The following is a 57,671-nucleotide window of genomic DNA, read 5'->3' as shown; positions in this document are numbered from 1 at the left end:
TGAGATTGCTTTCATTAGATGAATGGAGTCATTTGTTGGAAAGATTTGATAAACTGAATCTTTGGCTATCAAATGGAAGTTTCCTATTGCATCTAAGAAGATTTCCTCTGGTTTGAAATTTAATTTTGATGTTATTAATTCTTCTCCAATTCCATCAATAATTTTGACATAATATTCTCTTTTAATTCTTGTTATTACATAAAAATGATTGAGAGGAAAAGGGTAATAATCTATAATAAATTCATCTTTATTTTTGAATGCATTTTGATATTTGGAGCTGGAGAATGTGAATTCATCAAATACTTGAATGTTAAGCGTGTCATACAGTGGAGTTAGCCTTATGATCTTATTTATGGTGTCATTACTATTTAATCCATCAGAAACTTGAAAAGAATAGTCTTCATAATTTTCATGTCTAACCATTATCTCATCCAAACTTTTTACTGGAATGCTAATCGTATTTTTGGAATTTGTAGAATGGAAGATTCCGTTCTTTAGAATTGTGGTGTAATATATCAGTTTGCCTTCGTCTTGGATAGCTAAACGAAGTGTTTGAGCAACTATAAACAAAGGTGATAAAAGAATGAAAAGTAATGCTTGTTTAAGTTTCATGATAGTAAAGTGTTAGTTACTAATTGAAAAGTAAAGATTATTTAGCAGTTAAGCAAAAATAAATTTTAAAGGATGAAAGTTAAAGAGTGATTGGTGATTTTGGGTTTTAAATATTTGATTTGGGATTGAAGTGTAGTTTTTCGAAATAATTAGGTGGTATTCAGGTTTTTATTAATTCAATCACATTACTGTTTCAAGTGACTAATTGTGAGCGCAGTGCATTTCGTAAGAAAGTAAGGGGGAGGATTTCGAAGAGAGAAACTTTTCATTATTGTATAAATCAAAAAAATCCCAAAAGCCAAAACTCTCAGGATTCTAATTTCTATAACATAATACGAATTGATCTCGCCTCTCTACTCAAAACTCACACTGGCTACTGTAATTTTTTTCCAAAAAAAAATTACATCCCCGGCATTCCACCTTTCATTTGTTTCATCATGCTGGCCATATTTTTCTTATTGCTCATCATCTTCATCATTTTCTTAGTGTCACCAAATTGCTTTAAAAGTTTATTTACTTCCGTTAAATCTTGTCCACTTCCTTTAGCTATTCTTTTCTTACGGTTTGTATCAATGATTTCTGGGCGTTCACGTTCAATTGGACTCATTGAGTAAATAATCGCTTCAATATGTTTAAAGGCATCGTCTTCGATTTCAACTCCTTTCATGGCTTTCCCCATTCCTGGAATCATTCCCATTAAGTCTTTAACGTTACCCATCTTTTTAACTTGTTGTAACTGACTTAAGAAATCATTGAAATCAAATTGATTCTTTTTAATCTTTTTCTGTAATCTTTGTGCTTCTTTTTCGTCGTATTGCTCTTGCGCTCTTTCAACCAAAGAAACAACGTCTCCCATTCCTAGGATACGGTCAGCCATACGTTTCGGATAGAAAATATCTATCGCGTCCATTTTTTCACCTGTACCAACAAACTTAATTGGTTTGTTTACTACAGCTTTAATTGAAATGGCAGCACCACCTCTTGTATCACCATCTAATTTGGTAAGTATAACACCGTCAAAGTTGATTTTCTCATTAAAGGCTTTTGCCGTATTTACAGCATCTTGACCAGTCATGGCATCCACAACGAATAATGTTTCAGTTGGATTTACAGCGTTTTTCACGTCTGCGATTTCCGACATCATTTTCTCATCAATCGCTAAACGACCCGCGGTATCAATAATAACAACATTGAAACCTTTGCTTTTTGCATGTATAATTGCAGCTTGAGCAATTTTAACTGGATTCTTTTCTTCTCTATTAGAGTAGACTTCAACTCCAATTTGTTCACCCAATACGTGCAATTGGTCAATTGCAGCTGGACGGTAAACATCACAGGCAACCAATAATGGATTCTTTCCTTTCTTTGTTTTTAAGAAATTGGCAAGTTTCCCTGAGAATGTTGTTTTACCAGAACCTTGAAGTCCTGACATTAATATAACACCTGGATTTCCTTGGTAATTAATTTCTGTTTCATCGCCACCCATCAATTCGATAAGTTCTTCATGACAGATTTTAATCATTAATTGACCCGGAGAAACAGCGTTTAATACGTCTCTACCCAGTGCTTTTTCTTTTACAATATTTGTAAATTCTTTTGCAGTGTTGAAGTTAACATCGGCATCAAGTAAAGCACGACGCACCTCTTTGAGTGTTTCGGCAATATTGATTTCAGAGATCTGCCCTTGTCCCTTAAGGACCTTAAATGCTTTTTCAAATTTGTCTGTTAAATTCTCGAACATGCTTACAAAATATTGGTTTAAGCCGCAAATTTAATAAAATCGCTCGTATTAATCAATAGATAATTACGAATTACGAATTTTCAATAATTACGAATTGGGAATTATGAATTAATGGGTTACTAATTTTGATTGAGAATCCTTAAAGAGTAAAAAAAACTCTCAGTCTCTATTTGGTTTTCGAAATCAATAAGAGAGTTTATTCATTGTGCGAAGCATTTGAGTTTAGTTCTGTTTAGACGTAACTTACTTCTAATTCTCTTCGTTATTTAGGGAAGTACACAATTATCAATTATTAATTACCTGAACAAACCCCTGTTTCACAACTTCACACTCCGTTATTTCACAATCTATAGATTCTCGAACCAGCCCAAAAACCATCTTATAGAAATAAGTTCCATCAATAACTATTTCACCACTTTTGGTTTCACCATTCCACAGTTTATGTTCTCCTTTTGTCAAATCTCCCTCGTTTTCAAAAACAACATTTCCCCAACGGTTTAGAATAACCAAGTCATAAGCAACAGCAAGATTTACCTTGACATTAAAAAAGTCATTTACTCCATCATTGTTGGGCGTAAAAACATTAGGAAGAGAAGCAACCAAACTATCAAAGATGAAAACTGTAAACGAAACAGTGTCTGCACAAATGCTATCTGTTTTCCATGCAATAAGTTCTATTTCAAAAGTTCCTGAAGTGTCAGTAAAAAAACCAGAAAATTGGTTTCCTTGGTAAACGTCATTAATCCACCAACTGTAATCTGTTGCGTTTTGAGATTGATTGGTAAGATTGATTTGTATTGGAGCTGTTCCTGATTTAGGATAAGTGTTAAACTGGGCAACTGTACTGATCACAGGTTCTACTGTGACTAAAGTATCTGAACTACACCCAAATTTGTCAATATAAAAAAGCGTATAATCTCCAGCAGAAAGCCCAGAAAATGTATTTGTTGAGTTAGGACTTAAAGTATCTCCATTTTTATTTACCGCTCCCAATTGAACTACATTATCTGGTGAGTCTTGAATGATAATTTTTCCTGTTGAGTAGCTGCATGTAGATCTGAGCGTTGAAAAATCGATTTCTTGAGGATGCGAAATACCAATACTTATAGGTTTTACCACCGAGCAACTGTCCGTATTCCAAATTCTCACGGTATAAGTTGTTGAACTATCTCCTGAAAATATTGGGTTGGGACAATCTGTGCAACTTAAATCGTTGATTGCAGAAGGATTGGTTAGCGATGTCCATTCGTAGCTAGTTGAGGTGCCGGTTGGAACGCCTCCTGTGGCTTGGAGTTGAAGGGTTTCACCGAAGCAGATGGTGGTGTCTGGGGTGATTGACCCTGAAAATATAGCGCAAGGTGTGCTGTAAGTTAAAAACAATTGAAGAACTGAATTGGAATAAGGACCATTTGTTGGGTCTTGATATTCAAATGTAATATCAAGTTGGTTAGGATTAGTTATATAGGATTGAATATTAGCTAACGCATCAGCTCCTACCATTGTGTTATTTGAAATGTCATTCGATAAGCCAAACAATGTTCCGTTATTATAATTGAATGAACCCCAAACACCAGTGCAAGGTTTGTTTGGTGGTAACTCATCTCCGCCTATAAGACCTAATAGATTTCCATTGATACTTACATAGCTGCCGTCTCTAATTGTGTCACAGAATTCTGTACCATGTATAGAGAAACCTACTTCACTTAGTAAATCGATTGAGTTTAAGTTATTGATGTTGTAGTTAATATTCTGATCATTGTCTTGATTGTTTAAAACTATTAATGAATTTAATTTTTGTAAGGTTGGGTTTTCGTAAGTTATATAAAGATAGAATTCTGCATATACACCAGTTGCTGCTGAAATAAGCTGATTGGGAGGCGGTAGTAAATTATAACTCGTTTGAGTCGAAGAAACCATTTCTTTAACATCTACAACGATTATTCCCTTTTTACTGAACGCTCCATTACCTACTGCATCAAAACTACTTATTATATCAGATTCGCTTAAATCTATTTCAATATTATTAAATGTAATTTTTCTATCATAAAATATGCTATCCAAACTCGGGAACTTGCTTTTATGAGTAGTGACAAAGAGAAATGCTTCACGAATTGTACTGTTTGTTGGAATAGCAACATTGAAAGTCATTTGTGATTCAGAGTTATAAGTGCCAATCCCATCCCCTGTTACACCGCCATGATATATGTCTTGATAAAAAATTGTTTGGGAGAAACTCAAGTTTGAGCTTATGCAAAGAGCAAGCAAGAACTGAAGTAAGTAGATTCTTTTCATAATTTCAAATATAAACTCTTCAACATTTTATTTTAAAACATTAACGATGAAAACGAACAATTGGTTGGTTTCACTAAAAAATACAGATTTAAATTCACAAAATTCCATCTCCATCGGGAAATGAATTTACTTTGGAAGAGACGACATCATAATTTATCCAAACCCAGCAAGTGATTTCACAAGCATAAAATGGGAGATTTACGATGAACTGAAAAATTCTCACTACAGAATCTTTGATTTGAATGGTCGCGAAATGGGATCAGGAGCAATTGAGGAAAATGAAGGTGAACAAGTAATTGACACAAGAAGTCTTACCAACAGAGTTTACATCATCAATATTTACAACGGCGGAATTATGAAAATGAATTCTAAGCTAATTGTGGATAAAGAGAAGTAATCAATAATTTTTAGTTTTAAGAGAAATGCACATTCCTTACTTGGGGTGTGCATTTTTATCTTTAAATGAATGGTCTCCAGTTATATGATTCTGAATTATAAATCAATTGCATCCTTTTTTTTGCATTAGGGATAGCAGCGGCATCCTCTGACTTTTTTGTCAGAGATATAGCGGATAGCCCGACCCTGATATTCTTTGTAGTTTACGGAGATGAATATAAGGGAAATGCCCAAAATACTAAGGTCAATTACGAACGACAAAGCCCTCAACGAAGTGAATTATCAATTATCAATTATCAATTTTCAATTGTGAATTATCAATTATCAATTATGATTTGTTATTTTTGCCTTACTTATAACAAAGAGTAAAACCGTCTTTATGAAAAAAATACAAATGGTTGATTTGATTAGCCAGTATGAGAAAATCAAACCACAAGTTCAGTCTTCGATCAATAATATACTAGATAACGCTCAATTTATTAATGGGCCAGATGTTCATAGTTTTAAAGAAGAATTGGGTGAATATCTTGGAGCAAAACACGTTATTCCATGTGCAAATGGAACAGACGCTTTGCAAATTGCAATGATGGCGCTTGGTTTAAAGCCAGGTGATGAGGTAATCACACCTTCTTATACTTACATTGCTACAACAGAAGTGATGGGTTTATTAAGATTAAAGCCTGTTTTTGTAGATTGCGAAAAAGATACATTTAATATTTCTCCAAAAGCAATTGAGGCGGCTATTACAGCAAGAACTAAAGCTATTGTTCCAGTTCATTTATATGGACAGTCATGCGATATGGAGGCGATTATGAAAATTGCAAAGAAGTATGATTTAAAAGTAATTGAAGACAATGCACAAGCAATAGGTTCTGATTACACTTTCTCTGATGGAACTGTTAAAAAGACGGGGACAATTGGAGATGTTGGATGTACAAGTTTCTTTCCATCTAAAAACTTAGGTTGTTTTGGAGATGGAGGAGCGATGTGTACAGATGATGATGAAATTGCAGAAAAATTGACAATGGTTGCAAATCATGGTCAAAGCAAAAGATATTATCACGATGTAGTTGGATGTAATTCACGTTTAGACACTATCCAAGCAGCGGTTTTACGCATAAAATTAAAAGAACTCGATAATTATATTGATGCCAGAAGAAAAGCTGCGGATTATTATGATGCACAATTTTCTAACATAAAAGGATTAACAATTCCAAAAAGAGTGAAGAACTCTAAGCATGTTTTTCATCAATATACTTTGCAATTGGATGACGGAATTGACCGTGATGCTTTGGTTGCATTTTTAGGCGAAAAAGATATTCCAGCAATGATTTATTATCCTGTTCCGGCACACAAGCAAAAAATGTTTGCTTCATTGGAAACTTCTAGTGGGAGTTTGGTAAATACCGATTGGTTAACAACAAGAGTTTTCTCGTTGCCAATGCACACGGAATTAGAACTAGAGCAGTTAGAATATATTTGTTCAGCAGTTAAAGAGTTTTTAGAAGGATGAAGAATATAGCAGTTATTGGAACAGGATACGTTGGTTTAGTTACAGGAACTTGTTTCGCTGAAACCGGAAACAACGTTATATGTGTAGACATAGATAAAGAAAAAGTTGAACGTTTAAAAAATGGTGAGGTTCCGATTTATGAACCACATTTAGACGTTTTATTTGAAAGAAATATTAAACAAAAAAGACTTCAGTTTACAACAGATTTAGCTTCAGCAATTAAAGATGCAGAAATAATTTTTCTTGCATTGCCAACTCCTCCGGGAGAAGATGGTTCAGCTGATTTATCTTATGTACTTGGAGTAGCGAAAGATTTAGGGAAATTAATTACAGAATATAAAGTCATTATTGATAAATCTACCGTTCCTGTTGGGACAGCCGACAAAGTGACTGCTGCAATTAAAGCGGAAACAGATGTGCCTTTCGCGGTTGTTTCTAATCCAGAATTTTTAAGAGAAGGTTATGCAGTTGACGATTTCATGAATCCTGACCGAGTTATTATTGGTACGGAAGATGAAAAAGCGAAAATTGTAATGAAAGAATTGTATCAGCCTTTTATTCGTGATGGACATCCATTGATTTTTATGGATGAGAAATCAGCCGAATTGACAAAATATGCAGCAAATGCTTTCTTGGCAACAAAAATCACTTTTATGAATGAAGTGGCAAATTTTTGTGAGATTGTAGGAGCTGATGTTGATAAAGTCCGTGAAGGAATGGGTTCTGATACACGAATTGGACATCGCTTTCTATATCCAGGAATTGGATTTGGTGGAAGTTGTTTCCCGAAAGATGTGAGCGCATTAATGAAAAGTGGATTAGATAATAATTTTGACTTTTCTATTATTGATGCAGTTTTAAATGTAAATAAAAAACAACGCATTAAGTTGTTAGATAAGATTCTTGATTACTTCGGTGATATTAAAGGAAAGAAATTCGCACTTTGGGGGTTGTCTTTTAAACCTGACACAGATGATATCCGTGAAGCTCCAGCACTTTATTTAATTGATGAATTAATCAATAGAGGAGCTGAAGTGGTTGCTTTTGATCCTGAAGGAATGGACAATGTTAAAAAGTTATTAGGCGATAAAATTTCTTATGTTGAAAATCAATACGACGCCTTAGATGGAGCAGATGCTTTATTAATAGCTACGGAATGGTCGGTATTTAAAAATCCAGATTTCAATTTGATTAAATCTAAATTGAACAGTCCAGTAATTTTTGATGGTAGGAATATTTTCAATCTTTCTGATATTCAAGAAAAAGGAGTTTATTACAGTTCAATAGGACGTCAAACAATTTTACCTAAAGTATAAAATAGAATGAGAAAAAGAGTTTTAATAACTGGAGCAGCAGGATTTTTAGGTTCTCATTTATGTGAGCGTTTTGTGAAAGACGATTATCATGTAATTGCAATGGATAATTTAATTACTGGAAGATTATCAAATTTGGAACACCTAATGCCAAAGGAGAATTTTGAATTTTATCACCAAGATGTTTCTAATTTTATTCATGTTCCAGGAAAACTCGATTATATATTACACTTCGCTTCACCTGCTAGTCCAATAGATTATTTAAAAATTCCTATTCAAACTTTAAAAGTTGGGTCTTTAGGAATTCATAATTGTTTAGGGTTAGCGAGAGTTAAAAATGCACGTGTTTTAATCGCTTCTACTTCTGAAGTTTATGGAGACCCAGAAGTTCATCCACAAACGGAAGAATATTGGGGAAATGTAAATCCAATTGGACCTCGTGGAGTTTATGACGAAGCAAAACGTTTCCAAGAAGCTATCACAATGGCTTATCATACTTATCACGGAGTAGAAACGCGAATTGCTAGGATTTTTAATACTTACGGACCAAGAATGCGTTTGAATGACGGACGTGTTTTACCAGCATTTATAGGTCAAGCATTAAGAGGTGAAGATTTAACTGTTTTTGGAGATGGAAGTCAAACACGGTCTTTCTGTTATGTTGATGATTTAGTGGAAGGATTGGTAAGATTATTACATTCTGACTATACATTACCTGTTAATTTAGGTAATCCAGATGAAATTACGATCAGTGATTTTGCTGAAGAAATTATCAAATTAACAGGAACTACACAAAAAGTGATATATCAAGATTTACCTGTGAATGATCCAAAGCAAAGACAACCAGATATTACAAAAGCAAAAGAAATTTTAGACTGGATACCGAAAGTTAGTCGAGGAGAAGGTCTGAAAATCACTTATGCTTATTTTAAAGGACTTTCTAAAGATGAGCTTTTCAAAAAAGAACACAATAATTTTGAAGAATACATAAAATAAGATGAACTACTTTTCACATTCCACCGCGATAATCGATGAAGGTTGCTCAATAGGAGAGGGAACCAAAGTTTGGCACTTTTCTCATATTATGCCGAATTGTACAATTGGAAATAATTGTAACATTGGTCAAAATGTTGTGGTTTCTCCAGAGGTTGTTTTAGGTAACAATGTCAAAGTACAAAACAACGTTTCTATTTATACAGGAGTAGAATGTGAAGATGATGTTTTCTTAGGTCCTTCAATGGTGTTTACGAATGTGATCAATCCACGAAGTGCGGTTAATCGAAGAGGACAATACAGCAAAACTTTAGTGAAAAAAGGAGCTTCAATTGGAGCAAATGCAACTATTGTTTGTGGACATGATATTGGAGAATATGCATTTATTGGCGCTGGAACTGTGGTTACCAAAGAGGTTTTGCCTTATGCTTTAGTTGTGGGGAATCCTGGGAAACAAATTGGTTGGATGAGTGAATTTGGTCACCGTTTAGAATTTGACCAAAACAGTGAAGCAATTTGTGAAGAAAGCAAGGAGAAATATCAACTTTCAGACGGAAGAGTAAATAAAATTTAGGGCCTAATTATGGATGGAAAAATAAAATTTGTAATTATTGGTGCTGGACACATCGGGAAGCGTCATGCTACGATGGTGAATGAAAATAAAGAAGCCGAACTTGTTGCTTTAATTGATATTCAACCAAAAGAAAATTTGGCACTTGAAAATTTTGATGTTCCATTCTTCAATACAATTGATGACTTTTTAGCATCAAATATAGAATATGATATTGCCAGTGTTTGTACGCCAAACGGATTACATGCAGAACAAAGTATTAAAATTCTCGAACAGAATAAGCATGTTGTTTGTGAAAAACCAATGGGTTTAACAAAAGACAATTGCGAACGAATTATTTTCAAGTCTTTGCAAATGTCAAAGCATGTGTTTTGTGTAATGCAGAACAGATATTCTCCGCCATCCGAGTGGATAAAGTCAATTGTAGATGAAGGGATTTTAGGAAAGACGTTTATGGTGCAATTGAATTGTTATTGGAACCGAGACGATAGATACTATAAAAAAGGAGGTTGGAAAGGAACTCAAGAACTTGATGGAGGAACTTTATTTACACAGTTCTCTCATTTTGTAGATATTATGTATTGGCTATTTGGCGATATTAAAAATATTCAAGGTAAATTTGCAGACTTTACGCACAAAGATTCAACAGATTTTGAAGATTCAGGTTTTGTGAGTTTTGATTTCATCCAAGGTGGAATGGGATCATTAAATTACTCAACTGCAGTTGCAGGACAAAATTTAGAATCATCAATCACTATAATAGGTGAGAAAGGATCTGTGAAAATTGGAGGTCAATACATGAATGAAGTTGAGGTTTGTAATATTGAAGGATATGAAATGCCAGAATTAGCACCGACTAATCCAGGGAATGATTATGGTTCATACAAAGGTTCAGCAGCAAACCACCATTACGTTATTAATAATGTGGTGGACACATTGAAAGGAAGAAATACAGCAACTACAAATGCGTTAGAAGGATTAAAAGTTGTTGAAATTATAGAACGAATTTATAAAGTAAGAGATGAACAAATCAATGCACACTAAATTAATTGAAAAACAAGAGAAATTAGCCGTTATCGGTTTGGGTTATGTAGGTTTACCTATTGCCCTTGAATTTGCTCGTAAAATGGATGTCATCGGGTTTGACATTAACGCAGATAGAGTTGAGTTAATGAAAAATAACATTGACCCAAGTAAAGAATTAGAAGCTTCAGATTTCGAAGGTTGTAGTATTGAATTTACTGCAACACTTGAGGATTTGAAAGCAGCTACGTTTTATGTAGTTGCAGTTCCTACTCCAATTGATGATTCTAATAGACCTAATTTAGGACCACTTTTAGGAGCTTCTTCAACTGTTGGAAAAGTATTGAAGAAAGGTGATTATGTTGTTTTCGAATCAACAGTTTACCCTGGATGTACTGAAGAAGATTGTATTCCTGTTTTAGAAAAAGAATCAGGTTTGAAGTTCGGAATTGACTTTAAAGTAGGATATTCTCCTGAACGTATTAATCCAGGAGATAAAGTTCATACACTTCAAAATGTAGTGAAAGTTGTTTCTGGAAGTGATGCTGAGTCATTAGAAGAAATCGCTAAAGTTTACGAAGAAGTTGTTGGAGCAGGAGTGCACCGTGCAACATCGATTAAAGTAGCTGAAGCAGCTAAAATTATTGAAAACACACAACGTGACGTAAATATTTCATTGATTAATGAATTATCTATCATATTTAATAAGTTAGGAATTAATACCTACGAAGTATTAGAAGCAGCTGGAACAAAATGGAACTTTTTACCATTTCAACCAGGACTTGTTGGTGGACATTGTATCGGAGTAGATCCTTACTATTTGACTTATAAAGCGAAACAAGTAGGTTACCACGCTGAGATTATCAACAGTGGTCGTTCGGTGAATGATTCAATGGGTTTCTATATTGGAAAGCAAACGGTGAAAATGATGATTGCTCAAGGAAAAAACATGAATGATGCGAAAGTATTAATCATGGGAGCAACTTTTAAAGAAAACGTAAGTGACATTAGAAATTCTAAAGTTATTGATGTTGTAAATGAGTTGAAATCCTTCTCTGTAAAAGTTGATTTAATTGACCCACATGCATCTTCAGATCAAATGGAGCATGAATATGGTGTTGGACTTGCGGAGATGGATAATCTTCGTGATGACTATGATGCTGTAATTGTAGCAGTTAATCACAGAGAATATGCTAACCTAAAAGAAAGTGACTTCAAAAAATACTTAAAGGGTGGTAAAGGCGTTTTCGTTGATATCAAAGGCGTATTTAAAAAAGAAATTAAAGAATTAGAATACTGGAGTTTATAATCATTTTAAGCGCTGTATTTTCGTTTGATGATTGTAATAAAATTTCTACTGAAGCCTCACATTGTTGAGGTTTCAGTATTTAAAATCAGGTCTATTTTTGTCTATACATTTGATTCATTTGCGCTGTGATGCAACGCGGGTAACTTCGACGCCTTCGACAAGCTCAGTCACCGAAGTCACCGAGAAAGTGTAGTCACAATAGCTGGAGAGAACCGTTGACTGAGCCTGTCGAAGGCAACTGATTTAGAAGAGTGATCCGTTGACATGGTGAAGGGATTGAAGAAAAGTGGAAAGCGAATTTTAAAACAATTAAAGAGTAGATTAAAATGAAAACTATTTTAATAACAGGAGGTGCTGGATTTATTGGATCACATGTGGTCCGCCGAATGGTAAATCGTTATCCAGGTACTCATTTTGTGAATTTTGACAAATTGACTTACGCAGGGAATTTAGAAACCTTGTCTGATGTTGAGGAGAAGTCAAATTACTCATTTTTTAAAGGAGATATTTGCAGTGAAGCCGATTTGAAAGAAGTCTTTTCAAAGTTTGATATCTCTGATGTTATTCATCTAGCAGCTGAATCACACGTTGACCGTTCTATTTCAGGACCAATGGATTTCGTTTTGGCGAATGTTGTTGGAACAGTTAATCTAATGAACGCTTGCAGAGCAAATTGGTCTGATTTATCAAAGCATATTTTTTACCACATCTCCACAGATGAGGTTTATGGAAGCTTAGGAAGTGAAGGATTATTTGAAGAAACCACTTCTTACGATCCAAGAAGTCCTTATTCTGCGTCTAAAGCAAGTTCAGATCATTTTGTACGTGCTTATCACCACACTTATGGTTTGAATATTCGTATTTCCAACTGTTCAAATAATTATGGAAGTCACCAATTTCCAGAAAAACTCATTCCATTAATGATTCACAATGCTGTTGAAGGTAAAGATTTACCAATCTACGGTGATGGATTAAACATTAGAGATTGGCTTTGGGTGGAAGATCATGCAAGTGCAATTGACTTAATTTTCCATGAAGGAAGAAATGGTGAAACTTACAATATTGGAGGTTTAAATGAATGGACCAATATTGATCTTGTGAAGCGTTTGGCAACAATTGTTGATCAGCGTTTAGGAAGAGAAGAAGGGGAGACGATCAAGCAAATGAAATTCATCAAAGACAGAGCAGGGCACGATAGAAGATATGCTATTGATGCTTCTAAATTGGAAAGCGAGTTAAATTGGAAGCCTTCTATTACTTTTGAAGAAGGATTAGATAAAACGGTAGATTGGTATTTGGAAAATCAAGGTTGGGTTAAAAACGTTATTTCTGGAGAGTATCAAGCTTATTACGAAAAACAATATAATTCATAGATTATGGGTTTAATTAAAACAGTATTCGGAGGGAAAACTAAAAAGCCTCTAGATTTGAGCGCTCTCAAAGTGGACATGCATAGTCATTTAATTCCTGGAATTGACGACGGTTCACAATCAATGGATAATACCATTGGTATGTTGCTCCGATTTGTTGATTTAGGTTACAAAAAAGTAATCACGACACCGCATATCATGTCTGATTATTATAAGAATACTCCTGAAATTATTCTTGGAGGATTAGAAGACGTTCGTGCTGAAGTGAAAAGATTGAATATTCCAATTGAAATTGATGCTGCTGCAGAATACTTTTATGATGAAGAGTTTTTGAATTTAATAGATAATGAAAAATTACTCACTTTTGGAGATAACGAGCTGCTTTTTGAATTTTCTTTTGGTGCCAAACCAAACAATATAGATGAAATGATCTTTAAGCTAAAAACAAAAGGTTATAAACCAGTTTTGGCTCATTATGAAAGGTATTTATTCTTTTTAAAGGAAGGAATAGAACCAGCAAGGAGATTGAGGAATAATGGTGTTCGTATTCAAATGAATATGAATTCACTTACAGGTCATTACGGAGCTGCTATTAAAAGACAAGCAGAATTATTGGTTGATAGCGGGTTGATTGATTATTTGGGGACAGATTGTCACCGCATAGAACATTTAGATATTCTAGAAAGTAACCTCACAAGAAAGCATTTCCGAAAACTGGGGGAAATGGAATTTTTGAATGGGGGGTTAATTTAGGGGCGATTTTTTTTGATGTAGGGGCGATTTGCAAATCGCCCCTACATCAAAAAAAATCGCCCTACTGCAAAAAAAATAATCTATTCCCCAATCTCCGCACTCGAAGTCGGGAACTTTCTATCTACTTTCTTAAACAATCCTTGTAATACTTTACCAGGACCAACCTCAATTACTTCTTCACATCCATCAGCAATCATTTGTTGCATAGTTTGTGTCCAACGAACTGGAGCCGTTAATTGTGCAATTAAATTCTGTTTGATCTCATCAATATCACTCACCGCGCTTGCAGTTACGTTTTGATAAATCGGACAAACACCTTTTGAGAAAGGCGTATCTTTAATTGCTTTTTCTAATTTTTCTCTTGCTGGCTCCATCAATGGTGAGTGAAATGCTCCACCAACTGGCAAAGGGATAGCTCTTTTTGCTCCAGCTTCTGTTGCTTTTTCACAAGCGATTTCGATTCCTTTATTAGATCCTGAAATTACCAATTGACCTGGACAGTTATAGTTTGCTGCGACAACAACTTCGTCGATGCTAGCGCAAATTTCTTCTACTTTTTCATCTTCAAGACCTAAAATAGCAGCCATTGTAGAAGGTTCAGCTTCACAAGCAGCCTGCATTGCTAAAGCACGCTGATAAACCAATTTTAGTCCATCTTCAAAAGACAAGACTCCACTTGCAACAAGTGCAGAAAACTCACCTAATGAGTGTCCAGCAACCATGTTTGGTTTAAAGTCATCACCCAAAACCTTTGCTAAAATTACAGAGTGTAAAAATATCGCTGGTTGCGTTACTTTGGTTTCTTTCAACTGCTCATCTGTTCCATTAAACATGATTTCAGTAATGTCAAAACCTAAAATTTCATTGGCTTTTTTGAAAAGTTCTTGAGCAACAGGAGACGCTTCGTAAAGGTCTTTACCCATTCCTATAAATTGGGCTCCTTGGCCTGGAAATACGTATGCTTTCATATTTTATCAATTTTGTAAGGCTAAATTAAAATTATTTGAGTGATAATGGTGGTTTTGGTGTGGAGAATTGAATATTTGAGTTAGATTTTTATAGTGAATAACTTTGTAAATAGTCAAAAACTAAAGTATAATATGTAAATTCGTTCTAATTAATAATAATCGTGCAACATCAATAAATAATAATCGCGCAGCACCAATTAATAAGAATCGTGCAGCGCTAATTAATAATAATCGTACAATTAGATTGTATTTCAGGTTGAATTTAAAATAGATATTTATAGAAAGTATGGCAACACCAAGTGAGAAATTAGCGGAATCGTTGGAAAAGTTGAAAGAACTTCAAGATGGTGAAATAGTGGCTATTAAAACTGATGATTTATCAAGAGTTCATAGAGAACGATTGGTGGGGAATGGATTTATTAAAGAGGTGATAAAAGGCTGGTACATATCTACACCGCCAAACGAAAACCAAGGAGATAGCACTTCTTGGTTCACTTCTTTTTGGGAATTTTGCTCACGCTATTTAGATGACAGATACAAAGACGATTATTGTATCTCTGCTGAACAATCTTTGATGGTGCATGCAGGAAATACTTCCGTACCGACACAATTAATAATTAGATCTACCAAAGGCAATAATTCCATTACACCGCTATTGTATGGAACTTCGCTATTTGTAATGAAATCTCCTTTAACTAATTCAGCAGAAATAGAAACGATTAATGGAATCAGAGGGGTTAATTTGGTTTCCTCAATTATTTTCAGTTCTCCTTCAATTTTCAATAGCAATCCAATTGATTCAAGAACGGCTCTTTTAATGATAAAGGATTCTTCAGAATTGTTAAATGTTTTGCTGGATGGTGGACATTCTACAATTGCTGGTAGGTTGGTTGGTGCATATAGAAACATAAACCAAATTAGAATTGCAGACGATATCTCTAAAACAATGAAATCTGCTGGGTATACAATCAGAGAAGTTGACCCGTTTGAAAAGCCTACAATGGTTAAGTTTGATTTAAGGGAAAAATCCCCTTATGTAAATCGAATCAAATTAATGTGGCAGAGCATGAGAGGGGATGTAATAAAGGTTTTTCCAAAAGCTCCTGGAATTGTCGATGATATTAATACTTACATTCAAAAGGTCGAGGAGATATATGTGACAGATGCGTATCACTCTTTGTCGATTGAAAAATATAAGGTTTCTCCAGATCTTATCGAGAGGGTGCGCACTGGAGCTTGGGATGTAAGAGAAAATGAAAATGATAAAAAACAAAGAGACGCTATGGCTGCTAGAGGATATTGGCAAGCTTTTAATACAGTTCAAAATAGTGTTAAGCGAATATTTAATGGAGAAAACCCTGGAAAAGTAGTGGATGAAGAACATGGAGATTGGTACCGAGAATTATTTGCACCAGGTGTAGCAATTGGAATGCTCAAGCCGTCAGATTTAGCTGGTTACCGAAACGCTCAGGTTTTTATTGGGAGATCCAAACATACACCTGTTAATAAGGATGGTGTTAGAGATGTAATGCCATTGCTTTTCGAATTATTAGAAAATGAAAAAGAAGCATCTGTGAGAGCTGTATTAGGTCATTTCATATTTGTTTATACGCACCCATATATGGATGGGAATGGTAGAATGGGAAGATTTTTAATGAATTCTATGTTGGTGTCGGGGGGTTATCCTTGGACTGTTATCCCTGTAGAAGAAACAGATAGATATATGGATGCTTTAGAAATAGCAAGTGTAGAAAACAACATCCAACCATTTGCTGAATTTCTTGCATATTTAGTTGATGCAGGATTGAAAGGAAAGCCGATTGCTACAAAAATAGGGTAGTACATCAACAATCAAATCTCTAATTTAAATCTCAATTTAGCACCTAAAGCATTTAAAATTCGCAAGACCGTTTCGAAAGTTAAATTTCCTATACTGTTTTCTAATCTAGAAATCTGAGCTTTTTTTACCCCGACTAATTCTCCTAATTGCTCTTGGGTTAAACTTTTTTTTTCTAGCAGTTTTAATTACATCACCGATTAATTCGAGTTTTAGCTCAAATTCCTACTCATCTCTTTCATTTGTTCCTTTTTGTCCAATTAGCAGGTCTTCTGCTTGGTCTAGCGTGTATGTTTTCATTTGTTTAATAATATTTATTGATTTATATTTTTAATAGCCCTATCAATATCCTCTAATTTGTCAGCTTCTTTCTTTAGCCTATTTTGATGGTATTCATCGTATTTTTCCTTTGCTAATTCATCTGCAATTATCTTTGAGATCCTTCCTGAATTTTGTAGAATTTCTTGATTGTTAAACTGTAAAAATGCATCTAGTTTTTCTCGCCAATCCTTCATAAACATTTGCTTGTGATTTTTGGCTTGAAATTCAGCATAATCAAGGTACATTGTAACGATTCTATTTAAGGTATCTAACTCTTCTTTAGAAAGATAATTCTTTGAAATCGTAACATCTTCTTTGCGGACTTTACCTCCTCTCCAAGTGGTTAATCCCATGTTGTTCATTTTAGTATTGGCGCGCTCTTCAATAACTTCTGCAGCAGTATTACCAGTAGCAGCAAAAATAAGTTTGTTTTGAACTATTTTGAAAAACTCGTTTGTTTCATTAGCTTTTGGTTCATAATCAATAGCTAAAGCGTAAATGTCTGTTATTTTACGATAAAATCTTTTCTCACTTGAACGAATATCTCTAATCTGTTCGAGTAATTCATCAAAGTAGTCTTTACCAAATGGATTGTCAGGATTTTTTAGCTTTTCATTGTTTAAAACAAAACCTTTTATGATGAGTTCTTTAAGCTGTTTGGTTGCCCAAATACGGAAATGTGTACCTCGAATAGAATTTACTCGGTATCCAACGGAAATTATCATATCAAGATTATAATAATTCACTAATTTTGTTTGAGTTTTTCCAGGGATAGCACCATGTTGAGTGGTTGTTGCAATTTTTGCAACAACCACTCCTTCTTCTAATTCTCTAGTGTCATATATATTCTTAATATGACGGGAAATCCCACTTTTATCTATATTAAATAGCTCTGCCATTTGACTCAAAGTAAGCCAAATGGATTCATCTTTTAAAAGTACATCTACCTTTACCTCTCCTTTCTCATTTGCATAAAGGAGAAAATCATTGCTTGTATTTATTGATTGTTCCATTTTATAATATCTTTTCCATTTGTTAATTTAGTTTCAAATGTTTTCTTGCCTAAATTCTTACATTCCTCTAAATTATCATAAACTGATAAGCAGAGTGCAGTTTTAGTTTTTTATGTTAAACCAAATTCATTCAACTTTAAACACCATCAAAACTCCCACATTGAAATTCTTCGCCTGGCTCCTGACTTATTTTATTTAATGTACAAAGTACTCTCTGACTTTTTCGAATAAAATTCTTGCAAGACAAACACATTTTTGGAGTTGGGTATGAATCAGGGTCGATTATTGTTCCATCGTCATCGCGGTAATTACCTCCTCCTAGAAAATCAAGGTTGAAATCTCCCCAATCATCTACTGTGAAAGCGTCCGCTTCTGTAAAATAAGGCACAACGCTATCAATTTCGTAATTGTCTGTCGGTAATTTTTCTCCGGTCAAACAAGTGTAGCATCCGTTTTTAAGTGATGCCGAGCCAATAACCCAAATATCCTCTCCACAAGAACATTTGACATTTTTGTTGTAATCTGCCAAAGAAGTTTCCAAATTATTCCGTAAATCTTCTTCTTTATGAGAAGGATTATTTATTAAGTGTAAAGCAATATATTCGTTAATTGAAATAGGTGTAAAGTCCATAATATTTTGATTTTAAGTGGTTATCTAAATTAAGATAGTGAAATAATTGAGATGTGCAATGGGTAGAGAGAAAAGTTTTAAATCAACAACCCAAAAATATCTTTTTATATTCCTTTTTCTATCGCCTCAAAAAATCCAATAATTCTCCAATCCCCATTTAAAATTTCCGTACCTTCGCAATAAATATTTAGATTAATGAAAATAATTATACTATTTGCCGTAATCGGCGGTCTTTTATTTAGTTGCAACGACACAAGCACTAAGAAAGAAGACAATACTTTTGATATTGTGACGACAACTTCTATGATTACCGATTTGGTGAAAAATATTGGAGGTGATAAAGTTGTTGTGCACGGTCTGATGGGTGCTGGAGTAGACCCACATTTATACAAGGCGAGCGAGGGGGATGTATCAAAACTTTCTAATGCCGATATGATTTTATATAACGGATTGCATTTAGAAGGGAAGTTGGTTGATGTTTTTGAGAGAATGAAAAAGCAGAACATCAACGCCATTGCTATTTCCGATGCTTTGGATAAAAAAGATTTGATTAGTTCAACGCTTTTTGAATCGAATTATGATCCACATATCTGGTTTAACATCGGTTATTGGGAATTAATGACACTGTTTGTTGCGGATAAATTATCAAATGCGCTTCCAGAAAGTGCAGCGTATTTTCAAGATAACGCTCAGAAATATCTGCAGCAATTAAAGGAGCTAAATGTAGAATTACGCAATGAAATCGCAACACTCTCTCAAGATCAACGCAGACTAGTAACAGCCCATGATGCTTTTAACTATTTTGGAAAAGCTTTTGGATTTGATGTTGTTGGATTGCAAGGTTTGTCCACAGCAACTGAAGCTGGAGTTCAAGATGTGCAAGAAACTGCGGCTTATATTATTGAACACAAAGTGAAATCTGTATTCATTGAAAGTTCAGTTCCTAGAAGAACCATCGAGGCTTTAAAAGCAGCTGTAAATTCAAAAGAGCATGAAGTAAGTATCGGCGGAACATTATATTCTGATGCTTTGGGTGATCCAAATACTGAGGAAGGAACTTACATTGGGATGTTTAGATACAATGTGAAAACTATCGTAAAAGCATTAAAATAATGGAGCAATAATTTATGGAAAAGATAGCAGTTAAAGTAGATGACCTTACCGTAGCTTACAACTACAAACCTGTCCTTTGGGATATCGATTTAAAAATCCCCGAAGGTGTTTTGATGGCAATTGTCGGTCCAAATGGTGCTGGGAAATCAACTTTAATTAAAGCTATTTTAGGAATTCTAAAACCCATTGCTGGAAGTGTAACTATTTTCGACAAACCTTACAAATCTCAACGTAAACATGTGGCTTATGTGCCGCAAAAAGGAAGTGTAGATTGGGATTTTCCAACCACAGCTTTGGATGTTGTGATGATGGGGACTTATGGAAGTTTGGGTTGGATTAAACGTCCCGGAATTAAAGAGAAAAAGCGAGCACTTGAAGCACTTGAAAAAGTGGGAATGCTTTCCTTTAAAAATCGTCAAATCAGTCAACTTTCGGGTGGACAACAACAGCGTATTTTCTTAGCGCGTGCCTTAGTTCAAGATGCTTCTATTTACTTTATGGATGAACCTTTTCAAGGGGTTGATGCGACCACTGAAGTTGCGATTATCAATATTCTAAAGGAATTGCGTAAAGCGGGAAAAACAGTTGTCGTAGTGCATCATGATTTGCAAACGGTTCCTGAATATTTCGATTGGGTAACTTTCTTAAATGTGAAGAAAATCGCAACAGGACCAGTAAAAGATATTTTTAACGATGATAATCTGACGAAAACTTATGGGATTAACTATAAAGTGAGTATTCAGAAATGACAAAAAAAATGAAAAATGGAAAATGAAAAGTGAAAAATCAAAAAAAACAACCATTTCCGAATGTATAACGTAGGGACGTTTTGTAAAACGTCCTCTTCATTCGAAAATGCAATTAATGAAAATTTAAAAATAGGAAGATTTGAAAAGTGAAAATAATTAATGGAAATAATTGAATACATACAACTCGTTTTTAGCGATTATACCTTGCGAACTATCACGCTTGGAACAGCCGTTTTGGGTGCTGTGACAGGAATGTTGGGGAGCTTTGCTGTTTTACGTAAAGAAAGTTTGTTGGGTGATGCAATTTCTCATGCTGCTTTACCAGGTATTGCAATTGCGTTTTTAATTACAGGCTCGAAAGACACAAATATCTTATTGATTGGAGCTTTGGTGAGTGGATTAATTGGAACTTTGTGGATTCGTGGAATTACTTCAAAAACACATTTGAAATCAGATACCGCACTTGGATTGATTCTTTCCTTATTTTTCGGATTTGGAATGTTATTATTGACTTACATTCAAAAACAACCGAATGCGAATCAAGCAGGATTAGACAAGTATCTTTTTGGTCAAGCTGCAACTTTGGTTGAAAGTGATGTTTGGTTAATGACTTTCGTTACAGGATTATGTTTACTCGTTTTGCTGCTTTTTTGGAAGGAATTTAAAATCTTATTGTTCGATAAAGATTACGCTCAAACTTTAGGGTTCAATACAAAATTCATTGATATTTTAATCACCAGTTTTATAGTTCTGGCTATTGTTTTAGGATTGCAAACAGTTGGAGTTGTTTTAATGAGCGCTATGCTTTTAGCTCCTGCAGCGGCTGCAAGACAATGGACAAATAGTTTAGGGAAGATGGTTTTTTTAGCAGCAATTTTAGGAGGAAGTGCTGGAGTTTTTGGTACAGCAATCAGTGCAACCCAAAATAATTTATCGACAGGACCCGTGATTGTTTTGGTCGCTTCGGTATTCGTGCTTTTTTCCTTTATATTCTCTCCAAAACGCGGTTTATTATTCAAACGAATTCGATTAATTAAAAACCGTAATGACTTAGAACTTCAGAAAACATTGGCATTTATGTATCACATTGTGGAAGATCACGATGATACTTCGCATCCGCATACGATTAGAATGTTGAACAATTTCCAAGGATATAGTAGAAAAGGATTGCGAAAATTAGTCGATAAAAATTACGTTGAAGTTGAAGGTGGAATGTGGAGCATGACATCAAAAGGTTTTAAGGCCGCTGAAAATTTGTATAACCAAAACGGAAAGAATGACTGACGCACAATTCGAAATACAATTGATTGCGAGTTTGGTCGCTATCGCCTGCGCTATTCCAGGAACATTTTTAGTATTGCGTAAAATGGCAATGATCAGTGATGCAATAAGTCATTCTATTTTACCTGGAATTGTGGTTGGGTTTTTCATTACGCAAGATCTTAATTCACCACTCTTAATTTTATTAGCGGCGATGACTGGAGTACTGACTGTAGTATTAGTCGAGAAAATTCAGAAAACAAAACTGGTCAAAGAAGATACGGCAATTGGATTGGTGTTTCCTGCGCTATTTAGTATTGGAGTTATCCTTATTGCCAAGTTTGCCAACGATGTTCACCTTGATATTGATGCTGTTTTGTTAGGAGAATTAGCATTTACACCTTTCGATAGAGTCTTTTACGGTGATATAGATTTAGGTCCAAAATCGCTTTGGGTTATTGGAATCATTTTATCTGTAACGCTAACTCTTTTATTCCTATTCTTCAAAGAGTTAAAATTGAGCACTTTTGACGCTGGACTAGCCACTTCATTGGGGTTTTCTCCTGTTATTTTACATTACGGATTAATGAGTGTCGCTTCAATAACCACTGTCGGTGCTTTTGATGCTGTCGGTGCGATATTGGTTGTTGCACTAATGATTGCTCCTGCGGCTTCGGCTTATTTGTTGACCACCAATTTAAAGAAAATGATTGGCTTGGCCTGCTTCTTCGGAGTGTTTAGCGCCATTTCAGGATATTGGGTTGCGCATTGGTTGGATGCTTCAATTGCTGGAAGTATCACGACAATGTTGGGTGTTGTATTTTTATTTGTGTATTTATTTGCACCAAGTAAAGGTTTAATCGCTGTCTTGTACCGTGAAAAACAACAAAGGATTGAAGTTTCCTTGATTACTTTCTTACTGCACCTCAAAAATCACTCAGAAAAAAGAGAGCGTCATGTGAATCACCTCAACGAACATATAAACTGGGAGAAAGTCCGAAGTAAAACTGTGTTGACTCTAGCCTTGAAGAATAATATGATTCTCATTACTGATGATATAGTTTCTTTGACCGACAAAGGGGATGAGTTCACTTCAAAAGCAATTGAATATATTCTGACGAATGAAGATAGTTTGATAGAGGATATGAAGGATGATTTCTTCTTGTTTAGAGGGTAGTCTTGAGTAGAGTTCAGGACTTTAATTATGAAATATGAATCCTGCCAGACTAATAAACTACTTACTGATTAACAATGAAAATTCAAAGACCAAAACCTCTTATTTTCTAATTACCAACAATCATGAGAGGCCTTCCTTCCTTCCTTTGCGAAACTCCGCAAAATCATATTCGGCAAGCTCACATCGTCAAGCTCAGTGCATCGCAATGCGAATCTCTGCATCGCTCTGCGTCACCTTCCAAAAATTCATAACTCATCATTCATCATTATCCAACAAAACTCCAAGCCACCACGCGAGTCACCTTATTCCCTGTTCCCATAGGAATCTCTCTGACTTGCTTCGCTCCAATTTTCTCTAAAGAATTTAAAATTCCTTTCATGTTGGATTGTTTTGAAACTAAAGTAGAAAACCAAGTCACATTTTTAGCAAACGCTTTACTTTGTTTGATCATCGTATGAATAAACACATATTCTCCGCCTTTAAATATCAATTCGTTACTTATTCCAGCGAAATTTAGTTCTGGAGTTTTTGTGTCTTTTCCTTTAAGGTTTTTGACTTTTCTGCGTGTTCCTTTTTGCGCTTCTTCTTTTGATGAATGAAATGGAGGATTACAAATGGTTATGTCGATTTTATCTTCTTTTTCAATAACCCCAAAGAAGATATTCAATGGATTTGGTTGTAATCGAAATTCAACCTTCCCTCTTAATGAAGGATTGTTTTTTACGATATTCTCAGAAGATGCGATAGATTTTGGGTCAACATCAGCTCCAATAAAGTTCCAACCGTACTCTGAAACTCCAAGAATTGGATAAATACAACTTGCACCAACGCCAATATCTAAACAAGTAATTTTATCTCCTGTAGGAACATTTCCAGAATTACCTTCAGCGAGTAAATCAGCAATGTGATGAATATAATCTGCTCGTCCAGGAATTGGAGGTGTTAGATTCTGCGCTGGGAAATCCCAGTTTTTTATTCCGTAATAATGTTGAAGTATTGCTGTATTCAAAAACTTCACTGCTCTTGCATCCGAAAAATTAATAGAATCTTCTCCAAATTTGTTGGGCTGGATGTGATTTTTTAATTCTGGTTTTACTTTTACTAATGCAGATAAATCGTAACGGTTTACGTTTTTATTGCGGGGATGAAGTTGAGATTTTTGTTCTTTTGAAGTCATTGAATTTTGAACTTGTTGTTTTGTTTTCAAATTTACGTTGAAATTCGGGTTAATTGGTGATAAATTGAGAAAGATTAAGAGAGCGCATCATATTCAATTCTTGATACCAGTCTGTCAACATAATTGTTTTTCAGCTTATTTCTTTGCCTTGTCACAATTATTTCCTCCTCCTTAATATTTACGATTAAATGACATCTTACTTGAGAGAATTTTCCATCTCCTCCTTTAATTAACATTTCATCTTCTATTTCGAAAGTAAATTGATCAATATGTTTTGAATGTGTTATCATTACACAGATATACATTCCATCTTGTTCAAAAACTCCGTCGTTTGAAATAATTATAAAAGGATGAGGCTTAGCTGATGCTTGATAAGGTAGTTCAAGATAGAATTCAACGATTTCTCCTCTGTTATAGGCCATTTATTTGATGAGTTTAGAAAGCGTTCTTCTATTTGTTTTGGATATTCCGTCTAAAACATCTGACGGAGTTTTAATAATCTCAACATTCTTAAAGACGTTTTTATGAAGTATATTTTCAAACTTATAAAGTGTTTTATATATGTGTTTAAACTTTATTTTCGATATTTCATTTTCTATGCTTCCAACTTCATTTAATGATTCCTCTAATTGATAAAATTCATCGATTACCCCTTTAGTGTCAGTTAAAAGTTCTTTAGATTCTTCTAAATTAAGATTGTCTAAATACTTATAAGATCCTTCAACTGCTAAAATGAAAACGTCTGCTTTTTTAAAGAAATCAGAATTAGTCTTTTCCTTGTAATATGAGGGAGCTGGGATCTCATGAAGATTTTCACTTTGAAGTATACCTGTCAAAGCAGCCGAAATCTGTATGATATTTATATTTAAAGTTGAAGACATATTCAAATATAAGGACTTTTATCTTAAAAACTAAATGATTTTGTCTGCTAATCCACCAACCTACTTCCAATCAAATATATAAACAGGCAATCTATCTGGAATTTTAACACTCACAAAGTCTTCTCCGTTTTTTTGAACCAATCTGTCTTCTTCCCATTTATAAACATATTTTTCTTTCCCTTTTGTATGCATCAATTCATCGAAACCGTGAAATAAAAATTGATTATCGCCTACTGCAACTGTTCTTGAACCGCGAATAGTTGTTGTAACGCCATTCGTATATTTCAGCGTAATTGTATCGGTGAGTTTGTTGAAGTCTCCTTCAACTAACGCAATGTCATGTTCAATTTCGTCGGTTGTTGCCATAAATATTTTTCCATGGTTTTTCTCTAATTTAGCAACGAAATCTTGAGGCATTACATAAATTAAAGCTCTTTCAATGTAAGGGAAGTGGTCTGTGTTTACTTTTATAGCATTTTTGTCATCACCAACAATAATTCTATTATAAACCACAAAGGCCAGCATTACTCCGGTCATAACGATCAAAAGATTAATAATAACCACAGGAGTAGAGTGGAAGCTAGAATACAATAACCACGCAATTGCGACAAATGGAACTATTGTAAGCAACGATAATACGAATGCAGTGAACTTTTTCATTTAACAAATGTAATGATTTCTTAGCTTTGTACAAATGTTAAAATGCGACCCACAAACATATAAGGATTTAGAGCTCGGAAAGCTTCAGGATATATTACGCGAGTACTGTGTTGGACCTTCTGCGCTCAAAATCGTCGAGCAATTAAAACCTGTTCAGAACAATGAAGAATTAATGAAGTTTCTTCAACAGACCAATGAAATGGTTGAAATCCGACGGGAAGGTGAAAGCTTTCCCAGGTTGGAATTTGAAGAACTTCAAAGTGAAATTCGAATGCTGCCTGTGCAAAATGCCAGTTTGCCACAAGAAAGTTTTGCGCGAATTCGTTTGGCTTCTGCAATGGTGAATTCTTTGCTTTTCTTTTTTAATAAACGAGAATTAGATTTTCCACAGTTGGCAGAATTGCTTTCTAATGTTGAATTTACCAAAGAAATTATTGAGAAAATCGATTTTATTTTTGATAAACATGGAAAAGTAAAAGATGATGCGTCACCTGATTTACTATACGTACGTCAGCAAATGCAGTCTATAAAAAGAAGTATCCATTCGACATTTGATAAAAGTATGCGCAAATATTTCAAAAAGGGATATTTGAGCGATACCAAGGAAGGATATTTTGATGACCGACGTGTTTTGTCTGTTTTATCTTCTTATAAAAGAGACGTAGTTGGTCAGGTGGTTGGTAATTCAAAGTCTGGAAATGTGACTTTTGTTGAACCAGGAGAAACGGTTCCATTAAATAAAGAATTAGAGCAATTAAAAGATGATGAAAGGAAAGAGATATTTCTTATTCTTCAGAAATTAACTTTCGAAATGTTGGCTTACTTGCCATTGATTAAAGATTATCAGCAAGTACTAACGAAATTAGATTTTATCAATGCAAAATGTCGATTGGCTTTACTGCTCGATGCCAATTTACCTGCAATAAATGAAAATAAAGCCTTTGATTTAATCGATTGTTTTCATCCTTTATTGAAAATGAACAACGATAGTTTGGGCAAGAAAACTATTCCCCAACGCATTACTATGGATGAAAATTCTAGAATGTTGGTGATTTCAGGTCCAAATGCTGGAGGGAAAAGTATTACTCTAAAAACGGTTGGACTTTTACAATTAATGCTGCAATGTGGATTGTTAGTTCCTTTGCATCCGAACAGTAAAATGTGCTTTTTTGACGAATTGTTAACGGATATAGGAGATAATCAATCTATTGTGGATGAGTTGAGTACCTATTCTTACCGACTGAAAAGAATGCGTCACTTTTTAAATGTTGCCAATGAAAATTCGCTGCTTTTATTAGATGAATTTGGAACTGGTTCAGATCCAGATTTAGGTGGTGCTTTGGCGGAAGTATTCTTCGAAACTTTATACGATAGAAAGTCTTACGGTGTAATTACAACGCACTACAGTAATATTAAATTGAAAGCCGATAAATTACCTGAAGCAATCAATGGTTGCATGTTATTTGACACCGAGACATTGAATCCGTTGTTTAAATTTTCTATGGGACAACCAGGAAGTTCGTTTACTTTTGAAGTAGCGCAAATTAATGGGATTCCTAAAAAGTTAATCAATAGAGCAAAAGCTAAACTCGACAGTAAAAAAGTAGAGATGGATCAATTGCTGCACGAATTACAAAAAGAAAAATCTTATTTAAACCGATTAACCAAAGAGCATATTTTAGCACAAGAGACAGCTGATAAACATCGACAATATTACGAAGTTACGAAAGAGAAATACGATCGAAAATTGGCTTCACTTCAAAATAAAGCAGAAGAAACAAATAAGTTGGTCAGCTTAGGAAATAAATTACAGCATTATATAGATGAATATAAAGTTGGCGCTAAAAAGAAGAACGTTAATGATCCTTTACTGCAAGATTTAAAGAAATATATTGCAAAAGAAAAATCAAAGACCGAAGAAGCGAAACAAGAAATTCGTTTGAAGAAACAAGCCAATAAGAAGTCTGCCAAACCCAACAAGGTTGTCAATGAATATCAGCAGGATAAGATTAAAATAGGAAGTAAGGTGAAGCTAATTGCAACGAAGCAAACTGGCGATGTTGAAGAAATTAAAGGAGGTGATGTAACCGTTTTACTTGGGTTTGCAAGAATGAAAGTGAAATTAGCTCAATTAATTTGGGTCTCCAATTAAGATGAATTCATATCTTTACCGTCATGAGAAGGGATATGAGAAGTATTAATAAAGACAAAGAGCTTACTATTGCTATCGATGGTTGGTCGTCTTGTGGGAAAAGTACATTGGCAAAAGCACTGGCCAAAGAATTAAATTATGTTTTTGTTGATTCTGGTGCAATGTATAGAGGTGCTGCCCTGCATGCGATGAGAAATAATTTGGTTTCACGAAATCATGTGGATATAAATAGGATCATTGCTTCTTTATCTGATGTTAAAATCTCATTTAAAAACAATGCAAAAGGAAAAGCAGAACTTTATTTAAATGGTAAGAATGTGGAAAAAGAAATCCGCACGATTGAAGTTTCAAATAGCGTGAGTTCTGTTGCTAAAATTAAAGAAGTACGTTTATTCTTGGTTAAACAACAACGTATAATGGGAATTAATGGAGGAGTAGTAATGGACGGAAGAGATATCGGTTCTATTGTTTTTCCTTTAGCCGAATTGAAAATATTCATGACTGCTGATCCTGATATCCGCGCCCAACGTAGATATGATGAGTTAATAGCACAAGGAGACAAAATAACTTTAGAAGAAGTTAAAGCGAATTTAATTGAAAGAGATGAAATGGATTCCACTCGTGAAGAAAGTCCATTAACCCAAGTAGATGATGCAATTGTGATAGATAATTCAAATTTAACTCCCGAACAACAATTAGTTAAGGCCCTAGCGTTAGTAAAAAAGATTAAGAAGGTGTAACATAGTTCAAAAATTTTGTTATAATTGTATACTCGACGCATATAGGCTTTCGGAGATTTTAGCAAATTTATTTTTTCTTTTTTCAAGGCATAAATTTATAAGCATGGCTATCGTTATGGTTTTAATTTTTAAAGCAGAAAAAAGAAAAAGCTATAAATAAGGTAGGCTTTGTGTTTTTGAGTGAGTATAGGCTTTATGGTTTAAATATTGCTACCAAAGATAATCGATTTTGAAATGTCGATTATTGGCTAAACCTTTTTAATTGAAACTATGTTCAAAAATATAATTATAGCAATTTCTTGCTCATTTGTCGGATTTGCACACGCTCATACACCAGAAAATGATAGTTTAGCACTAGCTAAAAAAGCATCAATTCCCAAAATAAACCTTGTCGAATCTCGTATTCTTAATGATTCGGTTAATTTACATTATGTGAATAACGTACAATTATTTGAGCAAGAATGGGATCTTTTAGCACATCCAGTTTTTTGGAGAACAATCATGAAGCTTTCACCAGATTCGTGTGTTATAAATATTGGTGCAACACGTCAGATTGTAAAACAAATGAGTGTTAAGAACTGGGACAAAAGAACAGATGATCAAAAAGATGTTTACAGAGATTCTGTGCGTTCATCATTAGGTTTAACTAGCCTTGATAAAATTTACATGACCACAGGAAAGAACGATTTCTATACTTTCGACGATGTTTTACCAACAATTTCTAAAGGAGTTGAAGTATTCAAGCAACAAGATGTTGATCCTTGGTATGCACAAGCGATTTTAATGATTGAAAGCCCAGGAAGATTAGCGAAATCTAATGTTGGAGCTTACGGTTCATTCCAATTAATGGCTTCTGTTGCAAGAGCCCAAGGGTTAACTGTAAATAAATATACTGACGATAGGAAAGACTTTGTGAAATCAGCTATTGGAGCAAGTAGTTTAATTGGAAAAGTTTGTATTCCAGAAGCGAAAGTTATTTTGGATAGACACGGGATTTCTTACAATGAAAATGATCTTTGGTTCCGTTTATTTGTACTGCATATTTATCATGCTGGAGCTGGAAACGTTGCTGGCGTAATCAACAAAATTAGTCCAACAAAAGGAGGAATGGAGTTGATTCAAACAATGTGGGTTACAGAAAACGGAAGATTCAGAAACTCTTCTCAGAATTATTCACAGTTGGCTTTGGCTGCTATGTTGATTTTTGAAGAGATGTTATGGGATTGTTAGAAAATCTTCGATTTTATAACACAGAATGAGAGCGGAGTGAGGAGAGCGAGGTTCTATCATGTTCAGTTCGGGATAAGCTCAGCAGCTTGGTTTGCTAAAACAGAGTGAAGAGGGTGGGCTTCGTAGCAAGATATTTCATTTCTTCATCAATTTTCTTCATCTTTAAGTAGTTCAATGTTCCAACCATTGTGAGTAAAACAGGTGCTATAACAACTCCAAGTACCGGGATGAATAAGAGCAATGTGAATATTAATCCTGTTAAAATCATTTGTGAAGGATTGCTAAATGCGAATTTCCAGCTGTTTTTGATTTTTATAGCGTGTCTTTCTAATGAATAATCATAACTGTTAAATCCAGTAAAAAATGCAATTAAAATAGCTGAAACTATTGGCGATAAGAAGGAAAGCCCAAAAATCCAAGCTAAGAATGTCCACAATAAAAACAAAGAGAAATAGATGAATCCACCGACAATTGCAACTCCGATTGTTCTGAGAATATCATTGATGAACTTTACTCTATTTGATTGAAAAACCTTTCCCGTTTCATGCGTTTCAACCCGCTGACTCAAAACTGTATGAAAAGGGGAGAGGAGCGTAATTAGCGTAAATTGATAAACAAAAATTGAGATGCTATTTACCCAGTCAAATACCGAGTCAACTGCCGTCCCCATGTAACTTCCAATCCACGGAGTATAAGAAACGAGTCCAACTACATTACCAATTGCACCGACTGTTAATAGATAGGTAAAGAAAATAAGCGCAATGACTACACCGGGAATAAAGAAGACAAAGAATTGCTTTTTACGAAGAAAAATTAAGGAACGTTTTAAAGCATAGAGATGGTATTTTAGAGTTATCATTATTTTGGATTGAACAATTTCAAAATTAACATGATCACTCCAAAAAATGCAATTGTTCCCATAAAAAACAACTTCCCACCACGGTATCCATTTCTATACCAATACCAGCTATTGATTCCGCCAAAAATTAATCCACCAATAAAAGCATATAAATAATTAATTGGTGTCATTTTTTAGTTTTTACAAGATTACTATTTTCTAAGGAATTATTGTGTGTGTTTTGTTACTAGAAATAATTCAAAATTAAATAATACAAGAATAGAAAGTGAACACGAGTTACTTTCGTTATTTTCGAGCTATAAAATATAACGAATGATAGATTTATCGATTAAAGATGCTTTGTCTAAAGTGGAAAAGTTTCATAATGCTTTTGGAATCAAGAACAATTTTAATCCAACTTCAGAGATTGAAATAGGAGAAATTGAATTGCGTCATTTATTAATGCAAGAAGAAAATGATGAATATTTGGAAGCAGCCAAGAACAAGGACATCGTTGAAATTGCTGATGCATTAGGAGATCAATTGTATATTTTATGCGGAACAATCTTACAACATGGAATGCAAGATCTAATTGGTGAAGTTTTTGAAGAAATTCAGCGTTCCAACATGAGTAAATTAGATTCAAATGGAAAACCAATATACCGAGAAGATGGAAAGGTGTTAAAAGGAGAAAACTATTTTCGACCAGATATAAAATCAATTTTAGAGAAGAATTTAGAGAAATAGATATGGCATTCAATATTCGAGTTTACGGTATTTTAATCAATTCAAACCACGAGGTTTTACTTTCCGATGAAAGACGATTTGGAAAAGAATTCACAAAATTTCCGGGTGGAGGATTAGAACTTGGCGAAGGAATAAAAGATTGTTTAATTAGAGAATTTCAAGAAGAATTGGATTTAGAAATCGAAGTTAAAGAATTGATTTATCTAACCGACTTTTATCAGAAATCAGCGTTTCATAAAGATGATCAAATTATAAGTGTGTATTATGACGTTTCAGCTGAAAAAGATAAAATAGATTTAATTAAGACCAAAGAAATTCCATTTGATTTCGAGGAAGACGCAATTGAGTCTCATAGATGGAAAGGATTAAAAGAGTTGAATGAAGAGGATGTGACTTTTCCGATAGATAAGTTGGTGATTGGGTTGCTGGAGAATTAACCGCCAAGACGCAGAGAAGGCGCCAAGTTCGCAAAGTTTTAAAAAAGGGAGCAAAGGATGTATTTGAGATAATTATTATTGCGTTTAAAATATATTATTTAATTTCCCTCCTCTTTTTCTTAGCGAACTTTGTGTAAACCTTTGCATCTCCTATGTTAAAACCAACCAAGCACAGCGCCCCTCATCACCCAAGTCGCTTTTGCACATAAGAATTTATTTTCTCATAAAATTGCTCTGGCGAATAAGTCCTCCAGGAAACATCTTCTAGCTCACCACCTAAAACAAAGTATTGATCTAAATGGATTTCATTGAATTCTTTGACCACATGATCATGAAAATTGACCATTGCAATATATCCTTCATCTAATTCATCAAACCACTCTTCGTAGTAACAATCATCAGAATAGTGAAAGTTGAGCACGTTTTCTCCAATCAAAATAAACTTATCAATTCCTTCTTCCATGAGATGCTCAAGAATATCCCTTTTCAAAGTCATGATGTCATTATTAATAGCATCGTTCCATTCTCCAATCAATTCAATTACGGTGAAACCCACTTCATAATCCGTATAAAGAATTTTGATAAATAAAGTTGAGGAACCAAAATTATCCCATTGCGGATGTAACAAATAATTATAAACTTGATCCGAAAATTCAAATTCACTATACTCTTGGTTATAAAAAGGAGAACGCTCATCTTCCGATGAGATGTAATGATCTCTCCAATTAAAATAAGGCTCTAATTCATGCATGTCGCAAAGTTAAAAATAAGTCTATACTCGATTGTCATTTCCATTTAACAATTCCTAAAAATAACATTAGGAAAACATTAATGTTTGAAAACAAGTCGTGAATCATACAATAACTAAATCTATAAAGCGCGATAAAGAGAACGTTAAAGAACAACAACCTTTATACTCGTAATCTTCTTCTCTTTTTCTCTGTGACCTTTGCCTAACCTCCCCGCAACTCTACGTAACCCTACTTTATCTTCTTCCTCTTCTTCTACTTCTAATTTTCTTCTTCTCTGCGAATCTCTGCCCCTCCGCGCAACTCCGCGCAACTCCGCGTAACCCTTCGTAACCCTACTTTTTCCTCTTCTTCTACTTCTACTTTTCTTCTTCTCTGCGAATCTCTGCCCCTCCGCGCAACTCCGCGTAACCCTTCGTAACCCTACTTTTTCCTCTTCTTCTACTTCTAATTTTCTTCTTCTCTGCGAATCTCTGCTCCTCCGCGCAACTCCGCGTAACCCTTCGTAACCCTACTTTTTCCTTTTCTTCTACTTCCTCTCTGCGACCGTTGCGTATCCTTCGCTTCTTAGCGGTTAAACCCTTAATTTAACGTTCATTATTAACCCAACCACCCAATTATAAAATCATTTCATTATTTTTGAACAAACTAAATGGAATTTATGAACAAGCTATTATTTTACTTTTTTTCAGGAATCTTAATTACTTCATTTTTAATTAGCTGTGGCGCGAAAAGCTCAAGCGATTTAAATGCAGATGTTGCACGGTTTGTAACTTCTTCCGATGAGGTAGTTGGTTACGGGTATGTGAATGTTTTAGCCATCAAAGGGAAAGCACAATTGAGTCAAATACCAACAATTGGAGAATTTGTAAATAAAGAAATGGAATCTTTTGAAAACAGTTTAAAACTAACTGATAAAGTACATTATGCTTTAGAAGGTCCATTAAATAATGATGGAGTTCCAAAATATGCTTATGTTTTTATGACCGTTGAGAACGAAGACAGCACATTACAAATGTTTGAAAAAATGGGATTCTTCTTTGAAAAAGAAAAAGACTTGATGGTTTCTTATGACATGAGCATGGCAGTTGGTTTCAATGAGAACACTGTGGTTATGGTATCCGGAAATTTCGGAGATGATCCGAAAGATAAATTACTAACGGCATTCAACTCATTTAAAAATGAAGAGAAAGATGCAAATGTAACAGCAATTTTAGCCACAACGACTGATATTCTATTAGCTGGAGATTTAGAGAATTTATACAAAACATCGAATACAACATTAAATAATTTAGAAGAAAATGATCAGGCTAAAATTAATGAAATGGTTAAAGACGGTCATTTCTTCATAACAGTAGATTTTAATAAAGGAAATTTAACTGCAAAAATGGATTTCTCTAGAGTCAATGATAAAATGAAAGCAAATGCCATCTTTAAGAGTAAAGTAGCCAATGATGTCATGAAAAACATCGGACCGGGAGAACCGATTATTGCGATGGCAATGTCCTTAGATGTCGAAAAATTAGAGAAATTGATGCAAGAATATTCTCCAGGTGCTGAAAAATCATTTTATCGTTCAATGGGACCTATGGGAGATATGTTTGCTTCGCTAACGGGAGAGAAGTTATCAAATATCATGAATGGTGACATTGGAATTATGATCAATAACACTGTCAATAACGATACATTGATGGAATCGAAAAATATTACAAACTCTCATCTCTATTTAGGATTAGGAAAGAATCCACAGAACATGAAGGATTTGATTGAAACTTTTGCCAGAGAAGAAGTAATTGCTGACTTGGGAGAGGGTTATTTTAAAATTGATCAATCGATGTTAATGATGAGAGATAAGTCAATTGTCATGCACAGCAATGATACCTTAAAATCGAATTTCAAAACAGGAGAAGTTCAAAAAGTTAAAGGAATGGAAAATTTCGGAAATAAACCATTTTCATTATTCGTGGATTTGAAAAAGATAGGTGATTCAGAACTGAATCAAACAAGAGGACAATATGATGTGATTTTGTCTATTTCAGATTACATGACTTTAACAGCGGACAATGAACAAGTAGTTTTGACAGTAGTTTTAAAGAACCAAGACGAAAATGTTTTAAAGCAAGTAATTGATGTTTATAAAGAAGAATTGAAAATGAATATGGGGAATATCTCCTTTTAATTCTCTGATTTTATTTGCTTGGTAGGGACAGTTTGAGGCTGTCCATGCTGAGCAATTTAAAATTCATTGTATCTTAAAACCGTCCAGAATTCATCTTCTGATGAAATATTTTTAAAAAACATTTGTCAAAACGATTAAAGTTTCTTACATTTATATCATAAACAATCACACAAAGGTGTTCGATTTGTTTTAGGTCAATTTTTAGACCGCCCATGTAGCGTTATTTGAGACTTAAAATATCACAATTAGAGCTGTACTTGTTTTATCAATGGCGAGCCTCCCTTCATCTTTTTTAGGTAAGGATAACCCAGAGGATTACAGAGCTAAAACAGAGGTTCTAAACATGCAAATCTGAAGTTTTCAGAATTCAACTACATGGGTTTTTTACTTTTTTCTTATTGGTTAATGAAATGCACGGATGATTACTCATCCGTTTTTTTGTTTTGTATTATTTTGAAACATTATGGGAGCTTTTTAATTCAAAAATTTTTCAGAAAGATGAAGTAAATCTTAACTTTAGCTTTTTTAGTTTAATCCTTAATCCTATTTTTAATCCTCAATATATTATAAGAATCAGATTCTAGATGTTCATTTTAATGATCGAAGTCATTTTCTTCGTCTTTTTAAAAATCAAATTATACCTTGAAGATTTAAGAATACCAATACTAGGCTTACTAAAAAAGAATTTATCCTCAAAATCCTTTATTCCAATTGTTGTTATTTGAAATATTTCGACAACCTTGAGTCGTTTTTTTATCAAAAAAATAGTTTTTTTCAACAGTGGTTTAGCTCAGTGATAGCGCCTAATGAGTTTTATCTGAGATTCTTCTGTGTTTTCTCTGTGGAAAGAAAACTGCCGAATTCATCGTTGCTCTATTTATTTATTTGTAATTTTAGTCCCTATTTTAATTTGATGATAACGTCATATTACTAACAAACGAATTATTTTACTTATGAAAACAAAATCACTATTTGCTGGTTTGATTTTTGGGTTCTTCTCGCTTCTTCCCAGTGGAAAAGCAGAGGCTCAATGTAATTTCACACCTAATTACACTGAAGATTTCAGTACTTATACTCCAACATGTTGGACAGAAACTAGCGGAAGGCTAGGAGCTTCAAGTACATTTACAACAACTACTTCTGATTGGGGTGCTGATGGATTTCTTAACAACGGATCAACTGGAGCTGCTAGGATGAATATTTATTCTACCACTAAGGATGAATGGTTAGTTTCTCCAATTATTGATTTGGGTACAGGGGCATACCAAGTTGAATTTAATACAGGGCTAACTGATTATACAGGGTCAGGAACTGATTTAATGGGACCAGATGATTCATTGGCAATCGTTATTTCTCTAGATGCTGGTGTTACATGGTCTACATCTAATATATTGAAATTGTATGTAGCTGGTAATCAACCTTCAAATACTGGTGAAACAGTCATAATCGATCTTTCAGCTTATACTGGAAGTGTAAAAATTGGTTTTTATGCTGCATCTACAATTTCGAATACAGATTATAATGTTTACATAGATGATTTTGCAGTTAATCCCTTAGCTTCATGTGCTGCACCAGGTAGTTTAATGTCTTCTAACATTAATGTAACTGATGCAGATATCGCATGGACAGAAAATGGAACAGCTACTTCATGGCAAATTGAATACGGAGCTGCAGGGTTTACACAAGGTTCAGGAACATATAGCATTGAGGCTTCTACTTCTGCAACTTTGAGTAGTTTAACGGGTAATACTGAATATGAATACTATGTTCGTGCAATTTGTGGTGTCGGAGATACAAGTTCTTGGACTACTTCAGCTTTTTTCACGACACTTTGTTCGCCTTTCACAGCCCCATATTATAATGGATTTGAAAATGACCTTTTAGATGTAGCTCCTGGTTGTTGGGATTCCTACCTAAGCTTTTCTAATGGTTGGGTTGAAGTTGAAGACTTTACAGGAACTGCTGCACCTTTTTTAGGTTCTCAAGCTTTATACCTTTATAATAGTTCAGGAAGTGCTTCAGATACTTTAATTGCAATTACTCCTCAGTTTACTGATTTACCAGCAGGAGATAAACGAATTAGATTTCAAGCCAATGCTGATAACGTAACTACTCGATTGGTAGTAGGTACAATTGCTGCGCCTACGCCTACGGCAACATTTAATCCGATTCAAACGATTACATTTATTGCTGATGATACATATCAAGAAGCAATTGTAGAAATGACGACTGCAAATGGTTACAATGGTACTGATCAATATATTGTTCTGGCTCATGAAATGGATGGCGGTACTTATAAATACATCAGAATAGATGAATTTAATTATGAAGTAATTCCAAGTTGTTTAGCACCATCAAGTTTAACAGTAAATGCAATTACTGCAACAACAGCAGACTTGTCTTGGACTGAAAACGGAACAGCTACATCATGGGAGGTAGAATATGGACCAACTGGTTTTACTTTAGGAACAGGTACAAGTAGTATAGAGTCTATGACTAGTATGAATTTATCTTCTCTAGCAGACAATACTGATTTTGATGTTTATGTTCGTGCAATTTGTACAGTTGGAGATTCAAGTTATTGGACTTACAAAACAAGCTTCACTACTTTGTGTTTGCCATTTACTGCTCCATATTATAATGGATTTGAAAATGACGCATTAGATATTGCTCCAGGTTGTTGGAATTCTTATTCATCTTATACTAGTGGATGGGTTGAAGTTGAAGATTTTACAGGAGCATCAGCACCTTTTGCTGGTACTCAAGGATTATATCTTTATAATAGTGGAGCAAGTACTACAGATACTTTAATAGCAATTTCACCTCAGTTTTCTGATTTAACTGCAGGCGATAAACGACTTAGGTTTCAAGCCAATGCTGATAATGTTACTACACGATTGGTAGTAGGTACAATTTCTGCGCCTATTCCTTCGGCAACTTTTAACCCGATTCAAACAGTTACCTTTGCTGCAGATGACACATATCAACAAGTAATTGTAGAGATGACAACTGCAAACGGTTATAATGGAACTGATGAATTTATCGTTCTTGCTCACGAGTTGAATGGTGGAACTTATAAATACATTAGAATAGATGAATTTAATTATGAAGTTATTCCAAGTTGTTTAGCTCCTTCAAGCTTATCAACGTCATTAATTGGGTTTACAAATACTGATATCTCATGGACTGAGAATGGAACTGCTATTAGTTGGGAATATGAATACGACCTAACAGGATTTACTCCAGGAACAGGTAACAGTGTAATATCAGCAACGCAAAATGGATCAATTACTGGTCTTACTTCAAATACAACTTACGATTTCTATGTAAGGGCTATTTGTGGTGTTGGAGATACAAGTGCGTGGTCTCTGGTTTCTAGTTTTACAACAAATTATATTTCTTGTACTCCATCTTTGGCCGTAATTTTACCTTTTACAGAAGATTGGGAATCAGCTAATGGTACTGTAAATGGTCCAGCTGATATCATTTGTAATCCTGACCATACTTGGCATTTACTTTCGAGTGATCCTCAAGGTAGGGCTAGATTTGGAACAGCTGCAGAGCAAGTTTCTGGTGGATTGGGAGCTATAACTTTAGATAGAGATCCGAGTGGTAATGTAACTGCTAATGATTTAATCCTAACATTGGATATGTCGTCGTATACCACTGATACTGATCTTGAATTATCATTTGAATATACACATCACGGTGAAGAACTTCATGATAATGATAGTGTATGGATAAGAGCAAGTAGCACAAGTCCATGGGTTGGAGTTTATGACTTATATGCAAACAAAGGGACCGTAAATGTTTTTAATAATGTAGGTCCTATTGATATTGATGCAGCTTTAGCTGCCGCTGGACAAACTGTTTCAACTTCATTTCAAGTTAGATTTGGACAAGAGGACAACTTTCCAGCACCTTCAGATGGATTTACTTTTGATAATGTAAGTATTATCTCAAATCCTTGTAATGACCCAACTGCATTAACTGCAACTAATTTCACAGGAACATCTGCTGATTTAGGTTGGACAGAAAATGGAACTGCAACTACTTGGAATATTGAATATGGACCTGTTGGGTTCACAACTGGTTCAGGTACTGTTGTAATAGCTACAACTAATCCTAGTACTGTAACAGGTTTGAATCCTTGTTCAGATTATGATTATTATGTTCAGTCTGATTGTGGTGGCTCTTTGAGTGCTATGGTAGGTCCTTTCGCATTTTCAACTTCAACTGTTGTGTTAACGCAAACAGATGTTGTAAATGCATGTGAAACATTTACATGGACTGATGGAATGACTTATACTGCTTCAAACAATACAGCAACTTATACAGTTGTTGGTGCTGGTGTATCTGGTTGTGACTCTACCTATACGTTAGACTTAACAATCAACAATTCAACAACTGGAACAGATGTTCAAACAGCTTGTGATAGTTATACTTGGATTGATGGAAACGATTACACAGCTAATAACAACACTTCAACATTTACAATTGTTGGTGGTGCTGCGAATGGTTGTGATTCAATTGTAACTTTAGATTTGACAATCAATAATGCAACAACTGGAACTGACACTCAGGTGGCATGTGATAGTTATACTTGGATTGATGGAATGGTTTACACAGCTGATAACAATACTGCGACATTTACAATTGTTGGTGGTGCTGCAAACGGATGTGATTCAACTGTTACTTTAGATTTAACAATCTCAACTGTTGATGTTACAACAACTCAAACTGGAGGAATTAACTTATCTGCAAATGCAGCCGGAGCGACTTACCAATGGATTGATTGTGATAACGGAGATACTCCAGTAGTTGGAGAGACTAACCAAAGTTTCACAGTGTTAGTGAATGGAAATTATGCAGTAATCGTTACTGAGAATGGATGTTCTGATACTTCTGCTTGTATTTTGGTAGACAATGTTGGTTTGACGGATAATGATAAAATCTTAGGAATAAGTTTATATCCAAATCCAACAAACGGAGCTGTAACTGTTCTATTTGAGAACATGGAAGCCAATCAATATGATTTAGAAGTAATCGATGCAACGGGTCGTAAATTGGCTCAGCAAACAATTACTGACAATTCAACGCTTGTAGATTTATCTGCTTATGACAAAGGTGTTTACATTATCCGAATTTCTAACGGAACTAGTGAAAGCATTCATAGAGTGATCAAAAGATAAGATCAAGCTTAGAAAGGTTTAAATTTTAAAAGACCGATTCCAACCCTCATCCCGTTAACGCGGTATTAGGGATTTGGAATCGGTCTTTTTTTATGAAAAACATTTAGGTTTTAACGTGATTTTTATCAAAAGTTGCATTTCACAACATTATTAGGTCGTTCACAACATTTTTATTAAAAGTCTATGGATTATATAGATATTTACATGATTATCAAAATCTAAACTTTGGTAAAGGTGTTTTTGTAAGTTTTATGTGTTTTATAATTTCTGGAAATTCTGATATCAAAACTTTGTATTATGAACTCATGTATAGATTTTACAAAATAAATATTCATAAATTTTAAACTCACCTTATCATTTGAAATTATTGCTATAACTAACTTTATTGAAAAAATTGATTAAAATATTACTTCTCTTTTGTTGTCTTTTTGGTATTGTGGGTTTTGTCCATTCTCAATCAGATTTAACTTCTAACTCAACCTTTATTGAAAAGTTAAGGTTAGTGAGGTTACTTACAGATACCCAACAGTATTCAGAGGCCATGCGTCAATTGAAAATTGTAGAAAAGGAAAATGCATTAGATATCACCTCTTCATTAAAAAACGAAGTAGATTATCGCATGATGGTCGCAAGAGTCTTAAGACTTTCATTTCAATTTGATGATGCAATGAACCAGATGATTTTACTTCCTAATTTAGAAAGTGAGCCAAAGCTGAAACTTGAAATAGATTTTAGAAAGGCAGCATTATACATGGAGAATCCTAAATACTCAATGGAGGAACGAATGAAAATCGTATACCCTATAATTAATGAAGGGATTAAAGGTTCTAAGGAAATAAATAACACAGCAAGTCTAGCTTCCTTTTATAATTTAAAAGCAAAAATGCATTTTGATGAATGTGCTTTAATTAATAGAGATTGTGCTAGAAACAGAGAAGTAGCTTCTGATTATTATAAAAAATCCATGTCTTTGTTTTCAACAATTAATGATACTAAAAACTATCACAATGTTTTGAATAACTATTTTAGACTGTCATTAGTAGATCTTAGACCTGAGTTAGACTCACTGAAAAAAATAGTTTTGGAATATGCTGATAGTGCTACCTATTTTCCTAATCTTACTGCATCTCGATTTCTACTGGGCCAATATTATGTTAACATAAAAAACGATAGCCTAAACTTCTTTAGACAAACTATTTTGGAAAAAAATGCCATGATAGATGCTGTAAATAATAATAAAGATGATGCCATTGGAAAGCTGAAATTGTTGTATGAATTTGATTCTTTAAAGGCGGATATAAATCTGAATAGAGATGTTATTGCTCAAAAAGATTTATCGATAATGGAAAAGAACAGGAGAATTTCTGAGAATATTATATTCAGTATTCTCTTAGGTGCTTTAACAATTGTATTGATCTTTTTATTCTTAAAACAAAGAAGACTGGTTAAAACATTAAATACCTCAAATAGCGAATTAAATACATCGAATCATAATTATCAATTATTGATAAAAGAAAGTCACCATAGAATAAAGAATAATCTTCAAATGATTTTATCCATAATTGAACTGGATAAACTGGACGCGGAATCGGAGAATAGGGATTTACTAACCAATATATCTACAAAGATATTAACGATAGCTGCACTTCATAAAATTTTAGATTTTAAAGAGCACAATCAAAAAGTAGAGTTGCGAACATATTTTACTGAACTTATTCAATATTTTGAAGATCTTTCTAAGAATAAGATTGAATTTTTAACTGATTTTTCGGACCTTAAAATACAAAGTGAAAAAATAGTATATTTTGGTTTAATCTTAAATGAATTAATTTCAAATACTTTAAAACATAGGTCGTCAGAAGATAATATTATAATTCAGGTTTTAAAATCAGAAAATTCTCATATATTTATCTACCGAGATAATTCCAACTTTGGAGAATATAGTAAGCACAGTGGAATTAATTTAGTAGAGGATTTGATTAATAGATTTGGAGGATTCGATTTGAAATTCGACAAAAATCTAGGTGAGTATAAATTCTATTTTCATGAGTAAAAGAGCTGTTATAGTTGAAGATGAGTTTTTTGTAGCCAATCACTTAAAAAAGATTTTACAAAAAAATGGATATGATGTGATTGCTATGTATCATGATGGAGAGACTATGATGAAGAATATAGATTCTTTAAAAGATCTGATTTTTCTTTTGGATATCCAACTGGCGGGGAAAGTTGATGGAATAAATATAGCTTGGGAACTGAATAAACGTGGTATCCCATTTGTTTTTATTACTGCAAACACAGAGGATGGAACTTTTAAAAAGGCCATTACTACAAATCCAGTTGCTTATATTTCCAAGCCATTTAAGGAGATGGATGTCATCGCTGGAATAACATTGGCTTATCAGAGATTAGATGTTAAAATCTCTATTGATTCTGGAAAGGAGAAATTTATGCTTGATCCAAAAGATGTCCTTTATTTTAAATCAGATAACGTTTATGTTGAAGTTTTCCTAGAGGATAAATCTTATATCTTAAGAAAGCAATTGAAAGATCTTGAAAATGACTTATCGCACAATTTCAAACGGTGTCATAAATCCTTCATAGTTAACATGACGAAAATTTCACGAATAAAAGGATACTTTATTTATCTCAATGAAGTTGAAATTCCAATATCGAGAACATACCGCGATAATTTCTATAAATAATCTTGTTGGTAGAAGATTAACCCGTTTTTATCGGGTTTTTTTTGGGAATGATGTCGTTCACAACAAATATCAAGCATTTCACAACATTTCTATAAATGATCGAAATCTAATCCCCATATTTGATAGTAGATAACAACAATTATCAAAAAAACATTGTAGAATATATTGGTTTCATTCAAAATATTCTAAAAGTTAAAACATTTACCTACCATCAGAAGTGTCTAATCAGCACCTTCAAAGCAAGGAAACTAAATAGTTATTTTAAAATAATATCATTTATTAGTTTCCTTGCAATTTGGAGTTTTCTGGATTTTGTTAGTAGAAGATTTGCAATAAATCTATATGCTTGTCCTCTTCTTTACCCCAAAACATTTACAAGGTGAACAATTAGGAGCTCTTTTATGGTTCTATATGATTTTGTGTGGGTGGATTTAAAATCTATGGTTTTAATTGAAGCTAAACGATTGCTAATTTGGTTCTACTTTTATTTAAATGGAAATTTTCTTTTAAAATACAATTAGCTTAATTTGATAAGTCTTTGTTGTTTAAGTAGTTATTATTCTAAGTCCCAGAGGGATGGCATGTTAATAGGGATGGACGTAAGTCCATCCGCCAAACGATACAAACCGATACAAAACCCCACAAAATCGACCTAATTGCATGCAATTAGGTCGATTTTGTGGGGTTTTGTATTATATCTATTTGTTTTAGACCAAGGACTTACGTCCTTGGCTATTAATATATCGTCCCGCCGGGAATAATCAACTGAAATACAGACCACCATGTGCTTGCTTGTAAAAATGAAATGATAATTTTGATAAATACTTTAAAATACAACTCGTGTAGGTTACAGTTAAATTCGTAATAGAACTATTAATTTTTCAAAGGATTAAAATTGATTACCCACAGTATTTCATATAGAGCCAAATCTATTCCATATTTTAAAAGCTTCATTCTAGTTTTTCTGAGATCAATTACCAAGAGGCATCACTAAAACATTTGATAATAGAATCAATTTGATTAAGCACAAGTGAAAAATCCGAATCATTCTACCCAGTTTTAAGGTTTAAATCATAAATTTGCTTTCTTTATCATTAAATTGAATTCATCTCAATAATTAATAGTTCTAAGTGAAATATTCTTTAACCATTTTAGCATTTGTTTTTTCCTTCACTATGTTGGGTCAGAAAGAATTCTTTTTTCAAGAAATGGACTCCATTAAAATCGGTTATCGTTCTGGTGGAACTGCTCTTGATTCAATTGACGCAAGCTTTATTGGACAAATTACGTTACGACCTGGTTCAGGATTTGGACAACTGTATGAACGAAATCTAGCCCAAAACACTTTCTTGAGTCCAGGAGGTTTGGCTTACATTAGTTCCGAAAGAAGAATAACCCCAAAATTTAGTGGATTACCTTATTTAGGGTTTCAATATGCTTTTGGATCTTATTTAACACAAGATGTAAATTTAGAATATCATCAATTTTTAAATCCAAATACACATCTTCATTTCCAATACAACCGCAGAACAAGTAATGGGTTTTTAAGAAGTGGAGACTATAAATTGAACGATTTAGATTTGCGTTTTTACCATTCAAAGAAAAGATTTTCTACAAATTTTGAAGGATACTATGCTGCTCATGATATTGCTCAAAATGGGGGGATTGTTACGGATTCATTATTAGAAGATTTTGCCATTGAATTTACACCAATTCAACGTGATCAATCAAGATCAAAAGTGAGAAAACTTGATTTAAAATGGGATAATTATCTACGAATGGTGGGAGATTCAGTTATTGGATCGGGTTTTAAAACAAAACACCAATACAATATAGTTGGAAGAGAATATGTAGAGCAATTGCTTGATTTAGATTTGTCACCAACTGATACGTTTTTCGTTGATACGGCTGGAACGACACGTGATCAATACCAAACAGCAAAATTCTCAAATGGGGCAGGAGTTTATTTTAACTCACCTCATTTTAAAGTAGATGCAACATTGAATTATCAATATTGGAGAAATCAAAATTTAGGAATAAATAGAGATACCAATGAAGTGTATTTACATTCCAATTTGTGGGCTTCATTAGGCAGTCGATTAAAAGTAAGAAATGAATTTTATTTCAACTTAATTGGTGCAACTGGCGAGATTAAAAACTATGCAGGACTGAATTTTAAAATGCTCAATAATTTAACAGTAAAAGGAAAGCTTAATTTCGAAAATTTATATCCAACTCCTTATCAACGTTTTCATACAGCCAATTACTACCAATGGAATATTGATAATTTGAAAATGCAGCAAAAACTTCAAGCTGTCGGAAGTATTAAATATGGAGATACTACTTTTATTGAAGCTTCTGTAGTTTGGACAAGTATCAATAATGGTCGCTATTTCATCAATAATGAATGGCGTCAAGATACTTTAGATTTGGTCACAATGGGCGCTTTCCAATTAAAAGGAGGTTTCAAACTAGGTCAATGGTCATTCTATCCAACGGCTACACTTCGCTTTAATTCAGCAAACTTTAATTATCAACCTGTTTTCTCAACGATGAACAGAATTTCCTTCCAAACCAAATTGTTTGAAGCACAAAAACTAGGAATAGCTTTAGGAGCCGACTTAGGTTATGAATCTGGTTATAATTTCATGGAATACAACGGAGTTTTAGGATTGCTACAGATACCTTCCGCCTCTGTTAAAACGGAATCTTTGCTGCGTTTAAATGCTTTTATGGCACTTTCAATTGATGAATTTAGATTCTTTTTGAAAGCGGAAAATTTATCCTCTTTAATCAATGATCCAAAAACCAGAATCGATACAGATTATCCAATTATGCCGTTTTTAATTCGTGTGGGAATTACTTGGGATTTCTTCAATTAAATTGTCTATAGTTTTCTTTTTATTCGGATCAGGATAGAAGTAAAGCAACAATAAAGGAAGAATAAATAAATCAGAAAGTACAGCTACAATTAAGGTGATGCAAATCATTAATCCCATGTAGAAAGTACCCATAAAACTTGATAGGAGTAACATGCTAAATCCACCTACCAAAATTGCGGATGTTAGAACTATCGCTTTTCCTGTTCCCATAAAAGTGCTCTTAATGGCGTAAATTTTTGATTTGCCTTTCTTCAATTCTAATTTAAAATTACTCAGGAAATGAATGGTGTCATCTATGGCAATCCCAAATGAAATGGTAAAGACAATAGCTGTAGTTATTTTTAAATTAATTCCGAAATATCCCATCACACCAGCAATTACGATTAAAGGAATAACATTTGGAATAATTGAAATGATGAGCATTCTAAAAGATTTATATAATAATCCCATCAGCAGAGAAACAACCAATACAGCGAAAATAAGTCCTTCAACCAAACTTGACGACATGTAACTCATATTTCGATCAAGTAAATGCGCTGTTCCAGTTATTTGAATATTCAAATGTTCATCTAATCCCTCATTTTTAATGAAGTCGTAGAATTTTTTATTTTCCTCGGTTGCTTTTATATTTCCCCAATCTGGAACTCCGCCATTGATGCGTGTAAAATGTTCACTAGAATCTAAAACGGAACGAATAAACTTTCCTTGATTGGCGATTTTTAGCATCCTTTTGTATTTTGTAAGGTCTTGCTTTGAATCCGGAACTGCAAAATAATCTGTATTTCCAGCATGTGAAGCGCGGTGTAAAATGCTTACATATTGTACCAAAGAAGTGTTGATGTTTACCTCGTATTCGTTAGAAAGATAGTTTTCCAATTTTTCCATTTCCTTTAATCGATCAACATTCCAAATACTTTCAGTTGAATCTTTCAAGCTTATTGCCAATTCAAATGGTCTAACACCACCAAATTTACTGTCGAAATAATCGAAATCTTGTTTTACAGTACTTTCTTTACTCACATCGTCCATTATATAATTGTTGACCACAATTAATGTCGCACCATAAGCGAAAACTGCTGTCACAACTATTCCAATCCAAGGAATTATTTTTCTATTTTTTATAGTTATCAAGAAAATCTTGCTCATTATTGGTTTCCAGAAATTCTTGTTTCCTTTTTTACCAACGGCAGGAACTTTAGTCACATAAAATAAAAATGGAAGAGTAGTGTAGGTGAGAACGAAAGCCATTAAAACTCCTATACCAGTATATAATCCGAAATCTTGGATAGGAATAACATTTACAAAAAGCAAGGAGAAAAATCCAATGGAGGTGGTGATTGAAGTAAGGAAAGTTGCCATTCCAATTTCTTTGAAAGCGGTTTTTATCGCATCTAGCTTTTCTCGACCAGATCTTAGCAATTCAAGATATTTGGAAATAAGGTGAATTACATCAGACATGGCAACCACAAACATAATTGAAGGTAAAACGATCAATAAAATACTAATTGGTTTTCCGATTAATGCCATAAATCCAACAATCCAAATCATTGATCCTACGATAACAATTTGTGGAACTAAAAGCCCCCATAACGATCTGAAACTAATGATTAAGAACACAATTACCAATAGAATACTCATTGCTACATAAGTCGACATTTCGGTAACCATTGTGTTGATATAGAAGAGCTGACCTACGGATCTACCCGCCATTCTTACATTCTCAAAATCGTAATTTTTGGTTAATGCTTTTACATCGGTGACCAATTGCTCACTCTTTTTCTTACTTAAATAATCTTTGTGTCGCAGAAATATGGTTAGACCATCTCCCTTAGCATTCACCAAAGTATTTACGAGTTCTCTATTTTTATAAATATGAAGTGAGTCTTCGTTAAACTGAGTAGAATCTAAATGGATATAAGGCCTTTCACCTGTCATTCCTCCGGAGTAGATGAACGTCTCTTTTTCGTTGGTAATGTCACGGGTAAATTGAACATTTGGCAAAGCGCCAAGCTCTTTTGCATAAGCGTTAACTTCCTTTAAAAAAGTTTGATCAAAGATTCCTTCCTCTCTTTCAACAGCGATCAGAATAAAATCATTGTCAGATTCAAAAAGGGCTCTATGATTAAAAAAGAAGTCTGTTTCTTTATCTTGAGCAGGGAAAAACTCTTCGAAATTATAATTAAGCGTTGATTTTGGTAATTGAAATGCAAAAAAACCAGTGATGATTAGTATGGTAGCAATTACGAAATATGATATTATTTTTAGTTTTTTTTCCAACGCTTTCAAGGTATTAATCGTTTATGTGTCAAAGTTAACGATTAACTGCTCCCTATTGTTTTTGGGAATATGTTTTTTATTGCACATTTGATATAAAAAATACTTAAATTTGATTTACTAAAATTATAAAACTATGAAAAAAAATTTACTTATTGTTGCTTCATTATTTATTGGTGGAACGACTTTCGCACAATTGACGCAATTGAATACTCCAGCAGCTGGAGATGGAATTACTCTTTTCGTTATTGATAGTTTAGCACCAAACTATGCAAGTGAAACTGGTGCTTCTGCAAATTGGGACTATAGTTCTTACTCTGGTTATGATAATGAGACAAGAAATATTTCAGCACTAGATGCTACAACTACAGCTAATGCTTCTAGTTTTCCAAACGCTACTGAATCTATCGATTTAGAAAATTTCTTACAAACGTATTCTAGTAATTCTTCAACAGAACTTACTGGTCGTGGTTTTGTATACAATGAGCCAAACGTAGGTGAAATTATTGCTAAATTCAACACTGATCAAGCAATTATGGTCACTTATCCAATGGATGAAAATAGCCCTGTAATTAATGATGTTTTTTCAGGTGAATTAATTTATACGATCCCATTTGCTGGTGTTCAAACAACTCCTTTAACTGGAAAGTTACAAGCTAAAGTTGATGGAAAAGGAACTTTAACATTGGCAGACAATGCTTATTCAAATGTTATTAGATATAAGTTAATGGATACTATTAATGCAACTGTAACTGGTTTGGGTGACATTCAAATGGTACGTAGTCAATATGAATATTATGACCATGCACAAAACAACTTACCAATCTTTATTCATATTTCAGTTGATTTTGGAGTATTAGGAGGTGCTGCATTGTCTTCTTCAACTCTTGTTATGAGTTTAGAAGATCCATCTACATTTGTTGGATTGTCTACAAATGAATTGGCAAAAACTTCTGTTTACCCAGTTCCAGCATCAGATGTATTGAATATTCAATTACCAACTTCAGTTGAAACAGCAGATGTAACAATCACAGATGTTCAAGGTCGTCAGGTTTATGCTACAACTTTGAATTCTTCAGTTAAATCAATTGATGTTTCTAACATGAAAAAAGGAATGTATATCTTGAATATTTCAAGTGATGCAACTTCTGTAACAAAAAACATTGTGATTAAGTAATTAGTCAAATTTAATATTTAAAAGCCTGCTCCCAATTATTGGGAGCAGGCTTTTTTGATTAAATAAAATCCCGTTTTTAATAACTTTGACTGGATATTATTGGAGCATTATAGTCCAGTTAGCTTAATTAGAACATTAAATTACCTTACTGTTATTTTGCAGCCTACTGTGAGATAATCCAAGCAGTTATGGAAGCCTTTGATAAAGTTATTTCAATGTAAGTAGACATGCGATAAGATCAATTACATGTTAAGAGTTTTTAGTTAGCATTTGTAAATCAGCTGGCGTTACGGTGAAGCTGAATTGGAACGAAGGCCTTCTACAAGACAGTCAACGCATAAGGAATACAAGCGGTTCACTTGTGCAGAGCGAAGTTGATAGTTGCGGATTTTAATCGGGATTCACGGATTTTTTAATCAATGCAGATAAGTATTTGAAATCTTATGATTGATAATTATTAATCACCTTTAGCAATCTACATCTCAAATTCAAACCACAAAAAAAGGCAATCCATCAGGACTGCCTTTAATTATATAATCATTTCATAATAATATCAAACTTCAACATTTAACCATTAAAAACCACCCTTATCGTGTCTATTAAACATTAAAAATTAACCATTAATATCAAAAGTCATAACTCAAACCAATACTTGGCAAGAATGGAAGTTGATAAATTTTATCGTTTGTTACACGGTTTACATAGAAAATATTGTCTCTATCATAAACGTTTGTAATTCCACCTTTCAATTCTAAAATTGTTTTGTTTTTGAATTCAAACTTCTTTTTCACTGTGATATCAAAACGGTGATAAGTTGGAAGTCTTGAAGAGTTGATGTCACCTAAAAGAACACTTAATTCCGAAGGATTTGAAGTTGTGTAATCAGTTGTTACACCATTATCAAAGTTTTCACCTTGGTAATATCCTGAAGTAGGCGTGAATGGTAAACCAGATCCGAAGTTCCAACGTACACTTAATTCTAAACTTTTATCTTTTAGGAAAGAATAAGAACCAACTAAGTTAATGTTGTGTCGACGGTCAAAAGAAGGTGCGTAGAAAGAAAAACCATCCCAACGTTCAGATTTTCCATAAGAATAAACTCCCCATAAGAATAATCTTTTGCTTTTATACTCTAACAGAAAATCAACTCCATAAGCAACTCCAGATTCAATTAAGAAATCTTTCTTGTATATATCAGCTATTTGACTGAATTCCTGTGTGTCATCATATAATTTGTTCACGTTGATATTACTCAGTTTTGGATAGTATTTATAGTAACCTTCAATATTTAATGTCAATTTACGTGTGAAGTCGTATTCCGTTCCAAAAATCCCGTGCCATGAAGTTTGTAGACCATTTTTAGGTTCTATTTCTTCTCCATTTGCTTTTGTGAATTTTGATTGAACATCTGTTGGTGCAGCAATAAATCCATAAAATAAAGTCACGATATCTTTATCTGAGTTAGCAGAGGTGAAGTTTTGTGAGTAATATCCTCCAGACATTTTAAATCTCAACTTTTCTGTTGCATTAACTTTAATACCCAAACGAGGTTCAGGAATAACTGCCGGTATAGAAGGATAAGCTTGAATACGAATTCCTGGATTAAATACCCAGCGGCCTTTAACCAACTTGTAATTAAGGTAAGCACTTAATTCTGTGTTGTAATTTTCAACTTTTATTTCTCTGTCTACTTCATTATATGTTTGGAAAGCCGTTGAGAAACCACCAATATTAAATCCGTAAGTAATTTCAGATTGATTTTTCAAGAAGTATAAGAAATCGAATCCAACATCAAATCCAGTAATTCCACTTGTTCTTGGTTTTCCACCATTTTCTTCTTGAAAAAAGATGTCGTAATTTGAAGCGTTTAAGTGACCTTTAATAATAACAGGATTAGAGCTAGGAACAAGCGTAAAGTTAATTCCTCCACCGTAAGATTTCCAGTTTAAATCAGCAATATTATCATAGGTTACTGCGTCATTATTGCTAAATCCAAATGCTGAGAACTTACTTCCTTCAGGACTCTTGATTGTGAATTTACCATAAATATCAGTGAAAGAGAAAGGCATTCCTTGTCCATCATTTACATAAGGATAAACAGTCTCAGATGTGTAGTTTAATAAAGAATGTTTTGCTGAAAATATGTAAGATCCACCGCTTCCTTTTGCATTTTTATTTTTAAAAACAGGACCTTCTAAAACTGCTTTTCCAATAAATGGAGAAATTGAAACTAAACCTCCGTGTTTCGTTAAATCTCCGTCTCTGTAGGTGATGTCCATAATAGAAGAAATTCGTCCACCGTATTCAGCAGAGTAACCTCCTGTGTAAATATCAGCGCTTTTAATTAATTCTGTTTCAAAAACAGAGAAGAATCCAATGGAGTGAAATGGATTATAAATCGTCATTCCATCTAACGTGATTTTATTTTGAATTGGTGTTCCTCCACGCACATACAACTGACCACCTTGATCACCAGTACTTACTACTCCTGGTGTAATTGCAAATGCAGAAAGAATATCGTTTTCAGCTCCAAAACTTGGTAAACGCTCTAAACTTTCTTGGTTTAGTTTATTTACTGACATCTCTACGTTATTACGTTTTGATTGGTCCTGACCGAAAATAGCAACTTCTTCCATTTCTTTTACTTCCTCACTTTTTACTAATTCATAACGAAGCGTTGTCAATTCTTTATCACCTAAAGTTATTGTGTCAAAAATACTGAGGTGCTCAGCACTTCTTACTTCAACTGCATAATTACCAGACTTAAGAGAAGAAAATTGGAAATAACCATCTAAATCTGTTGTTGCACCATTGAGTTCATCATTTGCTTTGAATACAATTGGCTTAATTAGAACCTTCACAAAAGCAGCGGCTTCACCATTTTCGGAATTATATACAAAACCCCTTACTGTGAATTCCGACTGTGCGAAAATTGCTGATGTAGAAAGTATAAGAGTTAAGAAAAATAGAAATTTTTTCAAAATGTTTAAATTTAGTAAGTAAATATCACGCATAGATAAGGATTTTTTTAGCTTTTATTAACGAGATTTCTTTAAAAAGTGCATACTGTTTATTTTACTGTAGCTAGAGTTAACCAACAGCTTTTTTTGCTTGTTCCCAATAGACGTCCATTTGTTCTAAATTCATCTCGTCAAACTTTTTTCCTTCTTCGTTCATTTTTACTTCCATATACTGAAAACGCTTAATGAATTTCTTATTGGTTCTTTCTAAAGCTGTTTCTGGATTTACTCCAATAAATCGAGCATAGTTAATCATCGAAAACATTACATCTCCAAATTCCTGCTCTATTTGATCGCTGTTGTTTTTGACTTCTACTTCTAGTTCCGCTAATTCTTCGTGAACTTTTGCAAGCACTTGTTTAGAATCGTCCCAATCGAAGCCAATTCCTCTTACTTTCTCTTGAATTCGGGCAGCTTTAACTAATGATGGAAGTGATTTTGGAACGCCTTGAAGAACTGATTTTTTTCCTTCTTTTAATTTCAATTTCTCCCAATTGGCTTTTACTGTAGCCTCATCTTCGGCAATTACATCACCATAAATATGAGGATGACGATGAACAAGTTTATCACAAATGGCATTCAAAACATCTGTAATATCAAAAGCACCTTTCTCGCTGGCTATTTTACTGTAGAAAACCATGTGTAACATCACATCTCCAATTTCACCTTTCAATTCATCAAGGTCATTGTCCAAAATAGCGTCAGCCAATTCGTATGTTTCCTCGATAGTTAAGTGTCTTAAAGATTCTAAAGTTTGTTTTTTATCCCATGGACATTTTGCTCTCAAATCATCCATTATATTAAGCAAGCGTTCAAATGCTTTTAATCGTACATCCATTTTTAAGTTTTTAGCAAAAATAATAGCTTTAATTGTTCTAGCGTGGATTATGGTTTATTAATACACCAAAAGCTTAAGAAGTTCTTAGACTAAAACAGCTTATTGTCACTTTTAGGTAATTACAGAACACAAACTGCTCAACCAAAATTGCATTCTCTTAAAAATTTAATATGCATTAAAGTGAGTTTTTAAGAGTCAATAAAAATAATATTCGATATTTGTATGAATTTCAGATCTAAAAGGATCAATTTAAATTTTACAGTAGTTGAAAATGAAGAGGGTGATATTGATGCTTTTATGCTTGGGGTTTATACTTCCCGTAAATAAATTATTTGCACAAAAGCAAAATATAGGCATTTCACTTACTCCTCAAATAGGATTTCTTTTGCAGCACAGAGCAACAATGGCACACTTGAATCTCGAACATTCGTATGGTGGACAATTAGAGGTCGATTTTAAAACAAATGGAAAAAAACAATGGCATCATGATTTCAATTTCCCCACTATTGAGTTAAACACTTTTTATTACGATTTAGGAAATAAAGAAGTTTTAGGAAAAGCGATCGGACTTTCAGCAGGAATTTATTTCCCATATTTTTTAAAGAACGGTTGGAGTGTTGGAAATGCAGTAAGTTTTGGATTGACATATATTACAAAAAAATATGATTTAATTAAAAATCCAAAAAATAACGTGATTGGTTCAAACTTCAACTGTATGGTTAATTTAGGTATCCGTGTTGAAAAACAATTTTCAAAAAGTACAATTGGTTTAGAAATAAGTATGGCGCATTTATCTAATGGAGCATATCGATTGCCAAACTTAGGAGTTAATCTTCCTTTTTTAGGACTCAGTTACACCTACTTTTTAGATCCGATTGAATACCAAGAAAATGCATCTCAAAGCTATATTGGCTTACCACTTAAAAAATGGTCTTTTAGTTCCCAATTGATTGGTTCTATTAAGCAAATTTATCCAATTGGAGGCAGTACTTATGGTGTTGCAGTATTAACTAATTATGGGCAATACAGAGTAAATACAAAGGTTGTAATTGAAGGTGGAGTAGATGCTATCTACAATGAATCAATCGTTAAATACAATAATGGAAATCACGGAAAAGGCAAAAACTTTCAATTGGGATTGTATGCTGCGTATGTTTTACCAATCCATAAATTGCATTTAATTGTTGCAATGGGAAGGTATGTAATTAACCCACTTGATCCCGCAGGACAATGGTTTCATAAATTTGGAGGTAGATTTCGCTTGACTGAGCGACTTTGGGGTAACTTTACCATTAAATCCCATTGGGCGAAAGCAGATTATTTTGAGTACGGACTAAGCTATAGATGGAAATGAAAACGTATTTACTCTTATTTGGTGTAATTCTATTCTTCTCTTGTAAAAAAGCAGAGGACAGAAAATGCTTAAAATTCGCTGGAGATGAATCAGAAAGAATTGTAAATGTTGATATAGATATTGATACGCTATTTTTATATGATAATTTATATTACAGTTTAATTCAAGGAGAAGAAGCAAAAGTGGTGCTCTCTGGTGGTGAGAATTTATTGTCTCATATTAATTTAGATTTTTCTAATGGGACATTAACGATAACCGATGAAAATAAATGCAAGTTCTTAAGATCATACAAGAATAAAATTCATGCTAAAATTTATGTAGATTCAATAAGTTACATTTATTATGAAGGAGGAAAAGAATTAAAAAGTATTGACACCTTGCGCTCTAATGAAATGCGTTTAATTATTCGAGATGGTGCTGGTAGTACAGATTTAACGCTGAGAAATGGATATACAAGCGCGATAGTCACCCATGGTTTTGGTGACTTCACTTTGCGTGGAAGTACACAAATTGGATTTTTGAATTGCAATACAAATAGCTTTTGTGACACCCGTTCTTTTCAAGTCGTTGATGAATTAATTGTTAAATCAAATACGGTTGGAAAAATGTTGATTAATGCAAATCAAACTAAATTATTTGCTGATATTTTGCAAAGAGGTAATATAGAGTATGTTGGTTATCCAACTTCAATTTCCCTAAATAGTTTTGGAGAAGGACAGCTCATAGATTTGAATAATTGATTCAATTGTTGTAATTTTACATCAAATATTTAGAACGAATAGAATGGATTTAGTATTAATTGCAATCGTATTATTGGCATTAGCTTTTGGAGGAATAGCCATCAAAATCTGGGCAAAAAAAGATGGTGAATTTGCAGGAACATGTGCAAGTAATAACCCTATTTTACAGGAAGAAGGCGCTGCATGCGGAATGTGTGGAGCTGCTCCTCAAGATAAATGTAAAAGTGATAAATAAACCACTTTAAACTAAAAGTGCAAAAGTTTCATTTGGAACAAAATTTAATATCTAACGAAATATTTAGGTACTTGATGTTAGTTATTCACTAGACTTTTCGTCTTTTTTGTCTAACGTCTAACGTCTAACGTCTAACGTCTAACGTCTAACGTCTAACGTCTAACGTCTAATGTCTAATTGTCAAACGTCTAACATCTAATGTCTAACATCTAAAATCTATCATCCACCCTCTGATATAAGGTTTTTTGAACCTAAAGCTCGATGCATTAAATTGCATAGTCTTAATTATCACGCTTTTTTCTTAGCTTTTCATAGTTTTTGATTTAACTTGCTTGTTGAATCAAAAAACTATTTTTATGAAACAAGCAATACTTTTTGTATCGGCCCTCATTGTGAGTTCGACGGTATATTCTCAAATTTTCACGGATAATTTTGATAGCTATACAGCTGGAGATTTCTTAGTCAACTCTAATCCCGAGTGGGACACTTGGACTGGCGGAGGAGGAGGCGCTGAAGATGTTCAAATTTCATCTGCCCAATCTTCTAGTGCTCCACATTCAATTTATTTTAAAGCAACCACAGCTCAAGGTGGACCAGATGACATTATCCTGCGCTTTGATCAGGTTTATAATGATGGTATTTTTAGCATTGAAGCTAATTTCTTTGTCGTTCAAAATAATGGAGCATATTTTAATCTCCAAGAAGATTTTACAGTTGGTGGTTCTTGGGCTATTGATTGTCAAATGCTTGATGATGGAACGATTACTTTTTCAAATAGCGGAACAGATTATCTTATCTCTACTTATCCAACTGGACAATGGTTTAATTTACGAATGGAGATTAACTTAACCAGTAATGAATGGGAAGTATTTATCGACAATACAAGTCAAGGTGTATTTTCTAATATCGTAAGTTCTGTTGGTATTTTAGACATATTTGCTGTAAACCAAGTGGCTAACGGTGGAAATGGTTTGTCTGAATTTTATGTTGACGATGTAAGTTACAGCCATACTCCGATTAATCTTCCGCAATTAAATGCAGGATTGTTTTTTATTAATCCTTTAAATGGATTGGTTGGACAAAATGCTAACCCGAGTATTCAGGTTAGAAATCTTGGACAAGATAACATCACCTCATTTGATTTAACTTATTCTTATGCAGGAGGAATAGCAGTCACAGAAAGTGTAACTGGAGTTTTTCTTCCGTCTTTGGCTACTTATGACTATAATTTTATAGCGCCAATTACCTTAGCTGCTGGAAATAATATTTTAGATGTAACAGTTTCTAATGTTAATGCTGCAGGTCAAGACAATGATGTAACGGATGATACCAAAACGATATTAATTGACCCAGTTGTTCCAGGGTTAGGGAAAATTGTGGTTGGTGAAGAAGCAACTGGAACTTGGTGTGGATGGTGCCCAAGAGGTGCAGTCTTTATGGATTTCATGGCAGCAAAATATGATGGCTTTTGGGCAGGAATAGCTGTTCATAACAATGATCCTATGGCAGATTCAATTTATGATGCTGGAATTGGAGGTTTCATCGCTGGATATCCAAGTGCTATTGTTGATAGAGGTGGAGATATTGATCCTTCTGTTATGGAGGGAGATTTTATTCAACAAATTGTAAAAACACCTAAAGCGATTATCACGAATGGAGCTACTTTTGATGCTACCACTAGAGAGTTAAAAGTTAGTTTGACTTATGATTTTCAATCTGCTATTTCTGGAAATTGGAGAGTTGCGTGCGCTTTAACAGAAGACGGTGTTACGGGGACAGGTCCTAGTTATGGACAAAGTAATTCCTATTCTGGTGGGGGTTCTGGTGTAATGGGAGGTTATGAATTATTACCTAGCCCAGTACCAGCTGCTCAAATGGTTTATGATCACGTTGCAAGAAAAATTGCTCCTTCGTTTTCTGGTGACGCAACGCTTCTTCCTTCTAGTATAACAGCTGGCGACGAACATACGGTTTGTTTTACATTTACTTTACCAACTGAATGGGATGAAAGTAAAATGCATATAATTGGAATGTTAGTTTCTCCTTCTGGAACAATTGATAATGCTGGTTACGCTTCAATTTCTTCGGCAGAAACAAATGGCTTAGCGGCTTGTGATGCTGTTGCTAGCTTAGAAATTAGTAAAATTGAGGAAATGGACTTTAACTTATATCCAAATCCAACGAGAGATATGGCTTACATTGATATCTCAAATCCTAATGGAGAACAAGTTTCATTGAAAATAACTGACTTAACAGGAAAGATTGTTGCTGAACGTACTTATGTTATTCAAGGTGAAGTTCAATTGCCTATCAACACAAGTAAGTTTGACAAAGGAACTTATATCGTACATCTTCAAAAAGGGGATGCCGTACAACAGAAAAAAATGATTATTCAGTAATTCGATATGATTAGATTGCTTCTCAGTATACAGAGAATTGATGATTTTATTAGAGTTCAGATAAAAAAAATAAAGGCGCAATTGCGCCTTTATTTTTTGAAATTTTTTGTAGC

At 33.9% G+C, this 57,671-nt stretch carries 46 protein-coding genes (1 of these 46 only partly in view); 29 read left to right on the top strand and 17 right to left on the bottom strand.

All coding sequences use genetic code 11. The features are described from left to right. The 3 genes from ERX46_RS16475 to ERX46_RS16465 all read right to left on the bottom strand — a co-directional run. On the bottom strand, nucleotides 1-612 hold the 5' portion of the coding sequence (locus tag ERX46_RS16475) for a hypothetical protein (protein WP_130094966.1). 684 nt of this gene lie to the left of the window's left edge; 612 of the gene's 1,296 nt are visible here — the first part of the coding sequence; its start codon is at nucleotides 610-612; the stop codon falls past the left edge of the window. 400 nt (nucleotides 613-1,012) lie between these two features. After that, nucleotides 1,013-2,353, bottom strand: a complete 1,341-nt coding sequence (gene ffh, locus ERX46_RS16470) for a signal recognition particle protein (RefSeq protein WP_130094965.1) — start codon at nucleotides 2,351-2,353, stop codon at nucleotides 1,013-1,015. Between the two features lie 285 nt (nucleotides 2,354-2,638). Continuing rightward, the gene (locus tag ERX46_RS16465; protein ID WP_130094964.1) at nucleotides 2,639-4,645 is read right to left on the bottom strand and encodes a T9SS type B sorting domain-containing protein; all 2,007 of its coding nucleotides are present in this window, start codon (nucleotides 4,643-4,645) and stop codon (nucleotides 2,639-2,641) included. A 124-nt stretch (nucleotides 4,646-4,769) separates the two neighbouring features. Between ERX46_RS16465 and ERX46_RS16460 the strand changes: the two genes are divergently transcribed. From ERX46_RS16460 to ERX46_RS16420, 9 genes are all read left to right on the top strand, one after another. Next, complete coding sequence (locus tag ERX46_RS16460; protein WP_130094963.1) at nucleotides 4,770-5,042, top strand: T9SS type A sorting domain-containing protein; 273 nt, start codon at nucleotides 4,770-4,772, stop codon at nucleotides 5,040-5,042. 378 nt (nucleotides 5,043-5,420) lie between these two features. Beyond that, entirely contained in the window at nucleotides 5,421-6,554 is a 1,134-nt protein-coding gene (locus ERX46_RS16455) for a DegT/DnrJ/EryC1/StrS family aminotransferase (RefSeq protein ID WP_130094962.1), read from the top strand. Next, nucleotides 6,551-7,870, top strand: coding sequence for a UDP-glucose dehydrogenase family protein (locus tag ERX46_RS16450; RefSeq protein WP_130094961.1), 1,320 nt, complete (start codon nucleotides 6,551-6,553; stop codon nucleotides 7,868-7,870). Before ERX46_RS16455 ends, ERX46_RS16450 begins: the two co-directional genes overlap by 4 nt. Nucleotides 7,871-7,876: 6 nt before the next feature. After that, nucleotides 7,877-8,863, top strand: a complete 987-nt coding sequence (locus ERX46_RS16445) for a UDP-glucuronic acid decarboxylase family protein (protein WP_130094960.1) — start codon at nucleotides 7,877-7,879, stop codon at nucleotides 8,861-8,863. Between the two features lies 1 nt (nucleotide 8,864). Continuing rightward, nucleotides 8,865-9,434 (top strand): acyltransferase, encoded by a 570-nt coding sequence (locus ERX46_RS16440; protein WP_130094959.1) that lies wholly within the window; start codon nucleotides 8,865-8,867, stop codon nucleotides 9,432-9,434. 9 nt (nucleotides 9,435-9,443) lie between these two features. Continuing rightward, complete coding sequence (locus ERX46_RS16435; RefSeq protein WP_130094958.1) at nucleotides 9,444-10,475, top strand: Gfo/Idh/MocA family protein; 1,032 nt, start codon at nucleotides 9,444-9,446, stop codon at nucleotides 10,473-10,475. Further along, a complete protein-coding gene (locus ERX46_RS16430) occupies nucleotides 10,465-11,763 on the top strand; it encodes a nucleotide sugar dehydrogenase (protein ID WP_130094957.1) in 1,299 nt (432 codons plus the stop codon). The genes ERX46_RS16435 and ERX46_RS16430 overlap by 11 nt, the downstream gene beginning before the upstream one ends. 326 nt (nucleotides 11,764-12,089) lie before the next feature. Beyond that, on the top strand, nucleotides 12,090-13,136 hold the full coding sequence (rfbB, locus tag ERX46_RS16425) for a dTDP-glucose 4,6-dehydratase (RefSeq protein WP_130094956.1): 1,047 nt from the start codon (nucleotides 12,090-12,092) through the stop codon (nucleotides 13,134-13,136). Between the two features lie 3 nt (nucleotides 13,137-13,139). Beyond that, nucleotides 13,140-13,886: a tyrosine-protein phosphatase gene (locus ERX46_RS16420; RefSeq protein WP_130094955.1), complete on the top strand. Its 747-nt coding sequence runs from the start codon at nucleotides 13,140-13,142 to the stop codon at nucleotides 13,884-13,886. An 80-nt stretch (nucleotides 13,887-13,966) separates the two neighbouring features. On the opposite strand, the gene fabD is transcribed toward ERX46_RS16420, so the two are convergent. Then, on the bottom strand, nucleotides 13,967-14,854 hold the full coding sequence (gene fabD / locus ERX46_RS16415) for an ACP S-malonyltransferase (RefSeq protein ID WP_130094954.1): 888 nt from the start codon (nucleotides 14,852-14,854) through the stop codon (nucleotides 13,967-13,969). 286 nt (nucleotides 14,855-15,140) lie between these two features. On the opposite strand from fabD, the gene ERX46_RS16410 reads away from it, so the two are divergent. Then, nucleotides 15,141-16,694 (top strand): Fic family protein, encoded by a 1,554-nt coding sequence (locus ERX46_RS16410; RefSeq protein ID WP_130094953.1) that lies wholly within the window; start codon nucleotides 15,141-15,143, stop codon nucleotides 16,692-16,694. Between the two features lie 11 nt (nucleotides 16,695-16,705). On the opposite strand, the gene ERX46_RS17855 is transcribed toward ERX46_RS16410, so the two are convergent. The 3 genes from ERX46_RS17855 to ERX46_RS16395 form a co-directional block, all read right to left on the bottom strand. Further along, nucleotides 16,706-16,873: a helix-turn-helix domain-containing protein gene (locus ERX46_RS17855; protein WP_317127203.1), complete on the bottom strand. Its 168-nt coding sequence runs from the start codon at nucleotides 16,871-16,873 to the stop codon at nucleotides 16,706-16,708. 132 nt (nucleotides 16,874-17,005) lie between these two features. After that, nucleotides 17,006-18,025, bottom strand: a complete 1,020-nt coding sequence (locus ERX46_RS16400; protein ID WP_130094952.1) for a virulence RhuM family protein — start codon at nucleotides 18,023-18,025, stop codon at nucleotides 17,006-17,008. A 136-nt stretch (nucleotides 18,026-18,161) separates the two neighbouring features. Further along, nucleotides 18,162-18,656, bottom strand: a complete 495-nt coding sequence (locus ERX46_RS16395; protein ID WP_130094951.1) for a hypothetical protein — start codon at nucleotides 18,654-18,656, stop codon at nucleotides 18,162-18,164. 195 nt (nucleotides 18,657-18,851) lie between these two features. Between ERX46_RS16395 and ERX46_RS16390 the strand changes: the two genes are divergently transcribed. The 4 genes from ERX46_RS16390 to ERX46_RS16375 all read left to right on the top strand — a co-directional run bounded on the left by ERX46_RS16390 (nucleotide 18,852) and on the right by ERX46_RS16375 (nucleotide 22,955). Continuing rightward, on the top strand, nucleotides 18,852-19,769 hold the full coding sequence (locus tag ERX46_RS16390; protein WP_130094950.1) for a metal ABC transporter solute-binding protein, Zn/Mn family: 918 nt from the start codon (nucleotides 18,852-18,854) through the stop codon (nucleotides 19,767-19,769). Between the two features lie 14 nt (nucleotides 19,770-19,783). Further along, nucleotides 19,784-20,518: a metal ABC transporter ATP-binding protein gene (locus ERX46_RS16385; protein ID WP_130094949.1), complete on the top strand. Its 735-nt coding sequence runs from the start codon at nucleotides 19,784-19,786 to the stop codon at nucleotides 20,516-20,518. Between the two features lie 159 nt (nucleotides 20,519-20,677). Beyond that, entirely contained in the window at nucleotides 20,678-21,802 is a 1,125-nt protein-coding gene (locus ERX46_RS16380; protein ID WP_130094948.1) for a metal ABC transporter permease, read from the top strand. Then, entirely contained in the window at nucleotides 21,795-22,955 is a 1,161-nt protein-coding gene (locus ERX46_RS16375) for a metal ABC transporter permease (protein ID WP_130094947.1), read from the top strand. The genes ERX46_RS16380 and ERX46_RS16375 overlap by 8 nt, the downstream gene beginning before the upstream one ends. Before the next feature lie 265 nt (nucleotides 22,956-23,220). Here the strand turns inward: ERX46_RS16375 and rlmF are convergent, their stop codons facing one another. From rlmF to ERX46_RS16355, 4 genes are read right to left on the bottom strand one after another with little or no spacing between them, the layout of a single operon-like run. Then, nucleotides 23,221-24,162, bottom strand: coding sequence for a 23S rRNA (adenine(1618)-N(6))-methyltransferase RlmF (gene rlmF, locus ERX46_RS16370; RefSeq protein WP_242494592.1), 942 nt, complete (start codon nucleotides 24,160-24,162; stop codon nucleotides 23,221-23,223). A 44-nt stretch (nucleotides 24,163-24,206) separates the two neighbouring features. Continuing rightward, nucleotides 24,207-24,554, bottom strand: a complete 348-nt coding sequence (locus ERX46_RS16365; protein WP_130094946.1) for a type II toxin-antitoxin system PemK/MazF family toxin — start codon at nucleotides 24,552-24,554, stop codon at nucleotides 24,207-24,209. Then, a complete protein-coding gene (locus ERX46_RS16360) occupies nucleotides 24,555-25,013 on the bottom strand; it encodes a hypothetical protein (protein ID WP_130094945.1) in 459 nt (152 codons plus the stop codon). It abuts the gene before it with no gap. Between the two features lie 60 nt (nucleotides 25,014-25,073). Next, nucleotides 25,074-25,673, bottom strand: a complete 600-nt coding sequence (locus ERX46_RS16355) for a hypothetical protein (protein ID WP_130094944.1) — start codon at nucleotides 25,671-25,673, stop codon at nucleotides 25,074-25,076. 34 nt (nucleotides 25,674-25,707) lie between these two features. Between ERX46_RS16355 and ERX46_RS16350 the strand changes: the two genes are divergently transcribed. The 3 genes from ERX46_RS16350 (at nucleotide 25,708) to ERX46_RS16340 (ending at nucleotide 29,795) form a co-directional block, all read left to right on the top strand. After that, nucleotides 25,708-27,825 carry an endonuclease MutS2 gene (locus ERX46_RS16350; RefSeq protein ID WP_130094943.1) on the top strand — a complete coding sequence of 706 codons (2,118 nt, stop codon included), beginning with the start codon at nucleotides 25,708-25,710 and terminating at the stop codon, nucleotides 27,823-27,825. Between the two features lie 35 nt (nucleotides 27,826-27,860). Then, nucleotides 27,861-28,565, top strand: a complete 705-nt coding sequence (cmk, locus tag ERX46_RS16345) for a (d)CMP kinase (RefSeq protein WP_130094942.1) — start codon at nucleotides 27,861-27,863, stop codon at nucleotides 28,563-28,565. Nucleotides 28,566-28,835: 270 nt separating this feature from the next. Next, nucleotides 28,836-29,795, top strand: coding sequence for a transglycosylase SLT domain-containing protein (locus ERX46_RS16340; RefSeq protein ID WP_130094941.1), 960 nt, complete (start codon nucleotides 28,836-28,838; stop codon nucleotides 29,793-29,795). A gap of 94 nt (nucleotides 29,796-29,889) precedes the next feature. On the opposite strand, the gene ERX46_RS16335 is transcribed toward ERX46_RS16340, so the two are convergent. Next, entirely contained in the window at nucleotides 29,890-30,654 is a 765-nt protein-coding gene (locus tag ERX46_RS16335; protein WP_130094940.1) for an EI24 domain-containing protein, read from the bottom strand. Then, nucleotides 30,654-30,824, bottom strand: a complete 171-nt coding sequence (locus ERX46_RS17555) for a hypothetical protein (RefSeq protein WP_165366265.1) — start codon at nucleotides 30,822-30,824, stop codon at nucleotides 30,654-30,656. Before ERX46_RS17555 ends, ERX46_RS16335 begins: the two co-directional genes overlap by 1 nt. A gap of 157 nt (nucleotides 30,825-30,981) precedes the next feature. On the opposite strand from ERX46_RS17555, the gene ERX46_RS16330 reads away from it, so the two are divergent. Both ERX46_RS16330 and ERX46_RS16325 read left to right on the top strand, forming a co-directional pair. Further along, nucleotides 30,982-31,380, top strand: coding sequence for a pyrophosphohydrolase domain-containing protein (locus ERX46_RS16330; RefSeq protein ID WP_130094973.1), 399 nt, complete (start codon nucleotides 30,982-30,984; stop codon nucleotides 31,378-31,380). A gap of 2 nt (nucleotides 31,381-31,382) precedes the next feature. Then, complete coding sequence (locus ERX46_RS16325) at nucleotides 31,383-31,817, top strand: NUDIX domain-containing protein (protein WP_130094939.1); 435 nt, start codon at nucleotides 31,383-31,385, stop codon at nucleotides 31,815-31,817. 184 nt (nucleotides 31,818-32,001) lie between these two features. On the opposite strand, the gene ERX46_RS16320 is transcribed toward ERX46_RS16325, so the two are convergent. Then, a complete protein-coding gene (locus tag ERX46_RS16320; protein ID WP_130094938.1) occupies nucleotides 32,002-32,568 on the bottom strand; it encodes a hypothetical protein in 567 nt (188 codons plus the stop codon). Between the two features lie 659 nt (nucleotides 32,569-33,227). On the opposite strand from ERX46_RS16320, the gene ERX46_RS16315 reads away from it, so the two are divergent. From ERX46_RS16315 to ERX46_RS16295, 5 genes are all read left to right on the top strand, one after another. After that, on the top strand, nucleotides 33,228-34,745 hold the full coding sequence (locus ERX46_RS16315; protein WP_130094937.1) for a hypothetical protein: 1,518 nt from the start codon (nucleotides 33,228-33,230) through the stop codon (nucleotides 34,743-34,745). Between the two features lie 953 nt (nucleotides 34,746-35,698). Next, on the top strand, nucleotides 35,699-39,937 hold the full coding sequence (locus ERX46_RS16310) for a fibronectin type III domain-containing protein (RefSeq protein ID WP_130094936.1): 4,239 nt from the start codon (nucleotides 35,699-35,701) through the stop codon (nucleotides 39,935-39,937). Between the two features lie 502 nt (nucleotides 39,938-40,439). Further along, nucleotides 40,440-41,990: a sensor histidine kinase gene (locus ERX46_RS16305; RefSeq protein WP_130094935.1), complete on the top strand. Its 1,551-nt coding sequence runs from the start codon at nucleotides 40,440-40,442 to the stop codon at nucleotides 41,988-41,990. Continuing rightward, a complete protein-coding gene (locus ERX46_RS16300; protein WP_130094934.1) occupies nucleotides 41,983-42,639 on the top strand; it encodes a LytR/AlgR family response regulator transcription factor in 657 nt (218 codons plus the stop codon). The genes ERX46_RS16305 and ERX46_RS16300 overlap by 8 nt, the downstream gene beginning before the upstream one ends. A 1,130-nt stretch (nucleotides 42,640-43,769) precedes the next feature. Next, nucleotides 43,770-45,521, top strand: coding sequence for a putative porin (locus ERX46_RS16295; RefSeq protein ID WP_130094933.1), 1,752 nt, complete (start codon nucleotides 43,770-43,772; stop codon nucleotides 45,519-45,521). Here the strand turns inward: ERX46_RS16295 and ERX46_RS16290 are convergent. Further along, on the bottom strand, nucleotides 45,483-47,798 hold the full coding sequence (locus tag ERX46_RS16290) for an efflux RND transporter permease subunit (protein ID WP_130094932.1): 2,316 nt from the start codon (nucleotides 47,796-47,798) through the stop codon (nucleotides 45,483-45,485). The two genes, ERX46_RS16295 and ERX46_RS16290, sit on opposite strands and share 39 nt — an antisense overlap. A 133-nt stretch (nucleotides 47,799-47,931) precedes the next feature. On the opposite strand from ERX46_RS16290, the gene ERX46_RS16285 reads away from it, so the two are divergent. After that, the gene (locus ERX46_RS16285; protein ID WP_130094931.1) at nucleotides 47,932-48,972 is read left to right on the top strand and encodes a T9SS type A sorting domain-containing protein; all 1,041 of its coding nucleotides are present in this window, start codon (nucleotides 47,932-47,934) and stop codon (nucleotides 48,970-48,972) included. A 626-nt stretch (nucleotides 48,973-49,598) separates the two neighbouring features. Here the strand turns inward: ERX46_RS16285 and ERX46_RS16280 are convergent. Together ERX46_RS16280 and mazG are read right to left on the bottom strand one after the other, a co-directional pair. After that, entirely contained in the window at nucleotides 49,599-51,953 is a 2,355-nt protein-coding gene (locus tag ERX46_RS16280) for a TonB-dependent receptor (protein ID WP_165366264.1), read from the bottom strand. A gap of 109 nt (nucleotides 51,954-52,062) precedes the next feature. Next, complete coding sequence (mazG, locus tag ERX46_RS16275) at nucleotides 52,063-52,830, bottom strand: nucleoside triphosphate pyrophosphohydrolase (RefSeq protein WP_130094929.1); 768 nt, start codon at nucleotides 52,828-52,830, stop codon at nucleotides 52,063-52,065. Nucleotides 52,831-53,101: 271 nt separating this feature from the next. Here mazG and ERX46_RS16270 point away from each other — a divergent pair, with 271 nt between their 5' ends. The 4 genes from ERX46_RS16270 to ERX46_RS16255 all read left to right on the top strand — a co-directional run bounded on the left by ERX46_RS16270 (nucleotide 53,102) and on the right by ERX46_RS16255 (nucleotide 57,558). Beyond that, on the top strand, nucleotides 53,102-54,184 hold the full coding sequence (locus ERX46_RS16270) for an acyloxyacyl hydrolase (protein ID WP_130094928.1): 1,083 nt from the start codon (nucleotides 53,102-53,104) through the stop codon (nucleotides 54,182-54,184). Further along, complete coding sequence (locus ERX46_RS16265; RefSeq protein ID WP_165366263.1) at nucleotides 54,181-54,924, top strand: GIN domain-containing protein; 744 nt, start codon at nucleotides 54,181-54,183, stop codon at nucleotides 54,922-54,924. Before ERX46_RS16270 ends, ERX46_RS16265 begins: the two co-directional genes overlap by 4 nt. Nucleotides 54,925-54,967: 43 nt before the next feature. Continuing rightward, nucleotides 54,968-55,159 carry a membrane or secreted protein gene (locus tag ERX46_RS16260; protein ID WP_130094926.1) on the top strand — a complete coding sequence of 64 codons (192 nt, stop codon included), beginning with the start codon at nucleotides 54,968-54,970 and terminating at the stop codon, nucleotides 55,157-55,159. A 356-nt stretch (nucleotides 55,160-55,515) separates the two neighbouring features. Further along, entirely contained in the window at nucleotides 55,516-57,558 is a 2,043-nt protein-coding gene (locus ERX46_RS16255; RefSeq protein ID WP_130094925.1) for a T9SS type A sorting domain-containing protein, read from the top strand. The last annotated feature ends 113 nt before the right edge of the window (nucleotides 57,559-57,671 follow it).

The organism is Brumimicrobium glaciale (genome assembly GCF_004152935.1).
Taxonomy (GTDB): domain Bacteria; phylum Bacteroidota; class Bacteroidia; order Flavobacteriales_D; family Crocinitomicaceae; genus Brumimicrobium; species Brumimicrobium glaciale.
This window is presented reverse-complemented; position numbering and strand designations above follow the sequence as displayed.

What these genes read in the sequence shown, in the direction of transcription:
- mazG (WP_130094929.1), bottom strand. Translation starts at nt 52,830, where the DNA reads ATGGATGTACGATTAAAAGCATTTGAACGCTTGCTTAATATAATGGAT.
- ERX46_RS16395 (WP_130094951.1), bottom strand. Translation starts at nt 18,656, where the DNA reads ATGGACTTTACACCTATTTCAATTAACGAATATATTGCTTTACACTTA.
- ERX46_RS16360 (WP_130094945.1), bottom strand. Translation starts at nt 25,013, where the DNA reads ATGTCTTCAACTTTAAATATAAATATCATACAGATTTCGGCTGCTTTG.
- cmk (WP_130094942.1), top strand. Translation starts at nt 27,861, where the DNA reads ATGAGAAGTATTAATAAAGACAAAGAGCTTACTATTGCTATCGATGGT.
- ERX46_RS16265 (WP_165366263.1), top strand. Translation starts at nt 54,181, where the DNA reads ATGAAAACGTATTTACTCTTATTTGGTGTAATTCTATTCTTCTCTTGT.
- ERX46_RS16450 (WP_130094961.1), top strand. Translation starts at nt 6,551, where the DNA reads ATGAAGAATATAGCAGTTATTGGAACAGGATACGTTGGTTTAGTTACA.
- ERX46_RS16315 (WP_130094937.1), top strand. Translation starts at nt 33,228, where the DNA reads ATGAACAAGCTATTATTTTACTTTTTTTCAGGAATCTTAATTACTTCA.
- ERX46_RS16320 (WP_130094938.1), bottom strand. Translation starts at nt 32,568, where the DNA reads ATGCATGAATTAGAGCCTTATTTTAATTGGAGAGATCATTACATCTCA.
- ERX46_RS16300 (WP_130094934.1), top strand. Translation starts at nt 41,983, where the DNA reads ATGAGTAAAAGAGCTGTTATAGTTGAAGATGAGTTTTTTGTAGCCAAT.
- fabD (WP_130094954.1), bottom strand. Translation starts at nt 14,854, where the DNA reads ATGAAAGCATACGTATTTCCAGGCCAAGGAGCCCAATTTATAGGAATG.
- ERX46_RS16420 (WP_130094955.1), top strand. Translation starts at nt 13,140, where the DNA reads ATGGGTTTAATTAAAACAGTATTCGGAGGGAAAACTAAAAAGCCTCTA.
- ERX46_RS16350 (WP_130094943.1), top strand. Translation starts at nt 25,708, where the DNA reads ATGTTAAAATGCGACCCACAAACATATAAGGATTTAGAGCTCGGAAAG.
- ERX46_RS16400 (WP_130094952.1), bottom strand. Translation starts at nt 18,025, where the DNA reads ATGGAACAATCAATAAATACAAGCAATGATTTTCTCCTTTATGCAAAT.
- ERX46_RS16355 (WP_130094944.1), bottom strand. Translation starts at nt 25,673, where the DNA reads ATGAAAAAGTTCACTGCATTCGTATTATCGTTGCTTACAATAGTTCCA.
- ERX46_RS17555 (WP_165366265.1), bottom strand. Translation starts at nt 30,824, where the DNA reads ATGACACCAATTAATTATTTATATGCTTTTATTGGTGGATTAATTTTT.
- ERX46_RS16385 (WP_130094949.1), top strand. Translation starts at nt 19,784, where the DNA reads ATGGAAAAGATAGCAGTTAAAGTAGATGACCTTACCGTAGCTTACAAC.
- ERX46_RS16255 (WP_130094925.1), top strand. Translation starts at nt 55,516, where the DNA reads ATGAAACAAGCAATACTTTTTGTATCGGCCCTCATTGTGAGTTCGACG.
- ERX46_RS16285 (WP_130094931.1), top strand. Translation starts at nt 47,932, where the DNA reads ATGAAAAAAAATTTACTTATTGTTGCTTCATTATTTATTGGTGGAACG.
- ERX46_RS16410 (WP_130094953.1), top strand. Translation starts at nt 15,141, where the DNA reads ATGGCAACACCAAGTGAGAAATTAGCGGAATCGTTGGAAAAGTTGAAA.
- ffh (WP_130094965.1), bottom strand. Translation starts at nt 2,353, where the DNA reads ATGTTCGAGAATTTAACAGACAAATTTGAAAAAGCATTTAAGGTCCTT.
- ERX46_RS16465 (WP_130094964.1), bottom strand. Translation starts at nt 4,645, where the DNA reads ATGAAAAGAATCTACTTACTTCAGTTCTTGCTTGCTCTTTGCATAAGC.
- ERX46_RS16310 (WP_130094936.1), top strand. Translation starts at nt 35,699, where the DNA reads ATGAAAACAAAATCACTATTTGCTGGTTTGATTTTTGGGTTCTTCTCG.
- rfbB (WP_130094956.1), top strand. Translation starts at nt 12,090, where the DNA reads ATGAAAACTATTTTAATAACAGGAGGTGCTGGATTTATTGGATCACAT.
- ERX46_RS16455 (WP_130094962.1), top strand. Translation starts at nt 5,421, where the DNA reads ATGAAAAAAATACAAATGGTTGATTTGATTAGCCAGTATGAGAAAATC.
- ERX46_RS16270 (WP_130094928.1), top strand. Translation starts at nt 53,102, where the DNA reads ATGAAGAGGGTGATATTGATGCTTTTATGCTTGGGGTTTATACTTCCC.
- ERX46_RS16375 (WP_130094947.1), top strand. Translation starts at nt 21,795, where the DNA reads ATGACTGACGCACAATTCGAAATACAATTGATTGCGAGTTTGGTCGCT.
- ERX46_RS16435 (WP_130094958.1), top strand. Translation starts at nt 9,444, where the DNA reads ATGGATGGAAAAATAAAATTTGTAATTATTGGTGCTGGACACATCGGG.
- ERX46_RS16430 (WP_130094957.1), top strand. Translation starts at nt 10,465, where the DNA reads ATGCACACTAAATTAATTGAAAAACAAGAGAAATTAGCCGTTATCGGT.
- ERX46_RS16260 (WP_130094926.1), top strand. Translation starts at nt 54,968, where the DNA reads ATGGATTTAGTATTAATTGCAATCGTATTATTGGCATTAGCTTTTGGA.
- ERX46_RS16380 (WP_130094948.1), top strand. Translation starts at nt 20,678, where the DNA reads ATGGAAATAATTGAATACATACAACTCGTTTTTAGCGATTATACCTTG.
- ERX46_RS16390 (WP_130094950.1), top strand. Translation starts at nt 18,852, where the DNA reads ATGAAAATAATTATACTATTTGCCGTAATCGGCGGTCTTTTATTTAGT.
- ERX46_RS16445 (WP_130094960.1), top strand. Translation starts at nt 7,877, where the DNA reads ATGAGAAAAAGAGTTTTAATAACTGGAGCAGCAGGATTTTTAGGTTCT.
- ERX46_RS16365 (WP_130094946.1), bottom strand. Translation starts at nt 24,554, where the DNA reads ATGGCCTATAACAGAGGAGAAATCGTTGAATTCTATCTTGAACTACCT.
- ERX46_RS16440 (WP_130094959.1), top strand. Translation starts at nt 8,865, where the DNA reads ATGAACTACTTTTCACATTCCACCGCGATAATCGATGAAGGTTGCTCA.
- ERX46_RS16325 (WP_130094939.1), top strand. Translation starts at nt 31,383, where the DNA reads ATGGCATTCAATATTCGAGTTTACGGTATTTTAATCAATTCAAACCAC.
- ERX46_RS16335 (WP_130094940.1), bottom strand. Translation starts at nt 30,654, where the DNA reads ATGATAACTCTAAAATACCATCTCTATGCTTTAAAACGTTCCTTAATT.
- ERX46_RS16340 (WP_130094941.1), top strand. Translation starts at nt 28,836, where the DNA reads ATGTTCAAAAATATAATTATAGCAATTTCTTGCTCATTTGTCGGATTT.